The following is a 56,075-nucleotide window of genomic DNA, read 5'->3' on the forward strand; positions in this document are numbered from 1 at the left end:
GATACATAGATGCAACCGGGTTCCTATGTTCAAAAGCAATTAGACAGTGTGGGCGAGTCCATACATAGGAGCGGCCTTGTGTCGCGATGGGCTGCAAAGCAGCCCCCGCATTCATAGATCAAACCTTGAACTGCGCCACCATGCCATTCAGGTCCACGGCAAGGCGCGAGAGATCCTGCGCCGCCGCACTGGTCTGGTTGGCCCCCGCCGATGTCTGCATCGACAGGTCACGGATATTCACCAGGTTACGATCAACCTCCCGCGCCACCTGCGCCTGCTGCTCCGAAGCACTGGCAATCACCAGGTTGCGCTGGTTTATCGATGCAATCGCCTCGGCAATTACTTCCAACGCCTGCCCCGCACCCTGGGCCACTTCCAGCGTCCCCGTCGCGCGCCCCTGGCTGCTGTGCATTGCCGTCACCGCCCGCTCGGTACCGTTCTGGATGCCGGCGATCATCTGCTCGATCTCCGCTGTCGATTGCTGGGTGCGGTGGGCGAGGGCACGCACCTCGTCCGCCACCACGGCAAAGCCACGGCCCGCCTCGCCGGCGCGAGCCGCTTCGATGGCGGCGTTGAGCGCCAGCAGGTTGGTTTGCCCGGCAATCGCGCCAATCACATCCAGTACGCGGCTGATCTCGTTGGCATTGCTGGCCAGTTGCTCGATTTCGGCCGAGGTGCCGGTTACGTCAGCCACCAGGTGCTGGATGGACGCCAGCGCCTGATTGACCCGGTCACGGCCATCGCGGGTGGTCTGGTCGGCGCCTCTGGAGGCATCGGCGGTACTGACCGCATTGCTCGCCACTTCCTCCACGGCGGCGGTCATCTGGTTGACGGCCGTGGCGGCCTGGTCGATCTCTGCGCTTTGCTGGTGCAATCCACGGCTGGTGTCTTCGGTGACGGTGTGCAGTTCTTCCGAGGCCGAAGCCAGTTGGTCGGACGAGGCGGCGATCTTGCGGATGGTATCGCGCAGGCTCTCCTGCATGCGGCTCAGGGCACGCAACAGCAAGGCTGGCTCGTCGCGGCCGGAAGCGCGAATTTCCCGGGTAAGGTCGCCGGTGGCGACACGTTCGGCGACCGCCACGGCATCGGCCAGCGGCACCACGATGCTGCGGGTAAGTGCGGTGGCAATGGCGGCCAGGGCGAACATGATGACCAGCAACGAGGCGATGATGGCGGTGAACGCTTCGTCGGCTACGTCACTGCTGCGCTGCGAAGCATCTTCGGCGCCCTTGCTGTTGTAGGCGATCAGGGCGGTCATGGCCTTCATCATGCTGTCGGCGCGCTGGGTAAGCGGGCCGCTGATTTGCTGCTTGGCTTCGTCCATGCGGCCTGCGGCGATGTCCTGCAACACTTGCAGTTGCAGGTTGAGGTACTGCTGGTACGCCTCATTGAAGGTGTTGAACAAGGCGCGGTCGTCGGCCGCGATGATGGTGTCGGCGTAGTCCTTGAGGCCGTCCTTGAGTTCGGTGTTGATGCCGTCGAGCATCTGAATGTTCCGTGCGCGCTCGGCAGGGTTGTCGTCCAGTGCTGCACGCAGGGTGACGGCGCGGGCGCGCCCGAGGTTGCTGCTGATGTCACCCAGGGCTACCACGGCGGGCATCCAGGTGACCCGGATTTCGTCGGTGGCCTTGTCCATCTGGCGGGTTTCGTAGAGTGCGATAAGGCCCATGAACAGGACCAGGATGCCCAACAGGGCGAACACGCTGGCAGCGCGAATGCCGATCTTCATATTCCGTAACTGCATGGAATGCTCCTTGACGGTGGCGTGCAGGCGTCAGGAGCTTGGTCGGTAAGCCGGGTCACCGGAATGGCGCCAGGCTCTTGATGCGCTGCGGATTAGTAGTTGTGCCTCACCCTCTTGAATACTTTTTTGATTCTGATGATGCCATATGGCCATCATTGTTGAACAGTCCAACAATGTAACGGCATGATTGACAAAACCGTCGTTTGTTGACGGTTTTGTCAGGATCTTGCTGTTAAACGATCGCAATCATCGGATCGGCTGCAGCCAGGGCCACGGCGCGATCAGCCGCTGGCGGGTAGATCCACACTGAGTTGATCTGGCGTTTCAGGTTCTTGCCTTCCTGGCCCTGAAGTTTCAGTTCCCGCTCCCAACCTTCGCTGTATGCCGCGCCCCATTCGCCCAGGTCAAGGCAGGTAACGTACTTTGGCTGGCGGTAAACAACCGGCGCCACCCCGAGCAGATCGGCCATGGCATTGTTGCCACTGTGGCGGCCCATCGGAATAGCGTGCTGGCAGGTCATCAGGGCGTGGTTGCCGATCTCGTCGACGGCTGCCCAGGCGGTATCACCGGTGGCATAGATGTGCTGCTGGCCCACCACTTTCAGGTGATCGTCGACCTTGAGCCGGCCGAAGTTGTCACGCTCGCCGGCAACCTGCGCGGTCAGCGGGCTGGCCTTGACGCCGGCGGTCCAGATTACGGTGTTGCTGGCGATGTACTCGCCGTTGTCCAGTGTGACGCCGCCGGCATCTACAGCCACCACCGAGGTGCCGGTCAGCCACTCGGCGCCCGCCTGTTCACTGGCTGCAATGATCGATGGGGTGATGCCGGCACCAAGTGCAGCACCGACGTGGGTGCCACGGTCGATCACCACTACCCGTACCTCAGCATCGCTGCCCAGGATGGCACGCAGGCGGACGGGGATTTCCGTGGCGGTTTCGATGCCAGTGAAGCCGCCGCCGCACACCACCACCGTGTTGCGTGCCTTTGATGCGGGCAGGGCGGCCAGGCCGACCAGGTGCTGCTCAAGTTTCACCGCCGACTCCATCTGGTCGACATCAAAAGCGTGTTCTGCCAGGCCCGGAATCGCCGGGCGTGCCACCTGGCTGCCAGCGGCGAGGATCAGTCGATCATAGGCAATTTGCTGACGCTGGCCGTTGGCATCGGTGTAGCTGACGCTACGGTTTTCGGCATCGATGGCCTCGGCATTGCCGGTAATGAAGCGCACACCGACTGCGTCGAACAGTTCACCTACCGGTGCCTTCAGGCTGTGCACGTCGGCCTCGTAGAAGCGCGGGCGGATGCGCAGCTCCGGCTGTGGCGCCAGAACGCTGATGTTCAGGTCGTCGCGCTGGGCCTGGTCGAGCAGGCGGGCGGCGCTCAGGGCGCTCCACACACCGGCAAAGCCGGCACCGATGATGAGGATGTTCGATTTCATGGAAGAGCTCCGCAAGGTTGAAGAGGGCTTCGAGGGCATCGGTTGTGCTGCTCGAATAACTACGACTGTATTGATCGCAGTTCAAGTCGGCAAGCTTTTTTTTCGTTAGGGCCGTTGGCGAATCGCTGGCAGGCAGGGTCAAGTCCATGTGAATCAAGCCTTCCATGACCGCTCTCGAAACCAGCGAAGGCGACGGGCGGCGCGTGGTGGCTTTGCGCAGGCTCATCGATAGGCGTACTATTTGCGACAAAGTTGGTCGGAGATTTATATGTCGCTCTACAGTGCTGGCGTCGAATACGGCATCCATTGCCTGCTCTACCTCGTGGACGAGCGCGGGGACACCCGTGAGTCCAGCGTGCGTGACCTGGCGGAGCTGCAGGGCGTGCCCCAGGAGTACCTGGCCAAGGTCTTCACCAAGCTCGCCCGGGCCAAACTGGTGGCGGCGACTGAGGGCGTGCGTGGTGGTTTCCGCTTGGCGCGGCCGTCGGACGAGATCACCGTGCTGGATATCGTCAATGCCATTGACGGGCCGAAGAAGATCTTCGACTGCCGGGAGATTCGTGAGCGATGCACGTTGTTTGAGGGGGCTGCCCCCGGCTGGGCGACTGAAGGCACGTGCGCGATCCATGCCGTGATGCTGGGGGCGCAGAAACGCATGGAAGAGGCGTTGGCGCAGCAGACAATCCTCGATCTGTCCCGGCGCTTCGGGCGCAAGGCTCCGGCGGAGTTCGGGCAGAAGGTCAATGCCTGGATGGGCGAGCGGCGGGAGGGTAAAGGGGCCGGTGATATTCCGGTCAGTCAGGTCTGATCAGCGCCCTTCATGCTGGCGCCGATATGCCCCCGGTTGAATCCCCACCGCCTTGGCAAACGCCCGGGTAAACGCCGCCACCGACTGATACCCCACCTGCGCGCCCACCTGTTCAACAGTATTCCCCGCCCGCAGCAACTGGCTGGCATGGCGCATGCGCAGCGCCAGCAGCACTTGCCCCGGCGATTGCCCGGCCAGTTCGTTGAACCGTTTGAAAAATGCCGACCGCGACAAGCCGGTGCAGGCGGCCATGCTCTCCAGTGTCCAGGCTTGCCCCGGTTGCTCGATCAACTGTTCCAGTAACCCGGCAAACGCCGGCTGGCGGGCGAGGGCGACCAGCCCGCCCAGTGACTGGCCGGCATTCACCTGCTGGCGTAGCACATACAGGAACAACAGGTGCGTCAGCCGCTCCAGCAACGCCTGCGACGGGCCTGCGGCACGTCGGCACTCCTCCAGAATCAACGCGAACAGCGCCCGCGCCGCACTGCCGGCGGGCTCGTCGGCGCGCAGCAAGATCCAGTCAGCCAGGCCCTCGACAATCAGCGAAGACAAGCCGCTGTGGAAGTGGAAGAAGCCGCAGACCAGCCCAACCCCGTCGCTCGCCTCGCTATCCAGTGCCTGCATGGTTTGACGCGGCTGAGCACAGGCGTCTACCGGGTCCTGGTCACTGGACAGGCGATAGGCCAGGTCGCGCATAAGGAACACCGCATCTCCCTTCTCCAGCAGTACCGGCTGCGGCTGGCCGTCGATGTGCAGCCAGCAATGCCCTTGCACTACCAGGTGGAAGCTCGCGCGGCCCATGCCCTGGGTGCTGGCGTGCCAGCCGCCGCAATAACGGCCCACATGGAACAGGCTGGCATCCAGCTCCAGGCCTTCTAATAACCAATCGACAAGGTGGCTGGACGAAATCATCTAATGCAAACACTCACGAGCAAGGAAAGGCGACTGATGAATATGGAGGGTAATTCTTATAACCAACAGACTGTAGTGACACCCATCAAAGGAGACCACTGCATGTCCTCGCGTATTACTTTACACACGCTGCAGAGCGCCCCGGAAGCAGCACGTCCGTTCCTCGAAAATGCGCAGAAAAACTCGGGCTTCATCCCCAACCTGTTGGGTGTACTAGCCAATGCCCCGGCGGCACTGGAAACCTACGTGACCGTTTCGGCGCTCAACGGCAAGTCCGAACTGAGCCTGGCTGAACGCGAAGTGGTGCAGCTGATTGCCGCCACCCAGCATGGCTGCGACTTCTGCGTGGCCGGCCACACTGCCGTGGCGTTGAACAAGGCCAAGCTGCCACAAGAGGTGGTCGATGCCCTGCGAGCCCGTGGCGAGCTGCCCGATGCCCGTTACGAAACCCTGGCTGCATTCGCCCGCGAAGTGATTGCCACCCGTGGCAATGTCAGCGAAGCAACCTACCAGGCGTTCCGTGAAGCCGGCTTCAGCGAAGGCAACGCACTGGAAGTGATTCTTGGGGTCAGCCTCGCAACCCTGTGCAACTTTGCTAATGTTTTCGCCCAGACGCCGCTCAACGACGAGCTTGGCAAATACCGCTGGCAGCCTTCGGCGTAACCCACGTGTGATAGCGGCCCTGACCCGGTCGTTGTAGGAGCGGCCTTGTGCCGCGAATGGGCCGCAAGGCGGCCCCGGCGTTCCCAAAGGAGCAAGACCATGCAAGATTGCGCATTTCGACACTGGCTGGATGCCAATGCCGAGGCCATCGACCGGGGCCTGTGCGAACCGCAGCAGGTGCTGGCACAGATCGCCGAATCCCAGCTGCTGCGTATCGGTGTCGATCCGGCCTTGGGTGGCACCGGCGGGCAAGTAACCGACGCGGTCGAGGCGATTGCCGCCATCGCCAGCCGCTCGTTGGCTTCAGCCTTCGTCTGCTGGGGCCAGCGTGCCTTTATCGAATACCTGTTGCACAGCCCCAACCAGGCGCTGCGTGAGCGCTTGCTGCCACGCCTGCTGACCGGCGAACTGGCCGGCGCTACCGGGCTGTCCAACGCCATGAAGTTCCTGTCGGGCATCGAAGCGTTGCAGGTGCGCGGTCGCCCTGCAAGCGATGGCTGGAACCTGGAAGGGCGCCTGCACTGGGTGACCAACCTGCGTAAAAGCGGTTTTGTGGTGGCGGCGGCCATCGAAGACGAAGCCGGTGGCGCACCGTTCATACTGGCCATTCCTTCCGATGCCCAGGGCCTGGAGCGCTCCGATGACCTGCAACTGATGGGCCTGCAGTCGAGCAACACGGCGGCACTGGCCTTCCACCAGGTGCCGTTGGCGCGTGACTGGCTGGTGCACGAGAACGCCCGCGAGTTTCTGCCGCGGGTGCGCCCGGCGTTTCTGGCGCTGCAATGTGGCATGGCCATCGGCCTGGCGCGACGGGCACTGGAAGAGGTTCAGGGACACCTGCATGGCCGTGCCTCGTTCCTCGACGAGGCACGCCAGGTACTCAGCGAACGCCTGGAAAACACCGTGAGCGAGCTCAAGCAGGGCTTGCTCGATGGCCGCTTCCAGCAGCAGCCGGCAGCCTTGTTCAAGCTGCGCATCACCCTGGCCGAAAGTGCCGCCGATGCCGTGCAGCTGGAATTGCAGGCCAGTGGTGGCAAGGCCTACCTCAGCGAGTATGGCGAAGGGTTTGCCCGCCGCTGGCGTGAATCGGCATTCGTACCGATCGTCACGCCCAGCCTGGTGCAATTGCGCGCCGAACTGCAACGCCAGGCGGGCGCGGCATGAGTTCAGTGCTGCTCGAAGCCCGTGATATCAGCCTGGGCTACCCGTGCGAGGGTGGCTGGCAGCAGGTGCTGGCGCAGTTCGACCTGCAACTGGCGCCGGGCGAGGTGGTAAGCATTCTGGGCCCCAGTGGCGTGGGCAAGTCCAGCCTGCTGCGGGTTCTGGCGGGCCTGCAAGCACCCCGTGGCGGCAGCGTGACCTTGCACGGCCAACCGCTGGAGGGGCCGCACCCACGCCTGGCGGTGGCCTTCCAGGACCCGAGCCTGCTGCCCTGGCTGAGCCTGGAGAAAAACGTCGCCTTTGGCCTGGACTTCGCCCGCCAGCCCAGGTTGGCTGCGGCCGAGCGGCGTGCGCGCATCGACCATGCGATTGCCGCCGTGGGCCTGGCCCACGCCCGTGGCCAATACCCGGCGCAATTGTCTGGCGGCATGGCCCAGCGCACGGCGCTGGCCCGCTGCCTGGCCCGCCAGCCCGAAGTGCTGCTGCTGGACGAGCCCTTCGGCGCGCTGGATGAAGTGACCCGGGCCGACATGCAGCAACTGCTGCTGCAACTGATCGCCACCCACAACACGGCGGCAGTGTTGATCACCCACGATATCGACGAAGCCCTGCTGTTGTCCGACCGGGTTCTGCTACTGGGCAACCACCCGGCGCACATCCTCGGCCAATGGCACATCGACCTGCCGCAACCGCGGACCCACCGGGTTGAGGAACTGGGGGTGTTGCGTATCGAAATCCTCAAAACCCTTCGGCGGGCAAGCCGCACAGTCGAACCTACCCCAACCCCGTTGCCCTCGGAGGCTGTCCATGTGCATGGATGACTGCTGTTCCTCTTCTTCGCGTCGCGATTTCCTCAAGCTCGGCGCCATGCTCACGGCTGCCGGTGCGCTGCCGTTGCTCTCAAGCCTGCAAGCCCGCGCTGCTTCTGAGCGGGACGCGCCAGTGCGCATTGGCTACCTGCCGATCACCGACGCCACGCCTTTGCTGGTGGCACACAATAACGGCCTGTTCGAAGCCGAAGGCATCAAGGCCGAGCGCCCGGTGCTGCTGCGCAGCTGGGCACAGGTGATCGAGGCGTTCATCTCGGGCCAGGTCAACGTCATCCACCTGCTTTCACCCATGACGGTGTGGGCGCGCTACGCCAGCAAGGTACCCGCCAAGGTGGTGGCCTGGAACCACGTCGGCGGTTCGGGCCTGACGGTGGCCCCGGACATCACCGACATGAAGCAGCTCGGCGGCAAGACGGTGGCCATCCCGTTTTGGTATTCGATCCATAACGTGGTGTTGCAGCAGATGCTGAACGACAATGGCCTGACGCCGGTGTCGAAACCCGCCAACGCGCAGCTGGCTGCCACCGAGGTCAACCTGCTGGTGCTGCCGCCCTCCGACATGCCGCCAGCCTTGGCCAGCAAGCGCATCGCTGGCTACATTGTCGCCGAGCCCTTCAATGCCCTGGCCGAGAACCTCAAGGTTGGCCGCGTGCAGCGTTTTACCGGCGATGTATGGCGCAACCACGCGTGCTGCGTAGTGTTCATGCACGAGCACGACCTGAACAACCGCCCGGAGTGGTCGCAAAAGGTGGTCAACGCCATCGTCAAGGCCCAGCACTGGACCCGCGACCACCGCGCCGAAGCCGCGGCCTTGCTGTCCAAGGCCGGCCCCAACAAATACACGCCGCACGACCCCGCAGTGCTGGCCAAGGTACTGGCCCCGGCCGCCGAGGACCGTGCCGGCTACATTGCCACTGGCGCCATACGCCATCAGCAGTGGGATGAAAAACGCATCGACTTCCAGCCGTACCCGTTCCCCAGCTATACCGAAGAGCTGGTCAAGCGCCTGAAAACCACCTTGATCGAAGGCGACAATGCGTTCCTTGCCGGGCTTGACCCGGCGCAAACCGCTCGCGACCTGGTCGACGACCGCTTCGTGCGCAATGCCATTGCTGCGGTCGGCGGGCCGTCGGTGTTCGGCATTGCCGACAACTTCGAGCGTAGCGAGGAGTTTGCGGTCTGATGCGCACGTATGTGGTACATGCCAGCCTTGGGCTGGCCGGGTTGTCGGGTTTGTTGCTGTTGTGGTGGGCCGGTGTTGCCGTGTTCGGCCAGGCCGACGGCCTGTCTGCCCGTTTTTCGCCGGCCGCTACCCTAGCCAGCCTGGTCGAGTTGCTGGGGCAGGGCGAGGTCTACGGGCATATCTGGGTCAGCCTCAAGCGCATCCTGGTCGGGTTGTTGCTGGCATTGCTTATCGGCGTGCCGCTGGGCTTGCTGGTGGGCAGTTACCGGCACCTGGAGGCGGCTACCACGCCAGCGTTCCAGTTCCTGCGCATGATCTCGCCGCTGTCGTGGATGCCGGTGGTAGTGATGTTGATGGGCGTGGGCGACCAGCCGATCTACTTCTTGCTTGCGTTCGCTGCGTTATGGCCGATCTTGCTCAACACGGCGGCCGGGGTGAGGCAGCTGGACCCACGCTGGTTGCAACTGAGCCGCAGCTTGAGTGCCACGCGCTGGGAAACCCTGTGCAAGGTGATCGTGCCGGGGGTGATCGGTCATGTGCTGACTGGCGTGCGTCTGGCCATCGGCATTCTGTGGATTGTACTGGTGCCGTGCGAAATGCTTGGGGTGAGTGCGGGGCTGGGGTATTTCATCCTCGATACCCGTGACCGGCTGGCGTATTCCGAGCTGATGGCGATGGTGCTGTTGATTGGCGTGCTCGGGTTTATGCTCGATGCACTGGCCCGTGGGTTGCATCGGCGCTGGGTGCATGGCTGACGGGCCAGGTTGGCTTCTTCGCGGGCTTGCCCGCTCCCACAGGTACTTCACCGCCCTTGGGCCTGATGGTATCCCTGTGGGAGCGGGCGAGCCCGCGAAGAGGCCCTCGGATCAATGCACAGTCTTGCGCTGCCGCACACATTCCAGCGCCTGTCCGGCGAGTTCATCCAGCCGCTCATCGCGCATCTGTTCCGCGTCGATCATCGCATCTTCACCCTGCTGGTTAAGCAGGTAGGTATGAATCTGCAGCACTTCTGCCGTCTGGTAAATCGGCGCAATGTCCAACCGCCCGATCAGCGCACCACTGGCCTGCCCGGTACTGCTCATCAGTACCTGCGGCCCATTGGCGGCCACCACTTGCATGCCCATCGCTTCAAACCATGGCACCTGGCTGGCAAAGGCATTCAGCTCCACACAGGCATGGCGTGCTTGCAGGTCGCCCAGCAGGGCGCGGGCGATACCCTGGCGGCGATGGCTGGCGCGTACGGCAAGAAATGCCAATGCGCATGCTTGCTCATCGTCCTCGGCCGGCAGCGACAGGGCAAAGCCCAGCAACTGGTCCGGCGCTTCGGCATCCAGCGCCAGGGTCAGCGCCACGGCCAGGCCGCGGGTGCCGTCCAGCGCTTGCAGGTACTGGTGCACCTCCATGCCGACGCCGTACTGGTACAGCGGGTACAGCGGGTTGTCGGCGGTGATGGCAACACTGCTCAGTTCGCCGACATTGTGAATGACCAGCTCGCGGATCTGGTTCTGGAAAGATTCGGGCGGCACGCTGTCGAGGCGGCTCAGGATGAACATCGGGGACGGGCTCCGGCGGTTGGGTATACAGCCCGCGCCAGGCTGGCGTGGGCTGCACAGTTTAACCGGTTTTGTCGTGTCAGCCTTGCACCTGTATTGCACCGAGCATCAGGTCGAGGTTTTGCACCGCCGCCCCTGAAGCACCTTTGCCCAGGTTGTCGAACACTGCCGTGAGCAAAACCTGGCCATGTTCGGGGTTGGCATACAGCGCCAGACGCAGGTCGTTGCTGTCGTTCAATGCCTCGGGGTCGAGGTTGGCGGCTGCACCTTGCTGATGCAGCGGCATCACCTGGACGTGGCGGGCGCCCTGGTAGTGCTGTTCAAGGCAGGCCTGCAGTTGTTCGGCGCTGACCTGGCCGGGCAGCAGGCGCAATTGCAGCGGGATGCTCAGCACGATGCCCTGGCGGTAGGCGCCGTAACCAGGCATGAACACCGGCCGCGCCGACAGCCCGGCATGCTGCTGGATTTCGGGCACGTGCTTGTGCGCCAGTTCCAGCCCATAAAGTTGCAACGTCGGCGCCTTGTCGGCACCCGCCTGTTCGTGGCGTTCGACCGCGGCGCGACCACCGCCGGAGTAGCCGGAAATGGCATGGATGCCCAGCGGGTAGTCGGCCGGCAGCAACCCTGCGTTGACCAGCGGGCGCAGCAGGGCAATGGCGCCGGTGGGGTAGCAGCCCGGGTTGCTGACACGCTTGCTTTGGGCGATCCGTTCGGCTTGTTGCTCGTCCAGCTCCGGCAGCCCATAGACCCAACCCGGGGTGGTGCGGTGCGCGGAGCTGGCGTCGATTACCCGCACCTGCGGGTTATGGATCGCCGCCACGGCCTCGCGCGCGGCATCGTCAGGCAGGCACAGCAGGGCAATGTCGGCGCTGTTGATGGCCTCTCGGCGGCGCTGCGGGTCCTTGCGCTCGGCTTCGGGCAGGGTAAGCAGGCGCAGGTCGCTGCGGCCTTGCAGGCGGGCATGGATCTGCAAGCCGGTTGTGCCTTGGTCGCCGTCGATGAAAACAACAGGGGTGTGCATGGTCGGGGTCCGGTCGGGGAGGGATGACCTATGCTCGCCTATGGCTCTGGTGATGAAAATTTGAATATGATGATCGATATGTTCAGGTTTACTGAATAAGTTTCTCTGCGCCGGCCCTCTCGCGGGTAAACCCGCTCCCACAGGGACGGCACCGTTTGTGGGATTGGTGGTGAACCTGTGGGAGCGGGTTTACCCGCGAAAGGGCCGGAACAGACCATGCGCGAAATCAGCCTCGACCGCCTGCGCACCCTGGTGGTCATCAGTGACCTTGGCTCCTTCGCCGAGGCCGCCCGCCAGCTCAACCTGGCACCGCCCACCATCAGCCTGCATGTGGCTGAACTGGAAGCGCGTATCGGCACCCCATTGCTTAGCCGCACCCGCGGCCAGGTGCGTCCCACGGCCATCGGTGAAACGCTGCTGGCCCGTGCCCGGCGCCTGCTGGCCGACGCTGATCTGGCCCTGGATGAAGTGCGCCGCCAGGTCGAAGGGTTGACTGGCCGGGTACGCCTGGGGGCATCCACCGGCGCCATTGCCCACTTGCTGCCACAGGCGCTGGCGCACCTGCGAGCGGAGCATCCGGGGATTGATGTGCAGGTGCAGGTGCTGACGTCCCAGGCATCACTGGTGCGTTTACGTGAGGGCACACTGGATATCGGCCTGGTGGCCTTGCCGCAGGTGGCCGGCAAAGGGCTGACTGTCACCCCCTGGCGGCGCGACCCGATCCTGGCCTATGTGCCGGCCGACTGGCAGCCGCCGGCCAAGGTCACGCCGGCCTGGCTTGCCCAGCGGGCGTTGATCCTCAACGACAGCAGCACCCAGTTGTCGCGGGTAACAGGGGAATGGTTTGCGGCAGCCGGGTTGTACCCCGAGCCGCGCATCGAGCTGAATTACAACGATGCGATCAAAAGCCTGGTAGGTGCAGGGTACGGGGCGACGTTGTTGCCGCAGGAAGGCGAGGCGGCCGAACTGGACCGGCGCATTGCGCGCCGGCCTCTGCGGCCAGGGTTGTGGCGGCAGCTGGGCATCGCCTGCCGGGAAGGGCAGGCGGAGCGGGCCACGGGGTATGTGTTGCAAGCGTTGGAGCGGCTGCGGCAGTGAGGGCTCTGGGGGCCGCTTTGCGGCCCTTTCGCGACACAAGGCCGCTCCCACAGGTATTGCGTTGATTTCAGCTGATGCGCTGTACCTGTAGGAGCGGCCTTGTGTCGCGAAAGGGCTGCAGAGCAGCCCCCGCTTCAACCTCGCTCTCGCGCCCGGACTGCAGTCACCGTCTCTCCACCCACCCCCCAGTTATCGGTAGGCACCTCTTCGATCACCACAAAGGTACTGGCCGGCGGTTTGCCCAGCACCTCCTGCAAAAGGCGCGTCGTCCCTTCGATAAGCTGGCGCTTGTGCTCGGCAGTAACCCCTTCATCGGTCACGCGAATATGGACATAAGGCATGGTTGTACGCTCCTCAGGTCAGTGCCAGGTGCCAGCGGTACTGCCGCCATCCACCGGCAGGATTACACCACTGACAAAGCGTGAATCGGCCAGGTACAGCACGGCGTCTACCACATCCTGGGGCGTGCCGGTGCGGCCACTGGGCGACAACACGCCCATCCCTTGCACAGTGTCGCCATGCAGCGGTGTAGCAATGATCCCCGGCGCCACGGCATTCACCTGCACGCCGCTGGCCGCCAGTTCCAGCGCCAGGCCCTTGACCGCCTGGTTCAGGCCGCCCTTGACCAGCACCGGCAGCAACGCTGGCACGCGCGTGTCCGGTTGCAGTGCAATGGACGCGGTGATGGCGATGATCTGCCCGTGCCCTTGTTGGCTCATGATCCGCGCCGCTTCCTGGGACGGATAGAAAAAGCCCTTGAGATTGGTGCCCACCAGGGCGTCGACATCGGCCTCGCTGTAGTCGGCAAAGGGTTTGGCAATGAAGATGCCGGCGTTGTTGATCAGGATGTCCACGCTGCCAAAGGTGTGCAGCGCGGTGCTGAACAACCGCTGCGCGGTGCCAGCCTCGGCGATGTCGCCTGCTACGCCGATAAAGCGTGAAGGGTTGCCGAGCCGGGCGGCGGCCTGATCCAGGCGGGCCTGGCTACGGGCATTGCCGACCACGTTGTCACCGCGTTCGAGGAAGGCCTCGGCCAGGGCGAACCCCAAGCCGCTGGAGGCCCCTGTGATGATGACGGTGCTTGGCTTGTTCATGTGTGTGCTCTCCAGTGAAATGAGCCATTGGCTCGGTGTGACGCCACTGTAGGCCGCCATCAGCACTTGAAAAATGAGCCGCAGGGCATTTCAATCGATACATCATGTAATCAATCGAGCCGCCATGACCCGCCATTTTGATGACTTGCAACTGGGCAGCCTGGAACTGTTCTGCCTGGCCGCCGACAGCGGCAGTTTTACGGCGGCTGCTACGGAAGCTGGCGTTACCCCGGCGGCAGTCAGCCGCAGTGTGGCGCGCCTGGAGGAGCGCCTTGGCGTGCGCCTGTTTGTCCGCACCACGCGGCAGATGCGGCTGTCGGCAGCAGGCCAGGCCTATTACCAGCAATGCCGGCAGGCGCTGGGGCAACTGGTCGAAGCCGAGCGCCAGGTAACAGGCGGGCAGCTCGAGCCAAGCGGCCGCTTGCGCATCAGTGCGCCCACGCCCTATGCGCACCACCGGCTGTTGCCGTTGCTACCGCGCTTTCGCCAGCGCTATCCGCAGGTACAGGTGGATGTGCATGTCAGTAACCGTAACGTCGACTTTGCCGAAGAGCCATTCGACCTGGCCATCCGTGGTCGCGAACCGGCCGACTCACGCCTGGTGGCGCGCCGTCTTGAAGATGCCGAGTTGGTAGTGGTTGCCACCCCGGGTTACCTGGCCCGTGCCGGCATACCGCTGGTGCCGCAGGACTTGCAGCAGCACGAGTGCATTCAGTTCGAAATGCCCAGCAGCGGCCGCCGCCCGCCGTGGAGCTTTCGCCAGGATGGCCGCCAGGTTGAAATCGAAACCCAAGGCGCATTTACCTGCCTGGGCGACTTCCTTGCCACGGCCACGCTGGTGCGCCATGGCGGCGGGTTGATGCAGGCGTATCGCTTTACCGTGCAGGACGCACTGGCCAGCGGTGAACTGGTGGAAGTACTTGCCGGGTTTGGCGGGACGACACGCCCGTTCATGCTGATCTACCCGCATGCCCCACACATGCCGTTGCGGGTGCGGGTGTTCATTGACTTCCTGTTTGCCGAAGGGGCACGGCAGCCAGGCTGATCCAAGGCGCAGGGGCGCATGGCCGACTATGCTCTTTGCTGCGTCGAGCCAATCTCATCTCGATGACCCTTCCGATTTCCCAGGAGAACACTCCATGAAGTCCATCGTACTGCTGGTGATTGCTTCTGTGTTGAGTTTTGCCGCCCATGCCGACCCGGCAAGCAACTGTGCAGCGAAGATCAAGGAACTTGAGGATTTCCACAAGGCCAGTGGCCAGGCGATGCATGGCGGTATGGCCCATGACTTCAAGGTCCACATGCAAAATGCCAAGGATGCCCAGAGCAAGGGTGACTATACCCAGTGCCAGGCCTCGGCGGACCAGGCCAAGACTATCTATAACAAGGCACGTAGCAAGTAAGCCCTTGCCGGTTATTCGCGGGTAAACCCGCTCCCACAGGTACTACACTGTTTTCAAGAACAGTGAGACCCCTGTGGGAGCGGGTTCACCCGCGAAGAGGCCAGCGCGGGATGGTCAAGCAATCAGAACCAGCGATCGTTCTTCTTCCGCCCCCGGGTCAGCGCCGGCAAGATCAACCCTGCCAGCAACCCCGCCCCGGCAATGCTGCCGCCATACACCATGTAGCGCATCATCACCTGCTTGTTCTCGTCACCCAGGCGGGCCTGGGTATCGCGCAGGTCCGATTGGCTCTGGTCAAGCTGTTCGCTCAGCGCCTTGTTGCGCGCTTCCAGTTCGTCGTTCAGCTTCTTGCGTGAATCGAGGGTTTCCTGCATGCCCTGCACGCGGTTCTTCCAGCTGTCGTCGATGGTCTTCAACTGCCCGGTCAGCTCTGCCACCTGGGCATCGAGCTGCGGCAGGCGCTCGTTCTGCCCCGGCACGGCCTGCAGGTCATTGCTGAGGATCCACACCACGTCGCCATTCTGCCCGCGCACCTGGCTGTAATTGCCCTGGCTGCCGACCAGGGTCAGTTTCTGCCCGGACTTGAGGGTGCCGACAATACGGTGGCCATCGGTCGGGCCGCTGCGCACGTAGGTGCTCAGGCTGTCGCTGACCCAGCGTGCGTCACTGGCGGGCTCTTCGGCGTGCACGGGTAGGGCGAGGGCTACCAGGGCGGCAATCAGGCCACCGCGCAGGGCAGGGAGGGCGGAAGCAGTTGGGCGGGAATCGGGCATGTTGGGTCTTCGCTGAAACAGGACAAAAGTAGGCCCGGTGACTGGGCCGATGAACCGGTCGGTGAGTTGACCGTCAGCGAAAGACCGTTTTTTTGTCAGCAGGTTCACTGCCTGATGTCGGAAATGTCTGCGGAATGTTGCAGAACCCGACCTAGAGCGCTTCCTTGCCGATGATGTTCTGGCGCTGCGTATGGGGTGCTTTTGGGGGCGCCAAGGCTGCGACTAGACTCAATGGTTCCACACCTTTTCATGGAGCAAAGCCATGACTGCCAAGAACACCATCTGCCTCTGGTATGACAACGATGCCGAGCAGGCTGCCAACTTCTACGCCAGCGTCTTCCCGGACAGCGAAGTGCTCGCGCTGCACAAGGCACCAAGTGATTACCCCTCGGGCAAGGAGGGCGACGTCATCACCGTGGAATTCACCGTCATGGGCATACCCTGCGTAGGGCTCAATGGTGGCAAGGCCTTCACGCACTGTGAGGCGTTCTCGTTCCAGGTCAGTACCGAGGACCAGGCTGAAACCGACCGCTTGTGGGATGCGATTGTCGGTAACGGTGGCGAGGCCAGCGTGTGCGGCTGGTGCAAGGACAAATGGGGGATTTCCTGGCAGATCACCCCTCGCATCCTGATCGAAGCCATCGGCCATCCCGACCGTGCGGCGGCCAAGCGGGCGTTCGATGCCATGATGCAGATGGGCAAGATCGACGTGGCGACAATCGCGGCGGCCTTGAAGGGGTGACCCCTGCGCAGTGGCTTGCCCTTTCATACGCTGCGGTTATCTGTTTGCCCTGGAAAATATCGCTTATCGAGCCGTGCCGCTGTTCCTAAAATCAGGTGGCGGCCCCCGGTTCAAACGCTGTTTTCCACACAACAATAACCAACGGAATACCGCCAGCCATGATGACATCGCCGTTCTCGACCCCCGCGCATACCCGCCGTATCGACCCTTCGCGCCAGCGCGCCGCCGCGCTCAAGGCCGATGGCTCTGTGGATGACAACGACCGCACCGAAATCGGCCCTACGCCATTGGCCTTCGCCGAATGGGCCGCGCTTGGCCTGCAGGCGCCGCATTTGCCAACCCTGCGCGAATACCGCCTGCAACGCATTCGTGAGCAGCTGGTGGCTCGTGACCTGGGCGGCATCCTGCTGTTCGACCCGCTGAACATCCGCTACGCCACCGACACTACCAACATGCAGCTATGGACCACCCATAACCCGGCCCGCGCCTGCTTCGTTGCCGCCAGCGGGCATGTGGTGCTATGGGACTTTCATGGTTGCGACCATTTGTCTGCGCACTTGCCGTTGGTCAGCGAGCTGCGCAGTGGGGCATCGTTCTTCTACTTCGAAACCGGCGACCGCACCGACGAACACGCCCGGCGCTTCTGCGCCCAGGTCGACGAACTGCTGCGCACCCACGCCGGCAACAACCGCCGCCTGGCCGTGGACCGCATCGAAGTGGCCGGCCTGCGTGCGCTCGATGCCTTGGGCGTGCAGGTGCACAACGGCCAGGCAGTCACCGAGTTTGCCCGGCTGATCAAGGGCCCTGACGAAATCCTGGCGATGCGCTGTGCGGTGGCCTCTTGCGAGGCCTCGGTTGCCGAAATGCGCCAGGCCATGCGTGCGGGTGCTACCGAGAACGATGTCTGGGCAGCGCTGCACAGCGGCAATATCCGCCGCGGTGGCGAATGGATCGAAACCCGCATCCTCAGTTCCGGGCCACGCACCAACCCCTGGTTCCAGGAGTCAGGGCCCCGGGTGCTCAGCGACGGTGACCTGTTGTCGTTCGACACCGACCTGATCGGTGTGTACGGCATTTGCGTAGACATGTCGCGCAGCTGGATCTGTGGTGGCTTGCAACCCACGGCCGAGCAGAAGCGTTTGTACCGGATCGCCCACGAGCATATCCACTTCAATGCCGGGATGGTCAAGCCTGGCGTGCGTTTCACGGAACTCACCCGCAACGGCCACCGCCTGCCGGAAAGCTGCCGCGAGCAACGCTATGGCGTGATGTTCCATGGCGTGGGGCTGTGCGACGAGTACCCGTGCATTCGTTACCCGGAAGACCTTGAGTCCTATGGCTACGAAGGTGAGCTGCAGCCGGGCATGGCCTTGTGTGTGGAGGCGTATGTGGGGGAGGTGGGTGGGCGTGACGGCATCAAGCTGGAGAACCAGTTGCTGGTGACCGAGGACGGGTATGAGCTGTTGACCCATTACCCGTTCGAGGAAAGCTTCCTGCGCGATTGATTGTTACAGGACAGAAGATTTTCTGAAGGTGGCCAGGATCTCTGTGGGAGCGGGCGTGCCCGCGAACACCGGCGCAGCCGGTGCCATTCACCGCGTTGGATTCTTCGCGGGCGCGCCCGCTCCCACAGGGGGGATGCGTCGGGTCAGGATTGTGGGTTCAACCTTGCCACCCTCCACCTAGCACCTTGTACAACGTCACCCGGTTCTGCTGCTCGGCCAGCTCCAGGCTGATCAGCGTCTGCTGCGCCGAGTACAGCGACCGCTGCGCGTCCAGCACCTCCAAAAAGCTCTCCGACCCTTGCTTGTACAACGCCAGCGACAAGTCATAGCTTTTCTCGGTGGCCTTGGCCAGGCCACGCTGGGCATCCAGCCGCTCATTGATGTGCCCCCGTACCGCCAATGCATCGGCCACTTCACTAAAGGCGGTCTGCAAGGTCTTCTCATACGTGGCCACCTCGATCTCGCGGTTGACCTTGGCCGCATCCAGTGCCGCCCGGTTGCTGCCGGCATTGAAAATCGGCAGGTTGATTGACGGTGCAAAGCTCCAGGCGCGGCTGCCGCCACCAAACAACCCGGCCAGCTCGCTGCTGGCGCTGCCACCGCTGGCGGTCAGGGTGACGCTGGGAAAGAACGCCGCCCGCGCCGCGCCAATGTCGGCATTGGCGGCTTTGAGCGTGTGCTCGGCGGACAATACATCCGGGCGCCGCTGCAACAGGCTCGAAGGCAGGCCAGCCGGCACGCCGACCAACAGCGCCGCATCCAGCCGGGCATCGCCCGGCAACAGTGTGTCGTCCAGGCGGCGGCCCACCAGCAACTCCAGGGCATTGCGGTCTTGCTCCACCTGGCTTTGGTAAGTGGCCACATCGGCCCGTGCCGACTCCACGGTACTCAACGCCTGCGCCAGGCTCAGGCCAGACTCGCCACCCAGCGCGTGGCTTTGCTGCACCAGCGTGTGGGTTTGCTGCTGGCTGGCGTAGGTTTGCCGGGCCAGCGCCAACAGTTGCTGGTCGGCAGCCAGGGTCATCCACGCACTGGCCACTTCGGCCACCAGGCTGATCTGCGTGCTCCGCCGGGTCTGCTCCAGCGCCAGGTAGTCTTGCAGCGCAGCGTCCTTGAGGTTGCCGAGGCGGCCGAACAGGTCCAGCTCGTAACTGCTTACACCCAGGCCGACACTGTACTGGCTGCTGACCGCGTTGCTGCCATCGCTCACGCTGCGCTGGCGGGTGCCATCTGCCGTGGCGGAAACGGACGGGAACAGTGCCGCACGCTGGATTCGGTATTGCGCACGTTGGTACTCGACGTTCAATGCCGCCACCCGCAGGTCACGGTTGTTGGCCAAGGCCAGGGCCACCGTTTCGCGCAGGCGGGTATCGACAAACAAGGCCTGCCAGGCAATGTCGGCGCTGTTGTTGCTGCTGGCCGTGGTGCCCGGCCATTGCCCGGAAACAGGGGCGGTCGGGCGTTGGTAGTCCGGTGCCAGGTTGACGCAACCGGCCAGGGCCATCACCAGCACCAGGGGAAGGGGGGACAGGCGCATCAGGCTTCTCCTGCAACAACGTCAGTGCGTGGGGCGTTGCGGCGCGCGGCCAGGCGCTGCACCAGCACATAGAACAAGGGGATGAAGAACAGGCCGAGCACGGTGGCGGCAAGCATGCCGCCCAGCACACCGGTACCGATGGCCTGGCGCCCGCCGGCACCGGCACCGCTGCTCAGGGCCAGCGGCAGTACGCCGAGGATGAACGCCAGCGATGTCATCAGCACCGGGCGCAGGCGAATGCGCACGGCCTCCAGGGTGGCAGCCAGCAGGTCCTGGCCGCGTTCGTAGCCTTCCTTGGCGAACTCGACGATCAGGATCGCGTTCTTCGCCGCCAGGCCTACGGTGGTCAGCAGGCCGACCTGGAAGTACACATCGTTGTCCAGGCCGCGCAACCCGGTCAGCACCAGCGCGCCGAGGATGCCCACCGGCACCACCAGCATCACCGCGAACGGCACCGACCAGCTTTCATACAGCGCTGCCAGGCACAGGAACACGAACAGGATGGAAATGGCATACAGCAACGGCGCCTGGTTGCCCGCCAGGCGTTCCTGATAGGACTGGCCCGCCCAGGCATAGCCGATGCCTTCCGGCAGTTGCGCCATGACCTGCTCGACCGCCGCCATGGCATCGCCAGAGCTGACGCCGCTGGCCGGTTCGCCAACCAGTTCGTACGCGCCAAAGCCATTGAAGCGCTCCAGCAGCGGCGAGGCCGTGCTCCACGAGGTGCTGGTGAATGCCGACAACGGCACCATGGCATCGCTGTCGTTGCGCACGTACCAGGCGCCGATGTCCTCGGCCAGCATGCGTTTGTCGGCCTCGCCTTGCAGGTACACCTTCTTCACCCGCCCGGCATCGACAAAATCGTTGACGTAGCTGCCGCCCATCACCGTGCTGAGGGTGGCGTTGATGTCACTGGCAGCGACGCCCATGGCACCGGCCTTGCGGTCGTCGATGGCAACGTTCAGCTGGGGCGTGTCTTCCAGGCCCTGGGCCCGCACATTGGCCAGGCGCGGGTCTTGGGCGGCAAGGGTGATGAACTGGTCGCGCGCCTTGAGCAGCTCGGCATGGCCCAGGCCTGCCAGGTCCTGCAACTGCACGTCGAACCCCGAACTCTGGCCCAGGCCCTGAATGGCCGGCGGCGCCATGACGAATACGTTGGCGTCGAGAATGTTCGACAATGCCAGGTTGGCCCGGCGAGCCACCGCAGCGGCGCTGTGCGCTTCGCCCTGGCGTTCGCTCCAGTCCTTCAGCTTGATAAAGCCGCGCCCCGAGTTCTGCGCGTTGCCGCCATTGCCCAGGCCGCGCACGGTCAGGATCGAGGCCACTTCCGGTTGTTGCAGCATGTAGGCCTGCACCTGGCTGCTCACCGCTTGCAGGCGCTCGTCGGTGCCACCCACCGGCAGGGTCATCTGCATCATCAGCATGCCCTGGTCTTCTTCGGGCAGGAACGCCGATGGCAGTTTCTGGAACATCAGCGCTACACCGCCCAGCACCAGGGCGTACACCAGCAGACCACGCAGTGGCCGCGCCAGCACCGAACCTACGGCCTGCTGGTAACGCCAGGACGTGCGCTCGAAGTGGCGGTTGAACCAGCCGAAGAAACCGCGGCGCGGTTCGCCATGGGCTGAAACGGGTTTGAGCAGGGTGGCGCACAGCGCCGGGGTGAGGGTCATGGCCACCAGTACCGACAGCGTCATTGCCGCCACCAGGGTGACCGAGAACTGCTTGTAGATCACCCCGGTGGAGCCACCAAAGAACGCCATGGGCACGAACACCGCCGACAGCACCACGGCAATGCCGACCAGCGCGCCACTGATTTCGCCCATCGACTGGCGCGTCGCCTCGCGTGGGGGCAGGCCTTTTTCAGCCATGATGCGCTCGACGTTTTCCACCACCACGATGGCGTCGTCCACCAGCAGGCCGATGGCCAGCACCATGCCGAACATGGTCAGGGTGTTGATCGAGTAGCCGAGCAGGGCCAGCACACCAAAGGTGCCCAGCAGCACCACCGGCACGGCGATGGCCGGGATCAGCGTGGCGCGCAGGTTCTGCATGAACAGGTACATGATCAGCACCACCAGGGCGATGGCCTCGAACAGGGTCTTGACCACTTCCTCGATGGAAATCTTCACGAATGGCGCGGTGTTGTAGGCCACTTCACTGCGCAGCTGCAGCTTGCTGGGGAAGAACTGCTCCAGCTCGGCAAGCTTGGCCTGCACCGCCTCGGACACGTCCAGCGCGTTGGCGCCGGTGGCCAGGCTTACGGCCAGGCCGCCGGAGGGGCGGCCGTTGTGTTCGGCGACCACGTCATAGCTTTCACTGCCCAGCTCCACACGGGCCACGTCGGCCAGCGTCACCACCGCGCCCGCGCTGTTGTGCTTGAGCACCAGCTCGTGGAACTGCGCGGCGGTCTGCAGCTTGCTGCGGGCGTTGATGGTGGCGTTGAGCTGTTGGCCGGCGCGGGCGGGCAGGGCGCCCAGCTGGCCGGCGGAGGTGTCGACGTTCTGCGCCTCCAGGGCGCTGCTTACGTCCGATGGCATCAGTGCGTATTGCTTGAGCTTGTCCGGGTCGAGCCAGATGCGCATGGCATAGCTTGACCCCAGGGTGGTGACCTGGCCGACACCGCTGACCCGGCTGATCTGGTCGTACAGGGTGCTGGAGATGAAGACGCTGATGTCGGTGGCGCTGACATCGGGGTTGTCCGACACCAGCGAGAGAATGATCAAAAAGTCGCTGGCCGAGTTGTGAATCTCGATGCCTTGTTGCTGCACGGCCTCTGGCAAGCGTGCCTTGGCTTGCTCCAGCTTGGTCTGCACCAGCATCTGCGCGGTGTTGATGTCGGTGCCGGCCTCGAAGGTAAGGGTGATCGAGGCACTGCCCGCCGAGCTGCTGCTGGACGACATGTAGGTGAGGCCGTCCAGGCCGGTCATCTGCTGCTCGATCACCTGGGTTACCGAGTCTTCCATGGTTTTGGCCGAGGCGCCGGTGTAGGTGGCGCTAAGGCTGATTTGCGGCGGGGCGATGTTGGGGTATTGCGCCAACGGCAGCTGGAAGATGGCCAGGCCACCACCGAGCATCACCAGGATGGCGATGACCCAGGCGAAAATTGGCCGGTCGATGAAGAAACGTGCCATGTCATTCGCCTCGTTTGCTGTCGTTGCGGGCGGTCAGGGCGTTGCCCTGTACCTGGACTTGCTGGCCGACGCGCACCTTCTGCAGGCCTTGTACGATCAGCTGGTCACCGGCAGCCAGGCCTTGGCTGACCCACCAGCGGTTGCCCACCGCACGGGCCAGGGTCAGCTCGCGTTGCTGCACCTTGCCATCGACCACCACCAGGGCGGTGGCGTCGCCACGTTCGTCGCGGCTTACGCCTTGTTGCGGTACCAGGATGGCGTCCGCCTGCACACCTTCCTGCACGGTGGCCTTGAGGTACATGCCCGGCATCAGCAGGCCATCGGGGTTGGGCACCACGGCGCGGAAGGTCACGCTGCCGGTGCTTTCATCCACACTCACGCCGTTGAAGGTAAGCGTACCGGCATGGGCGTAGGTGCTGCCGTCTTCCAGCTCCAGGCTGATACGCGTGGCGTCCTGCTGCGTGCCGGGCGCCAGCTTGCCTTCGGCCAGTTCGCGTTTCAGGCGTAGCAGGGTGCTGCTGGGCTGGGTGAAATCGACGTAGATCGGGTCCAGTTGCTGCACGGTGGTCAGCGCGGTGGTCTGCTCGGCGGTGACCAGTGCGCCGGGGGTCACCGACGAGGTGGCCGTGCGGCCATCGATCGGAGCATTGATGCGGGTGTAGTCCAGGTTTATACGCGCGGTGCGCTGTGCGGCCTGGGCCGATTGCAGGCTGGCGCGGGCTTCGAGCAGGGCGGCCTGGGCGCTTTCGTTGTCTTCGGCGCTGATGGCGTCGATCTTCACCAGTTGCGCATCACGCTTGGCCTTCAGCTCGGCGGCCTTGAGCGTGGCGCGGGCCGAACTGACAGTGGCATCGGCCTGGGCGAGCGTGGCCTGGTAAGGCTGCGGGTCGATCTGGTACAGCGCCTGGCCGGCCTTGACTGTATCGCCCTCGTTGAACAGGCGCTTCTGGATGATGCCGCCGACCTGTGGGCGAATCTCTGCAATCAGGTGAGCACTGGCGCGACCGGGCAGGGTGGTGGTCAAGGTTTGGGCGGCAGTGGTCACCTCGTACACGGCAACTTCCTGCACGGGGGGCGCTGCGGGGCCAGTTTCGGCTTCACGGCAGCCGCCAATGACCAGCAGGCCGGCCCCCAGCAACAGGGCACGCGCCAGGGGCGAACGGGCAAACATCAGGGAGTGGAATAAAGTAGGCATCGCAGGCTCCGAGCCAATGGATTTCGATGCCGCCAGCGTGCGCGGCAATTGTGCAGGCAATGTGCAGAAAACGTGGAGATTGCCCAGCGAGCCTTGCGGCACCTGGGCCTGCGCGCTTCAATACGGGCAATTCCAATGTGCCGGCGGTGCCATGAAAGTCAGCCTTTCACGCAAATTCTTCTTCGCCATGCTCGCGGTGTGCGCGTTTGCCGTGCTGGGCATGGTGTTTGCCGCCTACCTGAGTTTGAAGTACGGCTTTCTGGGTTACCTCAACCAGCAGGCCGAAGAACGCATGGACCGCATCGTGCCGAGGGTCGAGCAGGCCTTTGCGCGTAATGGCAGCTGGGACTTCATACGCCGCGACAAGGACCAGTGGTTCGAGCTGCTGCGCCCGGAAGACGTGCTGCCCGAAGCACGTTTCGACGCCAGCCTGCTGACTGTTTCCGACCTGACCGGCGCGTTTGTGCGTTTTGCCCTGCTCGATGCGCAACGTCAGCCGATCATCGGCTACCAGGGTGCCCTTGCCGACATGCTGTTGCGCCCCATCCACCACCAGGGTCAGGTGGTTGGCTGGATGGCGTTGGCACCCTTGCAGTCCGTGACCAGCATTGGCGACCAGCGTTTCCAGCTCAACCAGCTGCGCTCCAGCCTGCTGATCGGCCTGGCCTGCTTGCTGGCCACGGCGGTTATCGCCTGGTGGCTGACCCGTGCCTTGTTGCGGCCCATCCGCGAAGTGGCGAGCGCCACTCACCGCCTGGCAGCAGGCGATTACGCCATACAGCTGCCGGTGCGCTCGGCAGACGAAGCCGGGCAACTGGCCGGTGACTTCAACCGCATGGCTGCCACCCTGGCCAGCAACGAGCGCCTGCGTCGCGATTTCATGGCGGATATCTCCCACGAATTGCGCACGCCGCTGGCGGTGATGCGGGCCGAGCTGGAAGCCATGGAAGACGGCATTCGCCCCATCGACGGCAATGCCTTGCGCTCATTGCAGGGCGAGGTAGGTGCGCTAAGCAAGCTGGTCGACGACCTGTTCGACCTGTCGTTGGCGGAAGTCGGTGGCCCCACCTACCGCCGCGAGCGCATCGACCTGTGCGTGCTGTTGCCCGTGGTGGCAGAAGCCTTTCAGGCCGGCTTTGCCGAGACTGGCCTGCAATTGCGCCTTGAACTGCCCGGGCAGCCATTGTGGGTGCTGGGCGACGAAGCGCGTCTGGGCCAGTTGCTGCACAACCTGCTGGAGAACAGCCGCCGCTATACCGATGCCGGTGGCCTTACCGTCTTGCGTGCATTTCAGGAGGGTGACCAGGTGCTGGTGCAATGTGAAGACACCGCCCCCGGCGTGGACAGCGCATCGTTGGCGCGCCTGTTTGAGCGCTTCTACCGCGCCGAGCGCTCGCGCAACCGGGCCAGCGGTGGCACCGGGCTGGGCCTGGCGATCTGCCGCGGTATCGCTGAAGTGCATGGTGGCCGACTGACAGCCAAGGCCTCGCCCATGGGTGGGCTGCTGCTGGCGTTGGCCCTGCCGGTTGCAGGAGAACACGCATGAACCGGATTCTGCTGGTGGAAGACGAGCCCAAGCTCGCCGCCTTGGTGGGTGATTACCTGCGTGCGGGGGGGTATGTTGTCGAGCATTTGGTCGACGGCCTGGCAGTGATCCCGGCCATTCGCCAGGGCCAGTACGACCTGATGCTGCTCGACCTTATGCTGCCGGGGCGTGATGGCCTGGATATCTGCCGAGAGTTGCGCAGTTTCAGCCGCCTGCCGCTGATCATGATGACCGCCCGCGTGGACGAGATCGACCGCTTGCTGGGCCTGGAGCTGGGGGCGGATGACTACATCTGCAAGCCGTTCTCGCCGCGGGAGCTGGTAGCCCGGGTCAAGGCGGTGTTGCGCCGCAGTGGTGAGCAGCCAGCCAACCCGGGCCTGGAGCTGGACGCCCGCGCATTCCAGGCGCGCTATCGGGGTGTGGCGCTGGAGCTGACACCGGTAGAGTTCCGCATGCTGGCAGCACTGGCGGTGCGCCCGGGGCAGGTGCTGTCGCGGGACCAGTTGATGAACCACATCTACCAGGACCACCGGGTGGTGGCTGACCGCACTGTGGACAGCCATGTGAAGAACCTGCGGCGCAAGCTGGAGGCGGTAACCCCTGGGCATGACCCGATCCGTTCGGTGTATGGGGTGGGGTATAGCCTGGAGTTCGAGTGACTCATATCTGAAAGCTTGCCCGGTCCCCTGTAGGAGCGGCCTTGTGTCGCGATGGGGCGCAAGGCGGCCCCAGAAATTCAGCATCGCAGCACAAATTCCTGGGGCTGCTTTGCAGCCCATCGCGACACAAGGCCGCTCCTACACGCACCGCGCACGGCTGGAGCATCAGATTTCGGACGCTTCGCTCGCTGCTGCTGCCGCCTTCACCGAAGCCTTCTTTTCCTGCACCACAATGTAAAACTCCTCGCCATGTTTCACCGCGCCATACAGCACGGCCTTCTCGATCAGCTCGTTACCGCGCAGGTGGCGCAGCATCATCGGGTCCTTGCGCAGGTCGCGGTACAGGGCCAGGCACAACAGCACCATCACCACCACAAAGGGCAGGGCCACGACGATGGTCAGGTTCTGCAGCCCCGTCAGCGCCTCGCCCGGGTCCCGTGGGTCGCCAATCGCCAGCATGATCGCCGCTACGGTACCGGTCAGCGCACCCCAGAAAATCACCGTGCGCCGCGAGGGCGCGGTGGTGCCGTGTTCCGACAGTGTGCCCATCACCAGCGACGCCGCATCGGCACCGGAAACGAAGAAGATGCCCACCAGGATCATCACCAGCACCGAAGTAGCCGACGCCAGCGGGTAGCTGTCCAGCAGCTGGTAAAGCGCGTGGTTGCTGTTGACCGCGCCATTGGCCAACTGGAAGGCGCCTTCGCGCACGGCATCGATAGCCGCACCGCCAAAAATGGTAAACCACACCAGGCTGACCAGGCTAGGCACCAGCAATACCCCGGTCACGAACTGGCGGATGGTACGGCCGCGGCTGATGCGGGCGATGAACATGCCCACGAACGGTGTCCAGGAAATCCACCACGCCCAATAGAATACGGTCCAGCCGGCCAGCCAGCTGTTCATTTGCTCACCGCCGCTGGCGTTGGTGCGTGCCATCATTTCAGGCAGCATCTTGATGTAGATGCCGATCGAGGTCGGCAGCAGGTTGAGCATCAGCAGGGTCGGGCCAACCATGAACACGAACACCGCCAGTACCAGCGCCAGCACCATGTTGGTGTTGGACAGCCACTGGATGCCCTTGCCGATGCCCGACACAGCCGAAGTGACAAAGGCAATGGTCAACAGGGTGATGATCGCGATGTAGAACAGCTTGCCGGGGCTCTCGATCCAGTCGTTGTACTCGAGGCCACCGGCAATCTGCAGGGCCCCCAGGCCCAGCGAGGCCGCCGAGCCGAACAGCGTGGCGAAAATCGCCATCATGTCGATCAGGCGCCCGAGCGGGCCATTGGCGTGCTTGCCGATCAATGGCCGGAAGGCTGCGGATATCAACTGTGAACGGCCGCGCCGGAAGGTGCCATAGGCAATCACCAGGCCGACGATGGCGTACATGGCCCAGGGGTGCAGGGTCCAGTGGAACAGGGTGGTGGCCATCGCCACCTGCATCGCCTCGCTGGTCTGCCCGGTGGCTGAACCGGGTGGCGGCGACACATAGTGCGAAAGCGGCTCGGCAACACCGAAGAACATCAGGCCGATGCCCATGCCGGCGCTGAACATCATCGCCACCCAGGACACCGTGCGGAATTCTGGCTGTTCGCCATCGCGCCCTAGTGGCACCCGGCCATAGCGACTGGCGGCCAGCCACAGCACGAACACCACGAACAGGGTGGAAGTGAGTACGAAGAACCAGCCGAAGTTGAGAATGACCCAGGATTGTGCGCTGGAAGCACTGCTGGCGAGGCTGGCCTGGTTAAGGAAGCCCCAGAGTACGAAGGCGATTGCCAGGAGGCTGGTGAACCCGAAGACGACCCAGTCGAGCTTGCCCTCGAAATGCCGGTCCTGGCGGGCTTCTGCGGTTTTCGAGGGGTCCGTCACGCCAAGGTCGAGCGTTTCGGTGATGTGTTCCTTTGCCATGAATGATGAGGCCCCTTTGTGGCTTACCTGCGCGCGCAGGCTTGTTGTTGTATGGGCTACCGAGTTCGATGACGGCCTCGGCGGGGTGGAATGCTGGCGCGATTATCCTGCGCAGGAAGAGGCGCCCCCTGTCTCGATAACGCCGTGGGGCGTCCCTTGCGCGACTTGGCAAATACTTTTAGTTCTGGGGGCAATAGCCCTTTCTGCCTCGGGTTCTGGTACCCTGATGGGCATTACCCGGGCCCGCCCATCCGAGCACCGTAGAAGCGCTGCTGCTTGCGGGCCTGGCCGTACCAGGAAACGGAGATTCGTCAAAATGGCCACTGATCGTGTGAGCCTGATTCATTTCGATAAATTGAGCATGAGCCCTGCCGCTGCCGATCGGTTCCAGAAAGCCCTCGACGCGCTGGCAGCGCTCAAGCTGCAGGACCGTTACGTGTACCTCATCGCTCCTTATCTGGGTGATATCGCTGACGCGTCTGACGCCGAGCAACTGGACACCGCCCTGGGCCAGTGCATCCGGGTGGTTGATGAGCTACTGGCTGCCAGGTCGGTCAGCAAGGTCAAAGCCGAGGAAGTGCGCCAGGTGTTCCAGAGCGCTGCCGAGCGTGCGCGGGCAGAGCTGCCTGGCTGAGTGGTGGCATGGCCAAAGACATCGACAACCCCTGCGTCTCGTTATGCCAGCTCAACAGCGAGCTGTGCGTGAGCTGTGGTCGCACCCGTGACGAAATCCGCAAGTGGCGGGGCATGAAACGGCCGGAAAAGATGGCCACCGTGCAGCGGGCGGCAACGCGGATGAAGGCTATCGCCAAGAAGGCAGCCAAGCGACAGAATGCCGACTGAACCCTCCCGGCGTTAGCCGATGAAAGGCCCATCTACTTTTCGCACAGGGTCCAGACTGTCTACAGCACGCGCAGATGAATGCTGCAGTTGATCACAGGATGTGGCAGCCTTTGGCCACCACGCCGGGTCACCGGATGTAACTTGTGCCGAGGGTTGTAGATGATCGAGCGTTGCTTTCGCCACGGCTTGCTCCTGTTGTCGTGCCTGCTGCTGCCATTGGCTGCGGTAGCGCAAGAGCCTTGCCGGCGGTTGACCGCCACCGGCAACCCGGAATACCCCCCGTACCTGTGGCGCGACCCGCAAAACCCCCAGCAACTGATCGGTGCCAACGCTGACCTGCTCAAGTACCTGGGCAAGCAGTTGGGGCTGGAGATCGAGGTGGTTTACGGCGGGCCGTGGTCGCGTGCGCAGGAAGAGGTGCGCACCGGCCGGATCGACTTGATGGCCGGGTACTTCATGACCCAGGCCCGGCAGCAGCAGATGGACTTCGTCACCCCGCCATTTCTGCACACGCCCAGTGTGGTCTGGGTACGCCAGGACAATGCCTTTGCCTACCACCAATGGGCAGACCTGAAAGGCCGCAAGGGCGGGACCTTGGTCAACAACAGCCACGGTCAGCAGTTCGACGACTTTGCCAGGGCCAACCTCATCCTCGAAGCAGTACCCAGCGCCAGGCAGGCATTCGAAAAACTCATGCACAAACGCAGCGACTATGTCGTGTACGAGCAGTACCCTGGCATGGCGCTGGCGCGCACCTTGGGTATTGCCAGCACTGTGCAGGTGTTGGAGCCGCCTATCTCCAGCGAAGGGCTGTACCTGGCGCTTTCGCATGATTCACCCTGCAATCAGCCGCATTTGCGTGAAGCGCTGGCGCGGGAAATGGAAAAGATCGTGGCCGGGGCGTTGCCGCAGCAGTTGCTGCAGCAGAACCTGGAGCGGTGGCAGTAATCAGCGAGGAAGGTGCGCGGCCTCCCGTGCGTGCTTGGCCCGGGTCACGTTGACCGCGCCTGGCAGGCTGACGTCGTTCTTTGCCGCGAGGATTTCAGCCATGACGCTGACGGCGATCTCGGCCGGGGTCTTGCTGCCGATGTAGATGCCAATCGGGCCGTGCAAGCGTTGCAGCGACGCCTCGCTTTCGCCGAAGTGCTCGATCAGGCGCTCACGGCGCAGCTGGCTGTTGCGCCGCGAGCCGATGGCACCGATGTAGAACGCCGGGCTGTGCAAGGCTTCGAGCAGGGCCAGGTCGTCCAGCTTCGGGTCGTGGCTGACGGCAACGATGGCAGTGCGCAGGTCCGGGGTGAAGGCGCGGACCACGTCGTCGGGCATGCCGGCCAGCAGGTTGACGCCGGCCACGCTCCAGCCTGCGGTGTACTCGGGGCGTGGGTCGCACAGCGAAACGTTGAAACCATTGAACAGGGCCATGGTGGCCAGGTACTCGGCCAGTGCGCCACCACCGATCAGCAGTAAACGGTAGCCCGGCCCCAGGGTGCTGAGCATGTGTTGGCCATCGAAGCTGAACAGGTCGGGCGTGCTGGTGGGGGTTAGGCTGATATCACCGTTGTGCAGGTTGAGCCATCGGCGGACCAGGCTGCCCTTGTCAAGGCAGGCCAGCAGCCGTTCGAGGTGCTGCAGCGGCGGTGTGAACTCCAGTACAAGCTCCAGTGTGCCGCCACAGGGCAGGCCGAAACGGTGTGCTTCATCGGCGCTTACGCCGTAACGCACCACTTGGGGCAGGCCGTTGGGCATGCCGGGGCCGCCGTGGGCAGTGGTGTAACGGTGAATGAGGTCGTCCTCGATACAGCCACCGGAGACACTGCCGACCACCCGGCCATCAGCGCGCAAGGCCATCATCGAGCCGACCGGGCGAGGGGATGAACCCCAGGTGCGGGCGACCGTGGCCAGCAGGACGCGGTGGCCAGCGGCGAGCCAGTCTCGGGTGGTGCGCAGTACCAGCAGGTCGATGCTTTCCATGGGGCTCCTTTAAACCTGAAGGTTGTGAGTGGCCTCTTCGCGGGCTCGCCCGCTCCCACAGGATTTTCGACAGCTTCGAATCCTGTGCAGTACCTGTGGGAGCGGGCAAGCCCGCGAAGAGGCGGGCACAGGCACCCCTGTCTCAGCGCATATGCAAGATGATCGGGCTGCTGCTGGCCGGGTCGGTATGCCCACGCAACTTGCCCACCGCCTGCGCATCCACGCTGCCGCCATGATTACCCCAGGCCGTGCGCACGAAGCTCAGTACTTCGGCAATTTCCTGGTCACTCAGTTGCTCCCGGAACGCCGGCATGCGGTAGGCATCAGGCAACCCCGCCGTCACCACCCGCTGCGAACCGTTCAAGGTAATGTTGATCGCAGAAGCGCCCTCTTTAGCCAGTGCCGAGGTTGCCCCCGCCAAAGGTGGCATCCATTGGTCCTGGCCCTTGCCTTCCAGTCCGTGACACGACGCGCAGCGGGTCACGTAGGTATGTGCGCCTGGGCTGTCGAGCTGTGTTGCTGCCGACTCGGCCACGTACTGCCACGGCGCCCCATCGCGCTGCGGGTCGCCGGGCAGCGACTTCAGGTAGTGGGCGATGGCCGCCAGGTCATCGTCGCTCATGAACTGCGTGGAGTTGTTGAACGCCTCGGTCATCGAGCCGAACACGACTGCATGGCGGTTACGGCCGGTCTTGAGAAACTGCGCGATCTCGTCTTCGCTCCAGCGTCCCAGCCCTGTGTTGTGGTCGGCACGCAAGCTTGGTGCGTACCAGCCATCGAGCAGGGCGCCGGCCAGGAAGGGCTTGCCGCTGTCATCCAGCGCCTTTTCGTTGAATGCCAGGCCGCGTGGCGTATGGCAGCTGCCGCAGTGGCCAGGGCCCTGAACGATATAGGCGCCGCGATTCCATTGCGCATCCTGCCCAGGTTTATCGGCGTATGGCGTGGTGGCGGCGAACAGGCCGTTCCACAGGGCAATGGGCCAGCGCAGGTTCAGCGGCCAGGGGATGTCGCTGGCCAGGTTGGCCTGCCGGGCCGGTTGCACGCCGTGCATGAAGAATGCGTATAGCGCCTTTACATCGTCGTCACTGAGTTTGGCGTAGGACGGGTAGGGCATGGCCGGGTACAGCCGCCGGCCGCCGGGCGCGACACCTTGGCGTACGGCGCGGTCGAAGTCGGCGAGGCTGTAGCTGCCGATACCGTTGTCGCGATCAGGGGTAATGTTGGTGGCGTGGATAGCCCCGAGCGGGGTGGCCATTTCCAGCCCGCCCGCGAACGGCTTGCCCTCCGGCAGGCTGTGGCAGGCCACGCAGTCGCTGAGCCGGGCCACGTATTCGCCACGGCTGACCAGTGCCGGGTCGGCGGCAGAGGCCTGTGCGTCCACAAACGGCGAGGCGGGCTCGCGGGTGACATACCAGGCCAGCAGGCCTGCCGCGACCAGGCACGGCAGCGCCAGCCAGCCAGCGGTTCTTGCGAAACGATGGGTCATGGGGGCGTTCCTTGTGCGCTAGCTGAAGGTATGGCGGCTCAACGGCAGGCTGCGTACGCGCTGGCCGGTCAGTTGCGCGACCGCGTTGGCTACCGCCGGGGCTACGGCCGGCAACGGAGGCTCGCCAATGCCGCCCATCTTCGCTCCGCTTTCGACGATGCGCACATGCACCCGGGCCATGCGCGAAGGCGGCAGGATCGGGTACAGGTCGTAGTTGCGGGCCCGCGGCTTGCCATCCACGTACACCGCTTCTTCCACCAGCGTCTGCGACAGGCCCAAGGCTACGGCGCCGTTCACCTGATGCTCGATGATCGCCGGGTTGACGATGCTGCCCGGGTCGATGGCCTGCCAGATATCGTGCACCTTGACCTGGCCATTCTCGATCGACACTTCGGCAATGACTGCCGCCTCCGAGCCGAAGGGCGAGGCCATGGCCACGCCACGTGCCCGCTTGCTGCCATCGTCGGCAGTGAACGGGCCGCGCTTCCAGCCGCCGGACAGGTCGGCGACCGCGTTCAGCAGGTTGGTCAGGCGCGGGTTGTCGCGCAGCAGGTGCAGGCGCAGTTCGAAGGGGTCTTTGCCGCCTTTGTCGGCCAGTTCGTCGAGAAACGACTCGTAGAAGAAGTCGTTCAGCGAATTGCCCACCGAGCGCCAGTAGCCAAGCATGGCCGGGCCTTTCACATAGATCTGGGCGATGCGCTTGTTGGCGATGGCGTAGGCCTTGCCCGACAGCCCTTCAAGCGCGGTCGGGTCGATTTTGTCGCCTTGCTTGCCGGCCAGTGCTTCGGTCGGGCCTTCGGTGGCACTGACCGCTTCCAGGGCAACCGGAAAACCGTCTGCATCCAGGCCAGCACGGAACTTGACCACGGCAACCGGGCGCAGCACGTCGCGCAGGAACTCTTCTTCACGGCTCCAGATAAGTTTCACCGGCCGCCCCACTGCCTTGGCCAAGGCAATGGCCTGGGGGTAGGGGTTGGCTGAGTCGTACAGGAAGTGGCGACCAAAGAAACCGCCCAGCAGCGGCGAGTGCAGGTTGATTTGCGCAGTTTCCAGGCCGGTGCGCTTGGCAATGTCGTCGCGGAACATGTCCGGCGCCTGGTTGGGCAGCCACACGTCCAGCGTCCCGTCCGGGTTGAAGCGGGCAAGGGCAGAGGGTGGCTCCAGCTGGGCATGGTTCAGGTACTGGTTGTGGTAGCTGGCCTCGACCTTGGTCTTGGCGTTGCTCAAGGCGCCCGCAGTATCGCCTTGGTTTTCTTCATCGCGGGCCGGGCCTTCGACCGTGGCCAGGTGCTCGCGCCAGCCATCGCTGGAGAAGTCTGCCGGCATCGCTCGCACCTTCGAGTCGGCAGCGGCCTCTTGCCAGTCCACCTGAATCGCCTCCACCGCACGCTTGGCATGCCACCAGCGCTCGGCGACCACGGCCACGGCGCCCGGTAACTGATGCACCGAATGCACGCCTTTCATGGCTTTGACCTGCGCTTCATTGCGCAGGCCGCCCACGGTCATGCCCAGGCGTGGCGCGTGTTGCACGGCGGCGTGGAGCATGCCGTCGACCTTGATGTCGATGCAGTACTGGGCCTTGCCGGTAGACTTGTCGTAGGCGTCCAGGCGGCGCACGGGCTTGCCGATCCAGCGGAACTGGCTGGGGTCGCGCAGCTTGACGCTGGCCGGGTCGGGCACCGGCAGGTCCATGGCGCGGCCGGCAAGTTCGCCATAGGGGATGGAGCGGCCGGTCGTGGTATGTACCACGTTGCCAGGTGTGGTCGAGAGTTCTTCAACCGGCACGCCCAACTGCTGGGCACCGGCCTGCAGCAGCATGGCCCGGGCGAGGGCGCCCAGGCGGCGCATGGTCGGGTAGCTCATGCGCACCGACATGCTGCCGCCGGTAATGCGCATGCCGTTTTCCATTACTACATAGGCTTCGCCCGGTGGCGCACTCTCGACCACGAAATGGGCAGGGTCGACATCCAGCTCTTCACCGACGATTTGTGCCATGGCGGTGAAGGGGCCTTGCCCGCCCTCCATGAACGGACTGAGCAGGCGCACCGTACCGTCCGGGCGGATCTCCAGGAACGCCGGCACCTGAGTGCCCCGTTCCGCGGTCGCAGCAACTGCGGCCTGCACCCGGGCCGACCCCATGGGCAGGCCAAAACCCAGCACCAGGGCACCGACCGCCGTGCCAGCAAGAAAGCGCCGCCGTGACAGGTTGACGGTCTCGCCCAGTTGCAGCTTGAGCAACTCGGCAGGCGTATCGACGGGCGTGTTCATCAGGCCTGCTCCCCTTGAGCCAGGCCGTGCACAGCGGCATGGATGGCGTTGTAGGTGCCGCAGCGGCACAGGTTGACCATGGCGGCGTCGATCTGCGCGTCACTCGGTTTGGGGGTGTGCTTGAGCAGCGCCGTGGCCGCCATCACCTGGCCGGACTGGCAGTAGCCGCACTGGGCCACCTGATGCTCGACCCAGGCCGCGACCACCCGTTTGCCGACAGCATCGGCCTCGATCGCCTCGATGGTGGTCACCTCACGCCCTGCCACGCCAGCCACAGGGGTAACACAGGCGCGCACCACATTGCCGTCTACCAGCACCGAGCAGGCGCCGCACTGGGCCAGGCCACAGCCATACTTGGTGCCAGTCAGCCCCAGGTCATCGCGGATCACCCACAGCAGGGGCGTATCGGCGTCCACCTCGACCTGGTAGGTCTTCTGGTTGATGCGTAGTTCCATGGTTCACCTGCCAATCATCGGTTGCTGTCGCATTGATTATTCTGTGTGGGGAATACGTTGTTCCCCAGAGAAGAAACGCTAGCACAGGGGGATGACCGCTGGTCCGGTGGCGGGTGCAGGTCCAGAGGATCAGGCAAGCAATCCGGTGGAATGCGCAAGCGACGAGGTAAACAGGACTTCCGGGCTGAAAACCCGGATAATGCCGGCCAATTTCGTTTTGCACGCTTAAATCACGGTAATCCCGCATGGAAATCAAGGTCAATTTTCTCGACAATCTCCGTCTCGAAGCCAAGTTCGACGACTTCACGGTGATCGCCGACCAACCGATCCGCTACAAGGGTGATGGTTCGGCCCCTGGACCGTTCGATTATTTCCTGGCGTCTTCGGCCTTGTGCGCGGCTTACTTCGTCAAGCTGTACTGCCAGACCCGCGACATCCCCACCGAAAACATTCGCCTGTCGCAGAACAACATCGTCGACCCGGAAAACCGCTACAACCAGATCTTCAAGATCCAGGTCGAGCTGCCCGAAGACATTTCCGAGAAGGACCGCCAGGGCATCCTGCGCTCCATCGACCGCTGCACCGTCAAGAAAGTGGTGCAGACCGGCCCCGAGTTCGTGATCGAAACGGTCGAAAACCTCGACGCCGATGCCCAGGGCCTGCTGATGCCGGTATCGGACAGCAGCACCTACATCCCCGGCAAGGACCTGCCGCTGGAGCAGACCATCGCCAACATGTCCGGCATCCTCGCCGGGTTGGGGATGAAGATCGAGATCGCCTCGTGGCGCAACATCGTGCCCAATGTGTGGTCGCTGCACGTGCGCGATGCGCAGTCGCCGATGTGCTTCACCAACGGCAAGGGCGCCACCAAGGAAGCGGCGCTGGCTTCGGCACTGGGTGAGTTCATCGAGCGCCTGAACTGCAACTTCTTCTACAACGACCAGTTCTGGGGTGAGGAGCTGGCCAACGCGCCGTTCGTGCATTACCCGAACGAGCAGTGGTTCAAGCCTGGCCCGCGCGACGCACTGCCGGCTGAGATCCTCGACGAGCACTGCCTGGCAATCTACAACCCGGACGGTGAGTTGCGGGGTTCGCACTTGTACGACACCAACTCTGGCAACACGGCGCGCGGCATCTGCTCGCTGCCATTCGTGCGCCAGTCGGATGAGCAGGTGGTGTACTTCCCGTCCAACCTCATCGAAAACCTGTTCCTCAGCAACGGCATGAGCGCCGGCAACACCCTGGCCGAGGCGCAGGTGCAGTGCCTGTCGGAAATCTTCGAGCGGGCGGTGAAGCGCGAAATCCTCGAAGGCGAGCTGTGCCTGCCGGACGTGCCGCAGGAGGTGCTGGCCAAGTACCCGGCCATCGTTGCCGGCATCCAGGGGCTGGAAGAGCAGGGCTTCCCGGTGCTGGTGAAGGATGCTTCGCTGGGCGGCGAGTTCCCGGTCATGTGCGTGACCTTGATGAACCCGCGTACCGGCGGTGTATTCGCCTCGTTCGGCGCCCACCCGAGCCTGGAAGTGGCACTGGAGCGCAGCCTCACCGAACTGCTGCAAGGCCGCAGCTTCGAAGGCCTGAACGACCTGCCGCAGCCGACCTTCGAAAGCCATGCGCTGACCGAGCCGAACAATTTCGTCGAGCACTTCATCGACTCCAGCGGCGTGGTGTCGTGGCGCTTCTTCAGTGCCAAGGCTGACTTCGAATTCGTCGAGTGGGACTTCTCGGGGCATGGCGAGGACTCCAACGTGCAGGAGGCTGCAACCCTGTTCGGCATCCTCGAAGACCTGGGCAAGGAGGTGTACATGGCGGTGTACGACAACCTTGGCGCCACCGCCTGCCGCATCCTGGTGCCGGGCTACTCGGAAATCTACCCGGTCGAGGACCTGATCTGGGACAACACCAACCGTGCCTTGTCGTTCCGTGCCGACATTCTCAACCTGCACAACCTCGAGAGCCGGCCGCTGAAGCTGTTGCTCAAGCGCCTGGACAACTGCGATGTGGATGACTACACCACCATTACCACCTTGATTGGCGTGGAGTTCGACGAAAACACGGTGTGGGGCCAGCTGACCATCCTGGAACTGAAACTGTTGATCTGCCTGGCAGTGCAGCGCTTCGAGGAGACCAAGGAGTTGGTCGAAGCGTTCCTGCAGTTCAACGACAACACTGTCGAGCGCGGGCTGTTCTACCAGGCATTGAATGTGGTGCTGGAAGTGGTGCTGGATGATGAGCTGGAGATGGACGACTACGAGCCCAACTTCCGCCGCATGTTCGGCAACGCGCGCATGGACGCGGTGCTGGGCTCGGTGGACGGCAGCGTACGCTTCCATGGCCTGACCCCGACCAGCATGAAGCTCGAAGGCCTTGATCGCCACCTGCGCCTGATCGAAAGCTACAAGAAGCTGCACGCTGCGCGGGCCAAGTTCGCCTGAACACGCAGTATCGAGCAGGGCAAATAACCCTGCTCGATACCCAGGCGTGTATGCGATCCCTGCGGGAGATCTCCCAGCCCTTCTGGCTGCGCTGTCGCGCAGAAAACTGATGCCGGGCGCACCGCGTACCCTGTGGGAGCGGGCATGCCCGCGAAGAATCCAGCGCGGTGCATGGCACCGGCTGCGCCGGTGTTCGCGGGCATGCCCGCTCCCACAGGGCCCCTGCTAGATCAGTAAGAGATGTGCAGTTCTATGAGAGCGGGCGTGCCCGCGAAGAATCCAACGCGGTGTATGGCACCAGATACGCCGGTGCCATATATCGCTTTGATCACGGCCCTATCCCCAATTCGCCTTTCCGCTTTGCCTGGCAGGCGCGTAGAATTTTGCTCCCCAAATCCATGGCGCGTGAACCGCCAGAAGGACCTCGGCCGCGCATAACAAGAAGGCGCAGACCATGAGCACCCCTTTGGATACCAATGCCCTCAAAACCCGCCAGCAAGCCGCCTGGGCCAGCGGTGACTACGCCGTAATCGGCACCACCTTGCAGCTGGTTGGCGAGCGCCTGGCCGAAGCCTGCGACCTACGCTGGGACGAACACGTGCTGGATGTTGCCGCCGGCAATGGCAATGCCACCCTGGCGGCCGCCCGGCGCGGTTGCCGCGTCACCTCCACCGACTATGTACCCGAACTGCTCAAGCGCGGCGAAGAGCGGGCCCGTGCCGAACACCTGAATGTGCTGTTCCAGGCCGCCGATGCCGAGGCGCTGCCGTTTGCCGATGGTACGTTTGATGCCGTGCTTTCCACCTTTGGCGTGATGTTCGCCCCGGATCAGGCCCAGGCCGCGCGCGAACTGGCGCGGGTATGCCGGCCAGGTGGCCGCATCGGCCTGGCCAACTGGACCCCACAAGGTTTTGTCGGGCAGATGTTCAAGACCCTGGGTCGGCATGTGCCGCCGCCCACTGGGGCCCTTGCGCCTTCGCGGTGGGGCGATGAGGAACAGTTGCGGGTGATGTTCGAAGGTACGCTGGGTGAACTTCAGGTAAGCCACCAGTACTTCAACTTCCGCTACCGCTCCGCGGCACATTTTATCGAGGTGTTCCGCACCTGGTACGGGCCGGTGCACAAGGCGTTTGCGTCGTTGGAGGCGCAGGGGGCCAATGCCCTGGAGCGAGACCTTACCCAGTTGCTCGATGAGAACAACGTGGGTGGTGCTTCATCGTTGGTGGTGCCGAGTGAATACCTTGAGGTGGTGATCACTCGGGGGCCTTAGCGGGCACGTCCTCAAACGCTTCTACGGGCGATGGCGCTGCATGGTCGTTGAAGCGTTTGCCTCATACCCACTGACTCAGAGGTCAGTCAATCAGCCATCCGGGGTCGCCTTCGACCAATGTACCGCCGTGGCTGGTTGTATCGCCTTCCCTTGCCGCGGGTTGGGCTTCAATGATCGTGCAGGCCGCCCCGGTTTCTATGACAGCGCCACAACTGGTGCGGTCGCCTACGCGTGCTACGGCTTTGCCATCTACAAATGTTGCGCTAGCACCGGTTTCAACGGTGCCTTCGCCATGCAGTGGGCAGAGATGGCGATGACCTACGAGTACGATGGGTTTCATTTGCGCTTCCTTTTGCCAGGTTTGACAGGTGCCTCTTCGAAGGCTGCTGGGGGCGGTGGTGCGGCTTGCACGTTGAACAGGCGGCAGATGCCGTACCAGCAGATGGCGACGGTGAGGTTGTAGGGGAACAGCACGGCCCAGAAGGGCAGTTGCCAGTTTTTACCTCAGGCTTTACCGGAGCTCGAGGACCGCCATTTGCGCTGGTCCGAGTTTTGACCACCATGCCGGGCAAGGTATGGCTTTTACCAGGCTAGTGCGTGCATACGGCTGACGGAGTTGACCCGCATTTGAATCCGGCGCGGTCGTGACACTGAGTCCACAAACGCAATGTTTTGTGTGAATACCTCATTCTTCTGCTTCCCTTCTATATAGGGTTTACTTTGGTTGAGCGTGAGTTTTGTTGCTTATGGCCGCATGCGATCGCACTGAAGAGCGGGATTCGGTTAGTCTGAAAAATGGTTAATTAGCATTGGAGGGTCTGTGCTTGAGGATTTTTTGCATGCTGCCATTAATGATAGAGGGATTTGTAGGTTTAAGTAAAAACTGAATTTCCTCGTGACTGAAAGAGGAAAAATTGCCAGGTGAGAGTCGTTTGGGGCGCAGGGCGCTCGACTTATATTGATACCAAGATGTTGCTTCGTATTCCTGCTGATGGAGAATTTATAAACTGCCGCCAGACTACTTTATCAGCACAATCGCTCGCCTGTAGGATTTGGTCAGTGGCATGAAGGCCATTTCCACATATGGGAGCAGAAAGATGTCGAAGTCTAGTGTCGATCTTAATTTTAAAAATAGCCTATGCGTGCTCGAGACAAACCCATTCACAGAGCATGATTTTTTTTGGGAGCGCCATCGCTTTGAAAGAGATGGGTATCTTAAGATCAATGATTTAGTTGATCCGTTGATTAAGCAAGCGATTGCCGAAGATGTAAGATATTTGCTGGCCAACCATGCTAAGCGAAGAGATTTTCTTATTGAGTCGACGGGCAATACTCCTAGGTATTTGAGTAACGTTCCCCAGGAGTGTATTGAGACTGAAGGAAAGTATATACCGCTTGCATATAATTCTCGCTACTTAGCAAAGCTGATCGAAGGTATTGTAGGTGAGGCTGTTATTCCTACTCCATGGAAGTGGGATAACTACATTATAAATTCCCAGCACAAGGCTGGTGATACTCATGGATGGCACTGGGGGGACTATCCTTTTACAATTATTTGGGTTGTAGAAGCGCCAGCGATTGAATGTGGTGGGCTCCTAGAGTGTGTCCCACATACACGTTGGGACAAATGTAATCCTCGAGTTGAGTCCTTACTAGCTGCAAATAAGATCGATACATATTGCCATGAATCGGGCGATGTATATCTTCTGAAGGCCGATACTACGCTTCATCGGGTGAAACCTCTAACAATCCCCGTGGATCGAATCATTCTAAATACGACCTGGGAGCGTGCAAGAGATAAAGATCGCCATGTAGAGCATGAGACGTTTGTCTTCAGGGACTAATTGAAGGTGGCCGAAATGTCGATCAGATTTGCGCATGCGAATCTTATTTCGTGTGATTGGAAGAAACTATCAAGATTTTATATAAACGTATTTGGGTGCGTCGTGGTGGGGCCCGTTAGACGTCTTTCCGGGCCAGATGTTTCGGAAGGAATAGGTCTGCCAAGTGCTCATATTGAAGGTGTTCACCTGAAAATGCCTGGATGCATTTGTGGACCGACGTTAGAAATTTTTGAGTACGATAAACAGCGTGAGGAATCTGTTAAGTTCGCAAATTCAAGTGGTATCACACACCTTGCATTTGAGGTGTCCGATCTAGAAAGGGTTTGTGCAGACGTCATTCTACATGGTGGGTCGATGTTAGGTAGGTTGTCCTGTATACCAGTTGAAGGTATAGGTCGCTGCACATTCGTATATGTTAGAGATCCTGACAGAAATATTATTGAGGTACAAAGTTGGAATAATTATGAAAAAGATACTGGCGCAGTTTGATCTTGTGAAAGCTAAATATCCCCGAGGCGATAAGAGAATGTCAGGTTTTTATGATAGTGTGAACTGCATTAATAGCTTGGCAGAGGGGTCTCCAGGGTTCATCTGGCGAGAGATTGAGGAGGATCTTGAAGGTTTGGGGAAGTTGTGGGGGGAGGATTATCTTTATACTCTGTCAACCTGGGATGATGTAGGGTCGCTGAAAGACTTTATTTATCATTCGACTCACTTAGAAATAATGAAATCTGGTCGTGAGTGGTTCCACAAGTTAAATCATGTTCGGCTGGTTCTTTGGTGGGTGCCTAATGATCATAAGCCTACACTTACAGAAGCGCATGAGCGTTTGATGTACCTCCACGAAAATGGACCATCTAGTTTTGCTTTTGATTTTAAAAGTTGCGATCTCCCAGTTGTAATGTATTGAGGGTAAGTTCATGTCGAAAATCGAAATTGAAAAGCAAGCATTGCTTGCGAGCTTTTATAGGAGTTTTTTGAGTTCTCCAGAAGTCCTGGTTGGCCTCGGGGGTGAGACTGAAGATTTAAGGCGAAAAGCTTATGAAGTTGAAGGTGAATGGATCAAAGCAGAGGAGAGGCTAGTAAATTCTGATTTGCTGCCAAAGGGCAAGAAAGAGTTTATTAAGTGGTATCTAATGATGGAGCGAAAAATGAATATGGATATCCGTTTTTTCATCGAGTTTTTACGTGGGCAAGCTAGCTTAAAGCAGATTGCATATTATATTTGCATGGAAGAGCTTGTCGATGGGTCGTTTGATGATCTAATGGCCCTTGTGCAGTTGGGGATGCCTATCAGGCCGAAAATGGTCGCTGGTAGAAATTATTGGGATGAGATGGGGGGTGGTGACTTTTCAAAAGTACACACAACGATGTTCAAGGATTCGTCTGATTACATGCGGATGATTCTGAGAGATTTAGATGTGTCGGTAGACAAACCAACGCTCGAGTGTCTCATGAATGGCAATATGCTATTAATGTGGGCACTTCGCCGGGAGTACAATGTAAGACTAATTGGAGCAATAGGTTTAGTTGAAGGATCTGCGCCTGTTCGTTTTCGAGCCACCACGGAAGGTTTGGAACGTCTCAAACAGCCTGAGCGGGTAGTGGCTTACCACAAAGCGCACATAGATATTGATACACATCACAGTCGTGCTTGGTTAGAAACGGTCTTGGATCATTTCGCGGCCTGTGGAGATGATGTAATCCGGGAAATGGCCTTGGGAGTCGCTATTCGACACAATATTGCACTGCGCTACTATCATCACATGTATGTTGAAATGAGAGCTTTAGGTGATGACTGACTCTAATGTAATAGTGGTAGTTGACCCGGTAAGTTCGGCGGTTTATTTCGGAAATGCCATACAGGCGAAGGGCTATCGAGCAGTTGCGTTGATTAGCGTAAAGAAATTGTCAGCAAGCCTCAAACGTTTGCAAGATCTAAAGGAATTTCAGCATATAGTGTATGCGGAGGACTTAGATTCCGCAATAGAACTGCTTTCTAGATTGAGAGTTTGTGCGGTGGTGCCCGGTTCAGATTTGGGAGTATGTCTGGCGGATAAAATCAGCAATTACTATGGTCTAGTCGGTAATTTGATTGAGACTTCATTGTCGCGGACTGACAAAGGATCTCAGAAGGCTACGCTGATAAGAAAAGGCGTCGCGGTCGGGTGGGGAATAGAAATGGAGGCGAGTGATGATAAGCGCGAAACACTGAAACTGCTGAAGTATCCTGTGGTGGTGAAACCCTGTCGAGGTACCGGTAGCAGGAACGTAAAAATGTGCACAAATATTAGTGAGGTGGATGAGTCGATCTCAAACATTAGAAATAATGCCGAGGCTAGAGGGGACGAGGAACGTAAAGTCTTGGTGGAAGAATACCTGGGTGGTGAAGAATATTTTGCGGTGACTGCTAATTATGGCATAAGTGGTGATAAACAGCTTATATGCTTTGCGGTGTATGAGAAGATAACTAGGGGAAGAAGTCCAAGCGTATACAAAAATATTAGGTCGTTACCTTTGGATGATGGCAGGGCGCAATTTGCGTTTCGTTATGTTAAAGCTGTTAACGCCGCGCTAGATTTTGCATATGGTATCAACGATGTTGAGTTGAAAATAGGCCTTAGAGGCCCGCTAATGATTGAACAAAATGGACGAGTGCCGGGTGCTTTAGTGCCCAAGTTAATAGGGCTGTGCACAGGGGTGGATTGCTATCAGTTAGCCTTAGACATCTATTTGGGAGAAAAAGTAACTCCGATAAGTTCTTTGGTTTTTCAGAGGCACTTCTGTATATGCTGCTTGATTTCTGAGAGATCAGGAGTGGTCGAGAAGATAAATGGACTTGAGGAGGTGCAGAACTTGAAATCGTTTAATATGATGAGTTTGCATGTTGATGTAGGTGATCATGTTGATTTGACATTGGATTTTCTGTCTTCATGGGGGATGGTTTTTTTGGTTCATGATGATTTGGATGTGCTGCAAGCTGAATCTGAGGTTGTTCATGAAAAGCTCTCCTTGCAATACCAGTCGCGGAGGGTATAACGCTCCAATGGGAGCAGGGAGGAAGTGATGTATAGTCTGAGCTTGATGCTATTGGTGGCGATTTTTATTTGCTGGGTTTGTCGGAAGACTGTATCTGCTATGAATCAGCCTGAATTTATAGGAGATATCCTAGCGGGTATACTGATCGGGCCCTATGTTTTGGGAGAGTTCTTGCCGCAAATATTACCAATAGTTGATATGGTTGGGTTTATAGAGTTGCTGCGTGGCCTTAGCGAACTTGGGCTAATTTGGATCCTTGTTGAGGCTGTATGGTGTGCTACTAACTTTCGTGGTGATTCACTTAATGAGAGGCCGGCAATAATTACTGCCGTATTAAGTATATTTATTCCTTTTTTGGTTGGGGCAGTACTCGGATACTATTCAAAAAACCATTTGGCCTTTGATCAGTCAACTATTGGTTATGTGCTATTTTGCGGTATTGCATTTTCGGTGACGGCCCTTCCTGTGCTGGCTATCATGATTGACCGTTTGAAGTTTATCAGTCGATCTGTGGGGAGTTCCGCACTAGCTGCTGCTATCTATACAGATGCATTCGCGTGGATTTCGTTAGCTATAGTGGTGGGTATTTGGGGGGTAAATGCAGAAAGTGACATTGAAGTTCTACTTAGATTTATTGGCTTGGTTTCGTTTTTTGTAGTTATCGTGGTTGTAAAAATGATGGCTTCAAAATTGGACCTGAGAGCCACCACTAATCGGGCAAAGATGACGCTAGTGATATTCTTGTTTGTAATATTGTGCGCAAATATAACTCATGGCTTGGGTTTTCACTATTCCATGGGTGCTATTGCAGCTATTTTTGCGCTGGCTAGAGTTCAGGGGCTCAAGAATGCCTGGGAGCAATGGGAAGGAAATATAAGAGTAGTAATGGTTCCAATGTTTTTTGTTGGAACAGGTACAATGTTGACGTTTGCAAGTTTTAATAATTCACAACTCTGGCTTTGGGTTCTGGTCTTTGTGGTTGCAGGAGTGATGAGTAAAATAATTGCTTCACTTTTTGCAGGAGTCCTGGTGGGTATGAGTAAGCTGGAATCTCTGGAGCTCGGTTTTTTGATGGCGACCAAAGGGACGGCAGAACTGGTTGTACTGTCTGTAGGATATAGTGCTGACTTGCTGTCAGATGATTCCTACATGGTGCTTTTGTTACTTTCAGTAGTGTCTACGCTATTGACAGCGCCACTGATAATTTTATTGAATAAATTTCGACAAGGAGGGCTTGGGTCGATGTCCCGGCCATAGCAAAATAATAAGAGGTGAATTGTGGACGTATTGATGGGATTGATTGCAGCTGTATGTTGGGGGGTCACAGATTACCTTGTGAGCCTCAATGGAAGAGCTCTTGGTGTGCAGCGCTCGGTATTTTATAGTCAATTTATCGGCTTGATCATCTTGAGTTCTTTCATGGTGATTTCTTCGAGTGGTTTACATGTCTTGTTTGAGGCAAGCTTGGAGACGATCCTGGTCTGCATCATTGCAGCAATGCTGACTTTCATTGGTGCGATCTGCCTCACGAAAGCGTTAAGTCAAGGCCGAACTTCTGTAGTGGCGCCCCTGATTACCTCATACGGAATGGTTACAACAATTTTAGCCTGGTTTGGCGGGGAGTTGCTAACGGGGATTCAAGTTTTAGGTATCGCTATTTGTATGTTAGGGATCTGGCTTGTGGGGGTGGGGCATGGCAAAACAGTATCCAGGGCTAATCAATATGAAGGGCGTGCTATTATTTATGCTTTATTAGCCGCAGGGCTGTATGGCTGTAGTTTTTGGGTGCAAGGTAAGTATGCTCTGAAGGCTGTGGGTCCGATAAATATGCTTTGGTTGACCTATTTTCTTGGGGTTGTTTTCCTTTTGTTTGCACTCCGCAAGGGGGAAGATTTCTACAAGATAAATATAAAGGCTTGCGGGACACTAAGTGCTGCCAGTGTTTTTAATCTTGGGGGATTTGCTGCTTTTGCACTTGGAGCGCTCGAAGGGTCTGTCGCAATTGTGACTGTAATTAGCACACTTTCAGGAGGGGTTGCTGCAGTTTTGGGGTACTTCTTCTACAAGGAGCGACTCGTGATCGGGCAGTTGTCAGGCGTGCTCTTGGTTATTCTTGGGGCGGTCGTGCTTCATGCATTTTGAAAGCTTATAGCTAACTTATTTTTATTCCCGGATTTAGTGGGAGTTCGATTTTTAAATTCTCTGAGTGCTCATTAAATGGAATCGAAGAGCTATTTGCCGAAGGATCATGTTGAAGTTTTGCCATGCATGGCTGCTTTCGCTGTTGTAGTAGAGAGTGGTAGTTTTGTGGAGGCTTCAGCGAAAATTGGGGTGACGGCGTCGGCCGTCAGTAAGCAAGTATCAAAGTTGGAGCAAGCGCTGTCATTGCGCTTAATAGATAGAACAACTAGGAGTCTGAAAGTGAATGCTGAGGGGCACCAAATCTATAAGTATTGCAAGTTAGTGCTTGAGTCCTCTGCTAATATATTTCGTGTCAAGGATAGATTGATCGATACACCTCAAGGTATAGTGCGAATGGGTGTGCCGAAATCTTTATATGCTACCTGTAGTAAAATGATTCCAAAGTTCTTATCTCAATTTCGGGACGTTAATGTTCAGTTGGTGTGTGGGGAGAAGTTTGATTTCGTTGCTGATGGCATAGATGTTGGGGTCGTGGTAACTAATAGGCCCCCGGAGGGAATGGTGGCTCGTCGATTATGTGATGTCGATTTTGTTTTGTGCGCGTCGAATGATTATATTGAAAAATCTGGTCCTGTTTCCCATCCTGACGAGCTTTCGGAGCATAGTTGCATACCATTCATTGGTGATCTTGATAAGCAGTATTGGAAGTTTAAATCTGCCCAGGAGAATTGTGATGTATTGATCCCAGGCAGATATCTCTCAGACTGTCCTGAAGCTGCACTAACGGCTACAGTAGCAGGAGTTGGTGTCTCTTGTCTTCCGCTATGCTTAGCAATCGATGCAATTCTAAATAAGCAACTGACAACGCTTCTGCCCGAGTGGAGTTATAGAGGCACGTTACAGGGTACAGCCTGGATTGTGTACCAGCCAGGGCAGCTGTTATCTAAACGGATAAAGGTCCTTGTTGACTATGTGATGAGTGAACTCGAAAAGTCAAGCCGTGCGTGGGTTTTGAAATGAATGCGTTAGTGTGAATAATGACCATGCTAGCTGTATATGGCACGTCGAAAGTAATTTGTAATACGACTCCCTACCGAGACAGGATATCGTATTATGCTTTGGTGCGCTGATTAGGCCGGTGATCACAATCAGAAAGTTCGATCTAGGTTCTCGGCCGTTTTTGAAGCAGTCATAGCATCTCCCAAATATATAGGCAGCAAGCAGCGAAATGCATGGCTAACTTCGTATCAATCCCCGGCTAAACGGACGGGCAAGATCGTTGTCTCATTGCGAAGTATTTCGCAGATAATCGCTGCACGGATCGCATCACTCGTGGGGATATGGAGTTCCCCTCGAATGATTAGCTCAATCGCTGGCAGGGGCAGGATAAACTTCAGCGTATCAAGAATAACCGTCACCCAGCGCGCCCAAGGTGTTACTTAGGCTCTGTGTGAAAAGTCTTGATACTCGGTGATGCTGCGTTGAAAACAGCGTCGGAATGCTCATTTACAATCCGTAAACTCCCTTCCTCGGCTGTTTTCGCCTTGCCTGTCCTTCGTCTCAAGACTTTTCACACAGACCCTAGCCATTGCCAATGGTTAAAGTGCGATCCTTTCTGAGCGTTTCAAGCAGTTTGGAGACAAGAGCCCCAAACCTCGGTGGAGGTCAAGGCGCTAGTCAGATGGCCGGCGAGCTTGCCAAAACGAACAGCAACATTTTCGGTTAGTTCTCAGATGATTAGAGTGTCACGGGTGTTGCTTCCAGCCCGCTCAACGCTCTACCGGCGAGATACCCAAATGTCATCCCTGGCCCAAGCGTAATACCACCGCTCGGATAGTACCCACCCATCACGCTGTGCATGTCGTTACCCACCGCAAACAGCCCGGGTATCGGCTGCCCCGCGTGGTCGAGCACGCGGGCCGAGGCGTCGGTGCCCAGGCCGGCGAAGGTGCCAAGGCTGCCCGGCAGCAGTTTCACCGCGTAAAACGGCCCCTTCAACAATGGCCGAAGCGACGGGTTGGGCGCCTGCTGCGGTTCGCCCTGGGCGCGGTTGTAGGCTGACGCGCCACGCTGGAAGGCCGGGTCTTCACCCAGGGCCGCATGCTGGTTGAAGCCTGCCACCGTACGCTGCAACTGCTCGACGTCTATGCCGCAACGTTGCGCCAGTTGTGCCAGGGTGGCGCCGCTGTGCAGGTAGCCCCGACGCTGGTAATAGCGGGTGGGGAAGGGGAACGGCTTGGCCCAGCCGATGCCGTAGCGCCGTTGCGCGGCGTGGTCGCAGATCAGCCAGGCTTCAGGTGCCTGGCCTTGCGGTGTGGCGGCGAACAGTGCGTTCATGAAGTCATGGTAGCAATCGGCTTCGTTGACGAAGCGTTGGCCATTGCGGCGTACAGCGATGAAGCCCGGTTTGGCACGGTCTATCAGGTGCGGGAAATGGCCGAAGCTGCCATCACCACGGGGTACCCGTGATACCGGTGCCCAGGCACCGGGCTGCGCCAGCGCAGTGCTGACCACACCACCGGCCTGTTCACCCAGGCGCAGGCCGTCACCGCTGTTCTCCTTGGGCGCAGCAGAGTAATGCTGGTTGCCATCAGGCGCATGCGGCATCAATTGCGCGATGCGATGTCGGTCATGTGGGAAGCCACCACAGGCCAGCACCACGCCACGCCGTGCATGAATCACCTGGCCATCGGCAAACAGCGCGCCGCTGACCCGGCCTTCACCCAACAGGCGGCAGGCCGGTTTGTCGGTCAGCAGTGTCACGCCCAGGTCCAGCGCACTGCGTAGCAGGCGTGCCACCAGTGCATTGCCATTGACCAGTTGCAAACCCCGGCGGTGCAGCAGCAGGTCGCGGCCGTGACGCAGCAGGCGCTTGCCAACGTGCAGCGCCGCCTTGGGCGAGCGGGTGGCATTGAAGAAGGCCGCCATGTCGGGGCCGCCGGCAATACCCATGCCGGCCAGGCTGACAACGTCCAGCGGCGGCCGCAGTTTGTGCCGCCAAGGCCCCAGCAGGCGCCCGTCGTACGGCAGTGCGCACAGCGAACGGCCGCCGCAAGCGCTGCCGTCGCCGCCGCGCATGTCGGGCATGCGGCTGCCAGACTGGAACTGCACGGCAGTGTGCTGCTGGAAGAACGCCACCATCTCCGGGCCATGGCGCAGGAATGCATGTTGGCGCGGGCCCAGCTCACTGGCGTGGGTTTGCGCCCGCAGGTAACGCTCGGGGGCATCGTCGGTTTCGATGATGCCTTCGGCGATGGCCAGCGGGTTGCGCGGCACCCACAGCCAACCCCCAGACCATGCGCTGGTGCCGCCCAGCTGGCCGGCTTTTTCCGCGACGATCACGTGCAGGCCGTTATGCGCGGCGGTTACGGCGGTAGCCAGGCCAGAGGCACCAGAGCCGATGACGAGTACGTCACATTCTAAGGGTTGCATTGAGAGGGTTCCGCTCAGGCGTTGGTAGAAGGTGGCGCACGCTTTACTTCAGGGGCGAAAAACCGGTAGGCCGCATCAACCGCGATTGCAGGCGCACAACGGCGCCCAACTCGCGATTACGCTGGGAGAACGCTGCCCAGCGTGGGTCTGCTGCCATGGCGGCGCGCCGTGCCATACGGTCGTCGAGGCTGGCGTAGCCCCAGATGTGCACCACCTGGTTGACGTCGCCGAACTCACTGGTGAAAAAACCCACCAGGTTACCCAGGTGTTCGCGTTGCACTTCCAGCGCGTGGCTTTGGTACAAGGCCAGCCAGTCGGCCATTTTCAGCGGGTCGAGGGTGTAGGTTCTCAGTTCGTAGTACATGCTGGGGTCTCCGTGTGGGTAGTTGGCGCCTTAAGGCGCGTGGTGATGTGGTTGGCCGCAAGCCAGCCGAAGGTGAGGGCAGGGCCCAGGGTGATGCCAGGGCCGGGGTAGGTGCCTTTCATCAGTGAGTTCATGTCGTTGCCGACCGCATACAGCCCGGTAATGGGCTGGCCGTCGCGGTTCAGCACGTTTGCATCGGCGTTGGTCACCAGGCCGCGGGCCGAGCCGAGGTCGCCGGTGTGTAGGCGGATGGCGTAGTACGGCCCGGTTGCCAGTGGCGCCAGGCAGGGATTGGGCGTGTGTTGCGGGTCGCCCATGTAGCGGTTGTAGCTGTTACCGCCCTTGCCGTATGCGCGGTCGATGCCGTTGCGGGCATCGGCGTTGTACTGCTCCAGGGTTTGCCCGAACACCTGTGGGTCGACGCCGATGGCTTGGGCCAGGGCCTGCGGCGTTGCGGCCTGGTGCAAGTAGCCGGCGTCGATCAGCGCCTGGTTATTCACCGGTTTGGGCCGTGCCAGGCCCAGGCCGTAGCGGTTCATGGCCTCGGCATCGCAGACCAGCCAGCAACTGGCCAGGCCTTTGGCGAGCATGGTCTGCACAAAGTGGTGGTAAGAGTCGGACTCGTTGACGAAGCGTTGCCCGGCCAGGTCCACCGCAATCACGCCTGGCTTGGCACGGTCGGTGACCAGGTGCGGGAAGCGCTCGCGCTCACCACCGGCATGGCGCAGTTGCGAAACCGGCGCCCAGAAGAAGTTGGCCGCCAACCCTTCGCCCTGGGCGGCAGCCACGGCTTGGCCAAGGCGCAGGGCTGCGCCGTCGTTGCTGGCGGGCGACATGGTCAAGTGCGTAGCGGCTGCGTTGGGGCGGTAGCTTGCGGCAAGGGCTCCGGCTGCGAAACCGCCCATGGCACACACCACCCCACCACGGGCCAGCACCTGTTCGCGACGGCCTTCGCGCTGCACTACCACGCCCTTGACCACACCCTCTTCAACGATCAGCTCCAGCGCTTCACTGCGCAACCACACCTGTGCGTCGTGGGCGAAGGCGCTGGTAGCCAGGCGGGCGATCAGTGCGTTGCCGGTAGTCAGCCGGGTTCCACGTGGGTGTTGCAGGCGGTCACGGGCGTAACGTGCCATCAGCTTCAGGCAGTGCCACAGCGATCGGGGCGAGCGGCGGATGCTGAGAAAATGCTGGATATCCACGCGGCTGACCATCATGCCGCCGAACAGCAGCATGCCGGGCGGTGGCATTTGCAGGTCCTTGAAGCGTTGGCCGAGTTGCTTGCCGTCGTACTCGACCATTTCCAGTGCTCGGCCGAACTGCGTGGCACCGGGTGCATCCGGGTAATAGTCCGGTGAGTGCGGGCGCAGGGCGTAGCGTAGCTCGGTATGCTGCTCCAGCCAGCGCAGCGCCTGCGGGCCGTGCTCGATGAAGGCATCGGCCAGCGCGGGCTCGTAGCCGTCGCCGATCACATGCCTGAGGTAGGTGCGCATGGCCTCGGGCGAGTCCTTGGCCCCTGCGGCACGGGCTTGATCGGTGCCGTATAGCCAAACCGCACCGCCGGAAATCGCCGATGTGCCACCGAAACGCTCGGCCTTTTCCACCACCAGCACCTTCAGCCCCTGGCAAGCCGCCGTGGCCGCCGTGGCAAAACCTGCGGCACCACTGCCCAGCACAACCACGTCAAAAGCGTGTCGTGTATGTTCGATCGCTGCCATGGCTTCAGATCTCCAGCGGCGTAACGCCCATGAATGCACCGAGGTGGCCGAGTTGGGCAAAGGCCATTTCCGGGCCGGTCTGGATCGCGCAGCCAACCTGCCGAGCCCGGTTCAACAGCGGGGTGATCTCGGGCGAGGTGACCACGTCGGCGACCAGGGTGTGGGGCTGCAAGGTCGCCAGTAGCGCGGCAGACAGTGGCAGCTCTTGGCTTGCTCCCATGCCCACCGGTGAAGCGTTGGCCACCAGGTCGAAATCCTCCAGGCCACTGAACTGCGTGTTGATGGCAAGCGCGGGGAAGGCATTGCCCAGCAGTTCGCATACAGCACCCAAGCGCGCAGCACTGGGGTCATGCAGGGTGATGCTGGCAATGCCGGCCTCGCCCAGTGCATGGCTGATGGCACTGCCGACACCGCCGCAACCGATCACCAAGGCCCGTTTGCCAGCGGGCGCGAAGCCATGTTTGCGGGCAGCGCCGAGAAAGCCGGCACCATCCACGTTGTCGCCCAGCAGGCGCCCACCGGGCTCGCGGCGAATCACATTGACCGAACCCAGGGCGGCCGCACGTTCGCTCAGGCTGTCCAGGCGGCTGGCGAAGGCCTGTTTGTAGGGTACGGTAACCACGCAGCCGCGCAGGTTCTGCCAACCGCGCAGGCTGTCGGCAAAGCTGTCCAGCGCTGCCTCATGCAGGTCGATCGGCAGCATGGCAATGTTGCAGTTGTTGTTGGCGAACCAGGTGTTGAAATTCTCGGGAGACTTAACCTGGGCAATCGGCGAACCGACGATGGCGACCAGTTCAGTGGAACCACGAATCATGCTGACCTCCTTATTGGCGTTGTTGTGGAGGCAAGCGTGATGCAGGGGTGGGAAAGCAACAATGCGCTGCGAGGGCTTATAGTGCGATAATCGCAATCATGAGCCGGTAATCGCAGTAATCGGCTGATTTTCCTGACCGCTAACGAGTCGAACTGATGAACATGCCCGTCATCCACCCCCGTGACCTGATCGCCGGCTTACAGAAAGGCCTGGCGCTGATGCAGTTGTTCACTGCCGAGCGGCCGCGCCTGAGCGTGCCGCAGGCGGCCAGGTTGTCTGGCCTTACGCCAAGCGCCGCACGGCGGTTTCTGCTGACCCTGGTGCACGAGGGCTTTGTCGAGACCGACAGCCGCGACTACTGGCTGACGCCCAAGGCATTGCGCATCGGCCAGGCCTATGTGGATTCTGCGCAGTTACCCCGCATGCTGCGGCCTATCGTGGAGCAGGTGGCACGGCAGATACAGGAGCACGTGTCGGTGGGGACTCGCGATGGTGACGAGATCATCCATTTGGTGCGCAGTCGCTATAGCCATGTGGCTTCGTTGTCGATCAGGCCCGGTTCACGGGTGCCGATGTACTGCACGGCCAGTGGGCGTCTCTGGTTGGCCTGGCTGGATGAGGGGCAGCGGGATGAGTACTTTGCACGCAACCTGCTCCAGGCGTTGACGCCTTACACGCAGGTAGACCGCCTGCAACTGGAGGCGGAGTTACTGCGGGTGAAGGAGCAGGGGTACTGCATTGTCGATCAGGAGTATGAAGTGGGTATGCGTGTGCTTGGCGTGCCACTGCTGGACCGGGCCGGGCAGTTGAAAGCGACGTTGACCATCACTACCCATGCTTCGCGGCTGAGCGTGGATGAAATACGCTTGCGGTATTTGCCCACGCTGTATGAAGCGCAGGCATTGCTTCGGCCAGTGATGGATTGAGGCGGCATGGCGGGGGGAATTGCGTTGCCCTTTTCGCGGGCAAGTCCTACTGCCAGCCAGTTAAGCAATTTGGGGCCGCGTTGCGGCCCATCGCCGGCAAGCCAGCTCCCACAGGTACGGCGCATGGCTTGAGTTCAGTGCAATCGGTGTGGGAGCGGGTTTACCCGCGAAGCTGGCAATGGTTGCTTTCGCCTATTCCACCGCCTCGACCACCCCCTGGTCCTCACCCAGGAACCCACCACTCTGGTGTTGCCACAGCCGGGCATAGGTACCATTCTTCGCCAGCAGTTCGGCGTGTGTACCTTGCTCGATGATGCGCCCTTCATCCATCACGATAAGCCGGTCCATGGCCGCGATGGTCGATAGCCGATGGGCGATGGCAATAACCGTCTTGCCTTGCATCATCTCGTCCAGGCTTTCCTGAATGGCCACTTCCACTTCCGAGTCCAGCGCACTGGTAGCTTCGTCCAGCAACAGAATCGGCGCGTTCTTCAGCATTACCCGGGCAATGGCGATGCGCTGGCGTTGGCCACCGGACAACTTGATACCGCGCTCACCCACCAAGGTATCGTAGCCACTGCGGCCCTGGCGGTCGCTGAGCTGGCTGATGAAACCGTCGGCTTGGGCATTGGCCGCAGCAGCGCGGATCTGCGCCTCGGTGGCGTCCGGGCGGCCATAGGCGATGTTGTCGCGAATCGAACGGTGCAACAGCGAAGTGTCCTGGGTGACCATGCCAATCGCGCTGCGCAGGCTGTCCTGGGTGACCTTGGCGACGTTCTGCCCGTCAATCCGGATGACACCGCTGTCTACGTCGTAGAAGCGCAGCAGCAGGTTGATCAACGTGGATTTGCCTGCGCCCGAGCGGCCGACCAGCCCGACCTTTTCGCCTGGGCGAATGTGCAGGCTCAGGTCGTTCAGCACCTGGCGCTCGCCGTTGTAGTTGAAGCTGACCTTGTCGAACGTTACCGCGCCGCCCTGCGTAACCAGTTCGCCTGCATCGGGGGCGTCCTGCACCTTGGGGCCGCGGGTGAGGGTGGCCATGCCGTCCTGCACGGTGCCGATGTTTTCGAACAGCGAGGTCATCTGCCACATGATCCAGTGCGACATGCCGTTGATGCGCAGGGCCATCGCGGTGATTGCCGCCACTGCCCCGGTGCCGACCTGGCCCTGGTGCCACAGCCACAGCGCGTAGCCACCTGCGCCAAAAATCAGGCCCACCACCAACGCCTGGTTGACGATCTCGAACTGGCTGACCAGGCGCATCTGGCGAAAGCCGGTCTGCTTGAAGTCTTCCATGGCTGCGCGGGCGAAGTGCGCTTCACGCCTGGAGTGCGAGAACAGCTTGACCGTGGTGATGTTGGTGTAGGCATCCGACACACGCCCGGTCATCGACGACCGTGCATTGGCCTGCTCCTGGCCGACCTTGCCCAGGCGTGGCACGAAATACAGCATGGCCAGCCCGAACAGCACCAGCCAGGCAATGAACGGCAGCATCAGCTTCAGGGCAAAACCACCGGCCAGGGCGATGATCGCAATGAAGTACACACCGATACCGGGCAGTATTTCGATAACGGTGAACAGCACTTCGCGCACCGCCAGGGCGGTTTGCATCACCTTGGTGGTGACCCGGCCTGAAAACTCGTCAGAGAAGAACGACAGGCTCTGGCGCAGCATCAGCCGGTGAAAATCCCAACGCAGCCGCAGCGGCAGGTTGATCGCCAACACCTGGTGCTGAACCATGGTGCGCAGCGCCACCAGCCCGATGCTGACCAGCAGCACGATACCGATGCCCCACAAGACATGGCGCTCCTCGGCGCCGATGGCACCGCCTGCCTGCCAACGTGAGAGCAGGTCGACCACCTGGCCAAGGAAGGCAAACAGCCAGGCTTCGTAAACCGACACCGCTGCACTGAGCAGTGCAAGGGCCAGGATGTAGCCGCGGGCGCCCCGGGTGCAGGCCCACATGAAACGCAACAGGCCCACCGGTGGCGGCGGCACTTCATCAGGGGGGAACGGGTCGAGCCAGCGTTCAAAAACACGAAACATGTTGGTCTCCGAAAATCAGGTTTTGCTTACCGGGTAACCATACCTCACATCCGGGCATTCGCCTGTAGGAACACGCTTGTGGTGCAGCGTTTATCCCGGCGTGCAATCCGATACGGACGCCTGGCAGGTTGATTGCAGGGTGTCGTGTTCAGGCAATAAATGACATGTTCTGGACAAGCATTAACAACGCAAGTTTCAAACTTTCCAGGCGGCGACATGCTGATGTTGTCGATGCGACAAATTGGCTCATTTGTTTGATAAAAATTTTAATGCCGGGTAGGTCGGTGTTGACGTACGAGAACCTTCCGGCAGCGCCATGCAAATGCCGAATCGCGCCACTGAAAACGACTTTTTATTTTATTTTTCAGCGCCGTCTTGGCGCACGGTACTTGACACCGAAGAGGCACTTGATTCCTTCGCTACCTGCCCGGTATCTGGACACCGCCGGTAGCGTTGACCCTGGCTGAAAGCCTCATCTATGCTGTGTCTACACATAGTAGACAATTTATTTGTCAGAGCGTCCCGGGGCTGCGGACTGTGTCGCCATGCGCGCGTCTGCCTGTAACCGGGTGCCAACTATGAAGTTCGAGTTGAACGTCTTCAGGTTCCAACAATAATTAAGACCACAAGGGGCACTCGCTGTGACAAGCAGTACTGTTTCAATCGAAGATGTACCATTAAACCGTTTCCACCAGTTGATGACCCTGCGCGCCGGCGGCGGCTGGATTCTTGACGGTTATATCCTGAGTATCATCGGCGTGGTGATCGTGCAGTTTTCCGATTACCTCAAGCTGGATTCGTTCTGGCAGGGGCTGGTTGCCGCTTCGGCCATGCTGGGAACGTTCTGCAGTGGCTTCCTGGGTGGCTGGCTGACCGACAAGGTCGGGCGCCGTCGCCTGTTCTTCATCGGCCCCATCCTGTTCATCGTGGGTTCGGTCGGCACCTTCTGGGTAGAGTCGGGCTTTGCGCTGTTTGTGCTGCGCTTCCTGGTAGGCGTGGGCGTGGGCCTTGAGTACCCGGTTGCGGGGTCATTGCTTACCGAGTTCCTGCCGCAGAAGCACCGTGGCCGTCGCCTGGCCGGGCTGACCATTCTCTGGTTTGCGGGGGCGGCGTTG

Annotated in this window: 50 protein-coding genes (1 of these 50 running past the window's edge); 28 read left to right on the forward strand and 22 right to left on the reverse strand. The window is 60.8% G+C overall.

Annotation, left to right across the window (positions count from 1 at the left end; all coding sequences use genetic code 11):
* Positions 1–118 precede the first annotated feature (118 nt).
* Both ACQKPZ_RS12160 and ACQKPZ_RS12165 read right to left on the reverse strand, forming a co-directional pair.
* Positions 119–1,744 (reverse strand): methyl-accepting chemotaxis protein, encoded by a 1,626-nt coding sequence (locus ACQKPZ_RS12160; protein WP_427538156.1) that lies wholly within the window; start codon positions 1,742–1,744, stop codon positions 119–121.
* A 232-nt stretch (positions 1,745–1,976) separates the two neighbouring features.
* The gene (locus ACQKPZ_RS12165) at positions 1,977–3,179 is read right to left on the reverse strand and encodes an NAD(P)/FAD-dependent oxidoreductase (RefSeq protein WP_427538159.1); all 1,203 of its coding nucleotides are present in this window, start codon (positions 3,177–3,179) and stop codon (positions 1,977–1,979) included.
* A gap of 268 nt (positions 3,180–3,447) precedes the next feature.
* Here ACQKPZ_RS12165 and ACQKPZ_RS12170 point away from each other — a divergent pair, with 268 nt between their 5' ends.
* The gene (locus tag ACQKPZ_RS12170; RefSeq protein WP_427538162.1) at positions 3,448–3,987 is read left to right on the forward strand and encodes an RrF2 family transcriptional regulator; all 540 of its coding nucleotides are present in this window, start codon (positions 3,448–3,450) and stop codon (positions 3,985–3,987) included.
* Here ACQKPZ_RS12170 and ACQKPZ_RS12175 read toward each other — a convergent pair whose 3' ends face one another.
* Entirely contained in the window at positions 3,988–4,899 is a 912-nt protein-coding gene (locus ACQKPZ_RS12175; protein WP_427538165.1) for an AraC family transcriptional regulator, read from the reverse strand.
* A gap of 102 nt (positions 4,900–5,001) precedes the next feature.
* Here ACQKPZ_RS12175 and ACQKPZ_RS12180 point away from each other — a divergent pair, with 102 nt between their 5' ends.
* From ACQKPZ_RS12180 to ACQKPZ_RS12200, 5 genes are all read left to right on the forward strand, one after another.
* The gene (locus tag ACQKPZ_RS12180; protein ID WP_391131771.1) at positions 5,002–5,562 is read left to right on the forward strand and encodes a carboxymuconolactone decarboxylase family protein; all 561 of its coding nucleotides are present in this window, start codon (positions 5,002–5,004) and stop codon (positions 5,560–5,562) included.
* A 99-nt stretch (positions 5,563–5,661) separates the two neighbouring features.
* A complete protein-coding gene (locus ACQKPZ_RS12185) occupies positions 5,662–6,726 on the forward strand; it encodes an acyl-CoA dehydrogenase family protein (protein ID WP_427538168.1) in 1,065 nt (354 codons plus the stop codon).
* Positions 6,723–7,544, forward strand: coding sequence for an ABC transporter ATP-binding protein (locus ACQKPZ_RS12190; RefSeq protein WP_427538171.1), 822 nt, complete (start codon positions 6,723–6,725; stop codon positions 7,542–7,544). The genes ACQKPZ_RS12185 and ACQKPZ_RS12190 overlap by 4 nt, the downstream gene beginning before the upstream one ends.
* Positions 7,531–8,736, forward strand: coding sequence for an ABC transporter substrate-binding protein (locus tag ACQKPZ_RS12195; protein ID WP_427538174.1), 1,206 nt, complete (start codon positions 7,531–7,533; stop codon positions 8,734–8,736). Before ACQKPZ_RS12190 ends, ACQKPZ_RS12195 begins: the two co-directional genes overlap by 14 nt.
* Entirely contained in the window at positions 8,736–9,491 is a 756-nt protein-coding gene (locus ACQKPZ_RS12200) for an ABC transporter permease (protein WP_427538177.1), read from the forward strand. The genes ACQKPZ_RS12195 and ACQKPZ_RS12200 overlap by 1 nt, the downstream gene beginning before the upstream one ends.
* Positions 9,492–9,602: 111 nt before the next feature.
* Here the strand turns inward: ACQKPZ_RS12200 and ACQKPZ_RS12205 are convergent, their stop codons facing one another.
* A complete protein-coding gene (locus tag ACQKPZ_RS12205) occupies positions 9,603–10,289 on the reverse strand; it encodes a GNAT family N-acetyltransferase (protein WP_427538180.1) in 687 nt (228 codons plus the stop codon).
* A gap of 79 nt (positions 10,290–10,368) precedes the next feature.
* Positions 10,369–11,310, reverse strand: coding sequence for an N-acetyl-gamma-glutamyl-phosphate reductase (gene argC / locus ACQKPZ_RS12210; RefSeq protein ID WP_427538183.1), 942 nt, complete (start codon positions 11,308–11,310; stop codon positions 10,369–10,371).
* A gap of 216 nt (positions 11,311–11,526) precedes the next feature.
* Between argC and ACQKPZ_RS12215 the strand changes: the two genes are divergently transcribed.
* Positions 11,527–12,408, forward strand: a complete 882-nt coding sequence (locus ACQKPZ_RS12215) for a LysR family transcriptional regulator (protein ID WP_427538186.1) — start codon at positions 11,527–11,529, stop codon at positions 12,406–12,408.
* 134 nt (positions 12,409–12,542) lie between these two features.
* Here the strand turns inward: ACQKPZ_RS12215 and ACQKPZ_RS12220 are convergent, their stop codons facing one another.
* Both ACQKPZ_RS12220 and ACQKPZ_RS12225 read right to left on the reverse strand, forming a co-directional pair.
* Entirely contained in the window at positions 12,543–12,749 is a 207-nt protein-coding gene (locus ACQKPZ_RS12220) for a tautomerase family protein (RefSeq protein WP_427538189.1), read from the reverse strand.
* Between the two features lie 18 nt (positions 12,750–12,767).
* Positions 12,768–13,502, reverse strand: coding sequence for an SDR family NAD(P)-dependent oxidoreductase (locus tag ACQKPZ_RS12225; RefSeq protein ID WP_427538192.1), 735 nt, complete (start codon positions 13,500–13,502; stop codon positions 12,768–12,770).
* 124 nt (positions 13,503–13,626) lie between these two features.
* Here ACQKPZ_RS12225 and ACQKPZ_RS12230 point away from each other — a divergent pair, with 124 nt between their 5' ends.
* A complete protein-coding gene (locus tag ACQKPZ_RS12230) occupies positions 13,627–14,547 on the forward strand; it encodes a LysR family transcriptional regulator (RefSeq protein ID WP_427538195.1) in 921 nt (306 codons plus the stop codon).
* Between the two features lie 94 nt (positions 14,548–14,641).
* A complete protein-coding gene (locus tag ACQKPZ_RS12235) occupies positions 14,642–14,905 on the forward strand; it encodes a hypothetical protein (protein ID WP_391131792.1) in 264 nt (87 codons plus the stop codon).
* Positions 14,906–15,027: 122 nt separating this feature from the next.
* Here the strand turns inward: ACQKPZ_RS12235 and ACQKPZ_RS12240 are convergent, their stop codons facing one another.
* Positions 15,028–15,678 (reverse strand): TIGR04211 family SH3 domain-containing protein, encoded by a 651-nt coding sequence (locus tag ACQKPZ_RS12240; RefSeq protein ID WP_391131794.1) that lies wholly within the window; start codon positions 15,676–15,678, stop codon positions 15,028–15,030.
* 262 nt (positions 15,679–15,940) lie between these two features.
* On the opposite strand from ACQKPZ_RS12240, the gene ACQKPZ_RS12245 reads away from it, so the two are divergent.
* Together ACQKPZ_RS12245 and dddP are read left to right on the forward strand one after the other, a co-directional pair.
* Entirely contained in the window at positions 15,941–16,420 is a 480-nt protein-coding gene (locus ACQKPZ_RS12245; RefSeq protein ID WP_403197028.1) for a VOC family protein, read from the forward strand.
* 158 nt (positions 16,421–16,578) lie between these two features.
* A complete protein-coding gene (gene dddP / locus ACQKPZ_RS12250; protein ID WP_427538198.1) occupies positions 16,579–17,925 on the forward strand; it encodes a dimethylsulfonioproprionate lyase DddP in 1,347 nt (448 codons plus the stop codon).
* A gap of 157 nt (positions 17,926–18,082) precedes the next feature.
* Here the strand turns inward: dddP and ACQKPZ_RS12255 are convergent, their stop codons facing one another.
* Genes ACQKPZ_RS12255 through ACQKPZ_RS12265 form a run of 3 tightly spaced genes read right to left on the reverse strand, consistent with a single transcriptional unit; the run spans position 18,083 to position 23,791 of the window.
* On the reverse strand, positions 18,083–19,462 hold the full coding sequence (locus tag ACQKPZ_RS12255) for an efflux transporter outer membrane subunit (protein WP_427538201.1): 1,380 nt from the start codon (positions 19,460–19,462) through the stop codon (positions 18,083–18,085).
* Positions 19,462–22,596 (reverse strand): efflux RND transporter permease subunit, encoded by a 3,135-nt coding sequence (locus ACQKPZ_RS12260; protein WP_427538204.1) that lies wholly within the window; start codon positions 22,594–22,596, stop codon positions 19,462–19,464. The genes ACQKPZ_RS12255 and ACQKPZ_RS12260 overlap by 1 nt, the downstream gene beginning before the upstream one ends.
* Before the next feature lies 1 nt (position 22,597).
* The gene (locus ACQKPZ_RS12265) at positions 22,598–23,791 is read right to left on the reverse strand and encodes an efflux RND transporter periplasmic adaptor subunit (RefSeq protein WP_427538207.1); all 1,194 of its coding nucleotides are present in this window, start codon (positions 23,789–23,791) and stop codon (positions 22,598–22,600) included.
* A gap of 151 nt (positions 23,792–23,942) precedes the next feature.
* On the opposite strand from ACQKPZ_RS12265, the gene ACQKPZ_RS12270 reads away from it, so the two are divergent.
* Together ACQKPZ_RS12270 and ACQKPZ_RS12275 are read left to right on the forward strand one after the other, a co-directional pair.
* Complete coding sequence (locus tag ACQKPZ_RS12270) at positions 23,943–25,337, forward strand: ATP-binding protein (RefSeq protein ID WP_427538210.1); 1,395 nt, start codon at positions 23,943–23,945, stop codon at positions 25,335–25,337.
* A complete protein-coding gene (locus ACQKPZ_RS12275) occupies positions 25,334–25,996 on the forward strand; it encodes a response regulator (protein ID WP_391131807.1) in 663 nt (220 codons plus the stop codon). Before ACQKPZ_RS12270 ends, ACQKPZ_RS12275 begins: the two co-directional genes overlap by 4 nt.
* A gap of 165 nt (positions 25,997–26,161) precedes the next feature.
* Here ACQKPZ_RS12275 and ACQKPZ_RS12280 read toward each other — a convergent pair whose 3' ends face one another.
* Positions 26,162–27,910 (reverse strand): BCCT family transporter, encoded by a 1,749-nt coding sequence (locus ACQKPZ_RS12280; protein WP_427538213.1) that lies wholly within the window; start codon positions 27,908–27,910, stop codon positions 26,162–26,164.
* Between the two features lie 316 nt (positions 27,911–28,226).
* Between ACQKPZ_RS12280 and ACQKPZ_RS12285 the strand changes: the two genes are divergently transcribed.
* The 3 genes from ACQKPZ_RS12285 (at position 28,227) to ACQKPZ_RS12295 (ending at position 29,701) form a co-directional block, all read left to right on the forward strand.
* A complete protein-coding gene (locus tag ACQKPZ_RS12285) occupies positions 28,227–28,544 on the forward strand; it encodes a hypothetical protein (protein ID WP_427538216.1) in 318 nt (105 codons plus the stop codon).
* A gap of 8 nt (positions 28,545–28,552) precedes the next feature.
* On the forward strand, positions 28,553–28,753 hold the full coding sequence (locus ACQKPZ_RS12290) for a DUF1289 domain-containing protein (protein WP_012271937.1): 201 nt from the start codon (positions 28,553–28,555) through the stop codon (positions 28,751–28,753).
* Positions 28,754–28,912: 159 nt separating this feature from the next.
* Positions 28,913–29,701, forward strand: a complete 789-nt coding sequence (locus tag ACQKPZ_RS12295) for a substrate-binding periplasmic protein (protein WP_427538219.1) — start codon at positions 28,913–28,915, stop codon at positions 29,699–29,701.
* Here ACQKPZ_RS12295 and ACQKPZ_RS12300 read toward each other — a convergent pair whose 3' ends face one another.
* From ACQKPZ_RS12300 to ACQKPZ_RS12315, 4 genes are all read right to left on the reverse strand, one after another.
* Positions 29,702–30,724, reverse strand: a complete 1,023-nt coding sequence (locus tag ACQKPZ_RS12300; RefSeq protein WP_427538222.1) for an XdhC family protein — start codon at positions 30,722–30,724, stop codon at positions 29,702–29,704.
* 142 nt (positions 30,725–30,866) lie between these two features.
* Entirely contained in the window at positions 30,867–32,210 is a 1,344-nt protein-coding gene (locus ACQKPZ_RS12305) for a c-type cytochrome (RefSeq protein ID WP_427538225.1), read from the reverse strand.
* An 18-nt stretch (positions 32,211–32,228) separates the two neighbouring features.
* Complete coding sequence (locus ACQKPZ_RS12310) at positions 32,229–34,478, reverse strand: xanthine dehydrogenase family protein molybdopterin-binding subunit (RefSeq protein WP_391131819.1); 2,250 nt, start codon at positions 34,476–34,478, stop codon at positions 32,229–32,231.
* Positions 34,478–34,933: a (2Fe-2S)-binding protein gene (locus ACQKPZ_RS12315; RefSeq protein WP_391131821.1), complete on the reverse strand. Its 456-nt coding sequence runs from the start codon at positions 34,931–34,933 to the stop codon at positions 34,478–34,480. Before ACQKPZ_RS12315 ends, ACQKPZ_RS12310 begins: the two co-directional genes overlap by 1 nt.
* Positions 34,934–35,178: 245 nt before the next feature.
* Here ACQKPZ_RS12315 and ACQKPZ_RS12320 point away from each other — a divergent pair, with 245 nt between their 5' ends.
* Together ACQKPZ_RS12320 and ACQKPZ_RS12325 are read left to right on the forward strand one after the other, a co-directional pair.
* On the forward strand, positions 35,179–37,365 hold the full coding sequence (locus ACQKPZ_RS12320) for an OsmC domain/YcaO domain-containing protein (protein ID WP_427538228.1): 2,187 nt from the start codon (positions 35,179–35,181) through the stop codon (positions 37,363–37,365).
* 454 nt (positions 37,366–37,819) lie between these two features.
* On the forward strand, positions 37,820–38,635 hold the full coding sequence (locus ACQKPZ_RS12325) for a class I SAM-dependent methyltransferase (RefSeq protein WP_427538231.1): 816 nt from the start codon (positions 37,820–37,822) through the stop codon (positions 38,633–38,635).
* An 82-nt stretch (positions 38,636–38,717) separates the two neighbouring features.
* Here ACQKPZ_RS12325 and ACQKPZ_RS12330 read toward each other — a convergent pair whose 3' ends face one another.
* Positions 38,718–38,975, reverse strand: a complete 258-nt coding sequence (locus ACQKPZ_RS12330) for a PAAR domain-containing protein (protein ID WP_427538234.1) — start codon at positions 38,973–38,975, stop codon at positions 38,718–38,720.
* A gap of 757 nt (positions 38,976–39,732) precedes the next feature.
* Here ACQKPZ_RS12330 and ACQKPZ_RS12335 point away from each other — a divergent pair.
* From ACQKPZ_RS12335 to ACQKPZ_RS12370, 8 genes are all read left to right on the forward strand, one after another.
* On the forward strand, positions 39,733–40,479 hold the full coding sequence (locus ACQKPZ_RS12335) for a HalD/BesD family halogenase (RefSeq protein WP_427538237.1): 747 nt from the start codon (positions 39,733–39,735) through the stop codon (positions 40,477–40,479).
* Positions 40,480–40,494: 15 nt separating this feature from the next.
* Positions 40,495–40,968 (forward strand): VOC family protein, encoded by a 474-nt coding sequence (locus ACQKPZ_RS12340; protein ID WP_427538240.1) that lies wholly within the window; start codon positions 40,495–40,497, stop codon positions 40,966–40,968.
* Positions 40,943–41,389, forward strand: a complete 447-nt coding sequence (locus tag ACQKPZ_RS12345; RefSeq protein WP_427538243.1) for a DUF3291 domain-containing protein — start codon at positions 40,943–40,945, stop codon at positions 41,387–41,389. Before ACQKPZ_RS12340 ends, ACQKPZ_RS12345 begins: the two co-directional genes overlap by 26 nt.
* Before the next feature lie 10 nt (positions 41,390–41,399).
* Positions 41,400–42,281: an iron-containing redox enzyme family protein gene (locus ACQKPZ_RS12350; protein WP_427538246.1), complete on the forward strand. Its 882-nt coding sequence runs from the start codon at positions 41,400–41,402 to the stop codon at positions 42,279–42,281.
* Positions 42,274–43,518: an ATP-grasp domain-containing protein gene (locus ACQKPZ_RS12355; RefSeq protein WP_427538249.1), complete on the forward strand. Its 1,245-nt coding sequence runs from the start codon at positions 42,274–42,276 to the stop codon at positions 43,516–43,518. The genes ACQKPZ_RS12350 and ACQKPZ_RS12355 overlap by 8 nt, the downstream gene beginning before the upstream one ends.
* A 27-nt stretch (positions 43,519–43,545) precedes the next feature.
* On the forward strand, positions 43,546–44,775 hold the full coding sequence (locus tag ACQKPZ_RS12360; protein WP_427538252.1) for a cation:proton antiporter: 1,230 nt from the start codon (positions 43,546–43,548) through the stop codon (positions 44,773–44,775).
* 21 nt (positions 44,776–44,796) lie between these two features.
* The gene (locus ACQKPZ_RS12365; RefSeq protein ID WP_427538255.1) at positions 44,797–45,660 is read left to right on the forward strand and encodes a DMT family transporter; all 864 of its coding nucleotides are present in this window, start codon (positions 44,797–44,799) and stop codon (positions 45,658–45,660) included.
* 75 nt (positions 45,661–45,735) lie between these two features.
* On the forward strand, positions 45,736–46,680 hold the full coding sequence (locus ACQKPZ_RS12370; protein WP_427538258.1) for a LysR family transcriptional regulator: 945 nt from the start codon (positions 45,736–45,738) through the stop codon (positions 46,678–46,680).
* A 717-nt stretch (positions 46,681–47,397) separates the two neighbouring features.
* Here ACQKPZ_RS12370 and ACQKPZ_RS12375 read toward each other — a convergent pair.
* Genes ACQKPZ_RS12375 through ACQKPZ_RS12390 form a run of 4 tightly spaced genes read right to left on the reverse strand, consistent with a single transcriptional unit; the run spans position 47,398 to position 51,988 of the window.
* The gene (locus tag ACQKPZ_RS12375) at positions 47,398–49,092 is read right to left on the reverse strand and encodes an FAD-dependent oxidoreductase (protein WP_427538261.1); all 1,695 of its coding nucleotides are present in this window, start codon (positions 49,090–49,092) and stop codon (positions 47,398–47,400) included.
* A gap of 43 nt (positions 49,093–49,135) precedes the next feature.
* A complete protein-coding gene (locus tag ACQKPZ_RS12380) occupies positions 49,136–49,456 on the reverse strand; it encodes an NIPSNAP family protein (protein WP_391137459.1) in 321 nt (106 codons plus the stop codon).
* Complete coding sequence (locus ACQKPZ_RS12385) at positions 49,441–51,174, reverse strand: FAD-dependent oxidoreductase (protein WP_427538264.1); 1,734 nt, start codon at positions 51,172–51,174, stop codon at positions 49,441–49,443. The genes ACQKPZ_RS12380 and ACQKPZ_RS12385 overlap by 16 nt, the downstream gene beginning before the upstream one ends.
* Positions 51,175–51,178: 4 nt before the next feature.
* Positions 51,179–51,988: a shikimate dehydrogenase family protein gene (locus ACQKPZ_RS12390; protein WP_427538267.1), complete on the reverse strand. Its 810-nt coding sequence runs from the start codon at positions 51,986–51,988 to the stop codon at positions 51,179–51,181.
* Between the two features lie 155 nt (positions 51,989–52,143).
* On the opposite strand from ACQKPZ_RS12390, the gene ACQKPZ_RS12395 reads away from it, so the two are divergent.
* Complete coding sequence (locus ACQKPZ_RS12395; protein WP_427538270.1) at positions 52,144–52,914, forward strand: IclR family transcriptional regulator; 771 nt, start codon at positions 52,144–52,146, stop codon at positions 52,912–52,914.
* 192 nt (positions 52,915–53,106) lie between these two features.
* Here the strand turns inward: ACQKPZ_RS12395 and ACQKPZ_RS12400 are convergent, their stop codons facing one another.
* Entirely contained in the window at positions 53,107–54,960 is a 1,854-nt protein-coding gene (locus ACQKPZ_RS12400) for an ABC transporter ATP-binding protein (RefSeq protein ID WP_427538275.1), read from the reverse strand.
* A gap of 641 nt (positions 54,961–55,601) precedes the next feature.
* Here ACQKPZ_RS12400 and ACQKPZ_RS12405 point away from each other — a divergent pair.
* Positions 55,602–56,075: the start of an MFS transporter gene (locus ACQKPZ_RS12405; protein WP_427538278.1), read on the forward strand. Its footprint extends 858 nt past the window's final position; only the first 474 of its 1,332 coding nucleotides appear in the window; its start codon is at positions 55,602–55,604; its stop codon lies beyond the right edge, outside the window.

This window comes from Pseudomonas sp. NPDC089547 (assembly GCF_050280665.1).
Taxonomy (GTDB): Bacteria; Pseudomonadota; Gammaproteobacteria; order Pseudomonadales; family Pseudomonadaceae; genus Aquipseudomonas.

Bases quoted from the DNA above. Each gene is read 5' to 3' on its own strand.
- ACQKPZ_RS12160 (WP_427538156.1), bottom strand. From the start codon at position 1,744: ATGCAGTTACGGAATATGAAGATCGGCATTCGCGCTGCCAGCGTGTTC.
- ACQKPZ_RS12165 (WP_427538159.1), bottom strand. From the start codon at position 3,179: ATGAAATCGAACATCCTCATCATCGGTGCCGGCTTTGCCGGTGTGTGG.
- ACQKPZ_RS12170 (WP_427538162.1), top strand. From the start codon at position 3,448: ATGTCGCTCTACAGTGCTGGCGTCGAATACGGCATCCATTGCCTGCTC.
- ACQKPZ_RS12175 (WP_427538165.1), bottom strand. From the start codon at position 4,899: ATGATTTCGTCCAGCCACCTTGTCGATTGGTTATTAGAAGGCCTGGAG.
- ACQKPZ_RS12180 (WP_391131771.1), top strand. From the start codon at position 5,002: ATGTCCTCGCGTATTACTTTACACACGCTGCAGAGCGCCCCGGAAGCA.
- ACQKPZ_RS12185 (WP_427538168.1), top strand. From the start codon at position 5,662: ATGCAAGATTGCGCATTTCGACACTGGCTGGATGCCAATGCCGAGGCC.
- ACQKPZ_RS12190 (WP_427538171.1), top strand. From the start codon at position 6,723: ATGAGTTCAGTGCTGCTCGAAGCCCGTGATATCAGCCTGGGCTACCCG.
- ACQKPZ_RS12195 (WP_427538174.1), top strand. From the start codon at position 7,531: ATGTGCATGGATGACTGCTGTTCCTCTTCTTCGCGTCGCGATTTCCTC.
- ACQKPZ_RS12200 (WP_427538177.1), top strand. From the start codon at position 8,736: ATGCGCACGTATGTGGTACATGCCAGCCTTGGGCTGGCCGGGTTGTCG.
- ACQKPZ_RS12205 (WP_427538180.1), bottom strand. From the start codon at position 10,289: ATGTTCATCCTGAGCCGCCTCGACAGCGTGCCGCCCGAATCTTTCCAG.
- argC (WP_427538183.1), bottom strand. From the start codon at position 11,310: ATGCACACCCCTGTTGTTTTCATCGACGGCGACCAAGGCACAACCGGC.
- ACQKPZ_RS12215 (WP_427538186.1), top strand. From the start codon at position 11,527: ATGCGCGAAATCAGCCTCGACCGCCTGCGCACCCTGGTGGTCATCAGT.
- ACQKPZ_RS12220 (WP_427538189.1), bottom strand. From the start codon at position 12,749: ATGCCTTATGTCCATATTCGCGTGACCGATGAAGGGGTTACTGCCGAG.
- ACQKPZ_RS12225 (WP_427538192.1), bottom strand. From the start codon at position 13,502: ATGAACAAGCCAAGCACCGTCATCATCACAGGGGCCTCCAGCGGCTTG.
- ACQKPZ_RS12230 (WP_427538195.1), top strand. From the start codon at position 13,627: ATGACCCGCCATTTTGATGACTTGCAACTGGGCAGCCTGGAACTGTTC.
- ACQKPZ_RS12235 (WP_391131792.1), top strand. From the start codon at position 14,642: ATGAAGTCCATCGTACTGCTGGTGATTGCTTCTGTGTTGAGTTTTGCC.
- ACQKPZ_RS12240 (WP_391131794.1), bottom strand. From the start codon at position 15,678: ATGCCCGATTCCCGCCCAACTGCTTCCGCCCTCCCTGCCCTGCGCGGT.
- ACQKPZ_RS12245 (WP_403197028.1), top strand. From the start codon at position 15,941: ATGACTGCCAAGAACACCATCTGCCTCTGGTATGACAACGATGCCGAG.
- dddP (WP_427538198.1), top strand. From the start codon at position 16,579: ATGATGACATCGCCGTTCTCGACCCCCGCGCATACCCGCCGTATCGAC.
- ACQKPZ_RS12255 (WP_427538201.1), bottom strand. From the start codon at position 19,462: ATGCGCCTGTCCCCCCTTCCCCTGGTGCTGGTGATGGCCCTGGCCGGT.
- ACQKPZ_RS12260 (WP_427538204.1), bottom strand. From the start codon at position 22,596: ATGGCACGTTTCTTCATCGACCGGCCAATTTTCGCCTGGGTCATCGCC.
- ACQKPZ_RS12265 (WP_427538207.1), bottom strand. From the start codon at position 23,791: ATGCCTACTTTATTCCACTCCCTGATGTTTGCCCGTTCGCCCCTGGCG.
- ACQKPZ_RS12270 (WP_427538210.1), top strand. From the start codon at position 23,943: ATGAAAGTCAGCCTTTCACGCAAATTCTTCTTCGCCATGCTCGCGGTG.
- ACQKPZ_RS12275 (WP_391131807.1), top strand. From the start codon at position 25,334: ATGAACCGGATTCTGCTGGTGGAAGACGAGCCCAAGCTCGCCGCCTTG.
- ACQKPZ_RS12280 (WP_427538213.1), bottom strand. From the start codon at position 27,910: ATGGCAAAGGAACACATCACCGAAACGCTCGACCTTGGCGTGACGGAC.
- ACQKPZ_RS12285 (WP_427538216.1), top strand. From the start codon at position 28,227: ATGGCCACTGATCGTGTGAGCCTGATTCATTTCGATAAATTGAGCATG.
- ACQKPZ_RS12290 (WP_012271937.1), top strand. From the start codon at position 28,553: ATGGCCAAAGACATCGACAACCCCTGCGTCTCGTTATGCCAGCTCAAC.
- ACQKPZ_RS12295 (WP_427538219.1), top strand. From the start codon at position 28,913: ATGATCGAGCGTTGCTTTCGCCACGGCTTGCTCCTGTTGTCGTGCCTG.
- ACQKPZ_RS12300 (WP_427538222.1), bottom strand. From the start codon at position 30,724: ATGGAAAGCATCGACCTGCTGGTACTGCGCACCACCCGAGACTGGCTC.
- ACQKPZ_RS12305 (WP_427538225.1), bottom strand. From the start codon at position 32,210: ATGACCCATCGTTTCGCAAGAACCGCTGGCTGGCTGGCGCTGCCGTGC.
- ACQKPZ_RS12310 (WP_391131819.1), bottom strand. From the start codon at position 34,478: ATGAACACGCCCGTCGATACGCCTGCCGAGTTGCTCAAGCTGCAACTG.
- ACQKPZ_RS12315 (WP_391131821.1), bottom strand. From the start codon at position 34,933: ATGGAACTACGCATCAACCAGAAGACCTACCAGGTCGAGGTGGACGCC.
- ACQKPZ_RS12320 (WP_427538228.1), top strand. From the start codon at position 35,179: ATGGAAATCAAGGTCAATTTTCTCGACAATCTCCGTCTCGAAGCCAAG.
- ACQKPZ_RS12325 (WP_427538231.1), top strand. From the start codon at position 37,820: ATGAGCACCCCTTTGGATACCAATGCCCTCAAAACCCGCCAGCAAGCC.
- ACQKPZ_RS12330 (WP_427538234.1), bottom strand. From the start codon at position 38,975: ATGAAACCCATCGTACTCGTAGGTCATCGCCATCTCTGCCCACTGCAT.
- ACQKPZ_RS12335 (WP_427538237.1), top strand. From the start codon at position 39,733: ATGTCGAAGTCTAGTGTCGATCTTAATTTTAAAAATAGCCTATGCGTG.
- ACQKPZ_RS12340 (WP_427538240.1), top strand. From the start codon at position 40,495: ATGTCGATCAGATTTGCGCATGCGAATCTTATTTCGTGTGATTGGAAG.
- ACQKPZ_RS12345 (WP_427538243.1), top strand. From the start codon at position 40,943: ATGAAAAAGATACTGGCGCAGTTTGATCTTGTGAAAGCTAAATATCCC.
- ACQKPZ_RS12350 (WP_427538246.1), top strand. From the start codon at position 41,400: ATGTCGAAAATCGAAATTGAAAAGCAAGCATTGCTTGCGAGCTTTTAT.
- ACQKPZ_RS12355 (WP_427538249.1), top strand. From the start codon at position 42,274: ATGACTGACTCTAATGTAATAGTGGTAGTTGACCCGGTAAGTTCGGCG.
- ACQKPZ_RS12360 (WP_427538252.1), top strand. From the start codon at position 43,546: ATGTATAGTCTGAGCTTGATGCTATTGGTGGCGATTTTTATTTGCTGG.
- ACQKPZ_RS12370 (WP_427538258.1), top strand. From the start codon at position 45,736: ATGGAATCGAAGAGCTATTTGCCGAAGGATCATGTTGAAGTTTTGCCA.
- ACQKPZ_RS12375 (WP_427538261.1), bottom strand. From the start codon at position 49,092: ATGCAACCCTTAGAATGTGACGTACTCGTCATCGGCTCTGGTGCCTCT.
- ACQKPZ_RS12380 (WP_391137459.1), bottom strand. From the start codon at position 49,456: ATGTACTACGAACTGAGAACCTACACCCTCGACCCGCTGAAAATGGCC.
- ACQKPZ_RS12385 (WP_427538264.1), bottom strand. From the start codon at position 51,174: ATGGCAGCGATCGAACATACACGACACGCTTTTGACGTGGTTGTGCTG.
- ACQKPZ_RS12390 (WP_427538267.1), bottom strand. From the start codon at position 51,988: ATGATTCGTGGTTCCACTGAACTGGTCGCCATCGTCGGTTCGCCGATT.
- ACQKPZ_RS12395 (WP_427538270.1), top strand. From the start codon at position 52,144: ATGAACATGCCCGTCATCCACCCCCGTGACCTGATCGCCGGCTTACAG.
- ACQKPZ_RS12400 (WP_427538275.1), bottom strand. From the start codon at position 54,960: ATGTTTCGTGTTTTTGAACGCTGGCTCGACCCGTTCCCCCCTGATGAA.